The 54,779-nt window shown below is 71.9% G+C and carries 57 protein-coding genes and 1 riboswitch (1 of these 58 running past the window's edge); of the genes, 33 read left to right on the top strand and 24 right to left on the bottom strand.

Translation table 11 applies throughout. From position 1 onward, the window contains the following. From ACWCRA_RS30820 to ACWCRA_RS30810, 3 genes are all read right to left on the bottom strand, one after another. Positions 1-387: the 5' portion of a cobalamin biosynthesis protein gene (locus ACWCRA_RS30820; protein ID WP_351553261.1), read on the bottom strand. The gene continues 627 nt to the left of window position 1, outside the view; only the first 387 of its 1,014 coding nucleotides appear in the window; its start codon is at positions 385-387; its stop codon lies off the left edge, out of view. A gap of 122 nt (positions 388-509) precedes the next feature. Next, a riboswitch (cobalamin riboswitch) is annotated at positions 510-648 on the bottom strand. A 186-nt stretch (positions 649-834) separates the two neighbouring features. Continuing rightward, positions 835-1,056 carry a hypothetical protein gene (locus tag ACWCRA_RS30815; protein ID WP_351553264.1) on the bottom strand — a complete coding sequence of 74 codons (222 nt, stop codon included), beginning with the start codon at positions 1,054-1,056 and terminating at the stop codon, positions 835-837. Between the two features lie 12 nt (positions 1,057-1,068). Continuing rightward, a complete protein-coding gene (locus tag ACWCRA_RS30810; protein ID WP_351553267.1) occupies positions 1,069-2,337 on the bottom strand; it encodes an inorganic phosphate transporter in 1,269 nt (422 codons plus the stop codon). A gap of 269 nt (positions 2,338-2,606) precedes the next feature. On the opposite strand from ACWCRA_RS30810, the gene ACWCRA_RS30805 reads away from it, so the two are divergent. From ACWCRA_RS30805 to ACWCRA_RS30795, 3 genes are all read left to right on the top strand, one after another. Further along, positions 2,607-3,269, top strand: coding sequence for a class II aldolase/adducin family protein (locus ACWCRA_RS30805; RefSeq protein ID WP_351553269.1), 663 nt, complete (start codon positions 2,607-2,609; stop codon positions 3,267-3,269). 133 nt (positions 3,270-3,402) lie between these two features. Further along, entirely contained in the window at positions 3,403-4,536 is a 1,134-nt protein-coding gene (locus ACWCRA_RS30800) for an alpha/beta hydrolase (RefSeq protein WP_351553272.1), read from the top strand. Positions 4,537-4,693: 157 nt separating this feature from the next. Next, positions 4,694-6,151, top strand: a complete 1,458-nt coding sequence (locus tag ACWCRA_RS30795) for a hypothetical protein (protein ID WP_451069132.1) — start codon at positions 4,694-4,696, stop codon at positions 6,149-6,151. Between the two features lie 284 nt (positions 6,152-6,435). On the opposite strand, the gene ypfJ is transcribed toward ACWCRA_RS30795, so the two are convergent. After that, complete coding sequence (gene ypfJ / locus ACWCRA_RS30790; RefSeq protein ID WP_351553275.1) at positions 6,436-7,323, bottom strand: KPN_02809 family neutral zinc metallopeptidase; 888 nt, start codon at positions 7,321-7,323, stop codon at positions 6,436-6,438. Positions 7,324-7,662: 339 nt separating this feature from the next. On the opposite strand from ypfJ, the gene ACWCRA_RS30785 reads away from it, so the two are divergent. From ACWCRA_RS30785 to ACWCRA_RS30775, 3 genes are all read left to right on the top strand, one after another. Further along, positions 7,663-9,261 (top strand): ABC-F family ATP-binding cassette domain-containing protein, encoded by a 1,599-nt coding sequence (locus tag ACWCRA_RS30785; RefSeq protein WP_351553278.1) that lies wholly within the window; start codon positions 7,663-7,665, stop codon positions 9,259-9,261. Positions 9,262-9,718: 457 nt separating this feature from the next. Then, positions 9,719-9,940 carry a helix-turn-helix domain-containing protein gene (locus tag ACWCRA_RS30780; RefSeq protein WP_006123601.1) on the top strand — a complete coding sequence of 74 codons (222 nt, stop codon included), beginning with the start codon at positions 9,719-9,721 and terminating at the stop codon, positions 9,938-9,940. A gap of 201 nt (positions 9,941-10,141) precedes the next feature. Continuing rightward, positions 10,142-10,945 (top strand): enoyl-CoA hydratase/isomerase family protein, encoded by an 804-nt coding sequence (locus ACWCRA_RS30775; protein WP_351553281.1) that lies wholly within the window; start codon positions 10,142-10,144, stop codon positions 10,943-10,945. A 237-nt stretch (positions 10,946-11,182) separates the two neighbouring features. Here ACWCRA_RS30775 and ACWCRA_RS30770 read toward each other — a convergent pair whose 3' ends face one another. Next, positions 11,183-11,911: a hypothetical protein gene (locus tag ACWCRA_RS30770; RefSeq protein ID WP_351553284.1), complete on the bottom strand. Its 729-nt coding sequence runs from the start codon at positions 11,909-11,911 to the stop codon at positions 11,183-11,185. Positions 11,912-12,069: 158 nt separating this feature from the next. Here ACWCRA_RS30770 and ACWCRA_RS30765 point away from each other — a divergent pair, with 158 nt between their 5' ends. The 5 genes from ACWCRA_RS30765 to amaP are packed head-to-tail and all read left to right on the top strand — an operon-like array spanning position 12,070 to position 14,388. After that, positions 12,070-12,552: an Asp23/Gls24 family envelope stress response protein gene (locus ACWCRA_RS30765; protein ID WP_351553286.1), complete on the top strand. Its 483-nt coding sequence runs from the start codon at positions 12,070-12,072 to the stop codon at positions 12,550-12,552. Between the two features lie 45 nt (positions 12,553-12,597). Further along, positions 12,598-12,789, top strand: coding sequence for a hypothetical protein (locus ACWCRA_RS30760; protein ID WP_351553289.1), 192 nt, complete (start codon positions 12,598-12,600; stop codon positions 12,787-12,789). A 6-nt stretch (positions 12,790-12,795) separates the two neighbouring features. Further along, positions 12,796-13,182, top strand: coding sequence for an Asp23/Gls24 family envelope stress response protein (locus ACWCRA_RS30755; RefSeq protein WP_351553292.1), 387 nt, complete (start codon positions 12,796-12,798; stop codon positions 13,180-13,182). Further along, entirely contained in the window at positions 13,179-13,802 is a 624-nt protein-coding gene (locus ACWCRA_RS30750) for a DUF6286 domain-containing protein (RefSeq protein WP_451069131.1), read from the top strand. Before ACWCRA_RS30755 ends, ACWCRA_RS30750 begins: the two co-directional genes overlap by 4 nt. Positions 13,803-13,809: 7 nt before the next feature. Further along, positions 13,810-14,388 carry an alkaline shock response membrane anchor protein AmaP gene (gene amaP / locus ACWCRA_RS30745; RefSeq protein WP_451069130.1) on the top strand — a complete coding sequence of 193 codons (579 nt, stop codon included), beginning with the start codon at positions 13,810-13,812 and terminating at the stop codon, positions 14,386-14,388. A gap of 54 nt (positions 14,389-14,442) precedes the next feature. On the opposite strand, the gene ACWCRA_RS30740 is transcribed toward amaP, so the two are convergent. The 4 genes from ACWCRA_RS30740 to ACWCRA_RS30725 form a co-directional block, all read right to left on the bottom strand. Further along, positions 14,443-15,198 (bottom strand): SDR family oxidoreductase, encoded by a 756-nt coding sequence (locus ACWCRA_RS30740; protein WP_351553300.1) that lies wholly within the window; start codon positions 15,196-15,198, stop codon positions 14,443-14,445. A gap of 4 nt (positions 15,199-15,202) precedes the next feature. Beyond that, complete coding sequence (locus ACWCRA_RS30735) at positions 15,203-16,990, bottom strand: glycoside hydrolase family 15 protein (RefSeq protein WP_451069129.1); 1,788 nt, start codon at positions 16,988-16,990, stop codon at positions 15,203-15,205. 51 nt (positions 16,991-17,041) lie between these two features. Further along, on the bottom strand, positions 17,042-17,833 hold the full coding sequence (locus ACWCRA_RS30730) for an SURF1 family cytochrome oxidase biogenesis protein (RefSeq protein ID WP_351553305.1): 792 nt from the start codon (positions 17,831-17,833) through the stop codon (positions 17,042-17,044). Between the two features lie 81 nt (positions 17,834-17,914). Then, positions 17,915-18,916, bottom strand: a complete 1,002-nt coding sequence (locus ACWCRA_RS30725; protein ID WP_351553308.1) for a DEDDh family exonuclease — start codon at positions 18,914-18,916, stop codon at positions 17,915-17,917. Between the two features lie 191 nt (positions 18,917-19,107). On the opposite strand from ACWCRA_RS30725, the gene ACWCRA_RS30720 reads away from it, so the two are divergent. Beyond that, positions 19,108-20,088: a sterol desaturase family protein gene (locus ACWCRA_RS30720; protein WP_451069128.1), complete on the top strand. Its 981-nt coding sequence runs from the start codon at positions 19,108-19,110 to the stop codon at positions 20,086-20,088. Then, complete coding sequence (locus ACWCRA_RS30715; protein ID WP_351553313.1) at positions 20,085-20,756, top strand: lysoplasmalogenase; 672 nt, start codon at positions 20,085-20,087, stop codon at positions 20,754-20,756. The genes ACWCRA_RS30720 and ACWCRA_RS30715 overlap by 4 nt, the downstream gene beginning before the upstream one ends. Positions 20,757-20,942: 186 nt before the next feature. Here the strand turns inward: ACWCRA_RS30715 and ACWCRA_RS30710 are convergent, their stop codons facing one another. Further along, positions 20,943-22,475, bottom strand: coding sequence for a S8 family peptidase (locus tag ACWCRA_RS30710; RefSeq protein ID WP_351553316.1), 1,533 nt, complete (start codon positions 22,473-22,475; stop codon positions 20,943-20,945). Between the two features lie 285 nt (positions 22,476-22,760). Between ACWCRA_RS30710 and ACWCRA_RS30705 the strand changes: the two genes are divergently transcribed. The 3 genes from ACWCRA_RS30705 (at position 22,761) to moaA (ending at position 26,000) form a co-directional block, all read left to right on the top strand. Then, entirely contained in the window at positions 22,761-23,129 is a 369-nt protein-coding gene (locus ACWCRA_RS30705; protein WP_351553319.1) for a DUF485 domain-containing protein, read from the top strand. Positions 23,130-23,143: 14 nt separating this feature from the next. Continuing rightward, positions 23,144-24,787: a solute symporter family protein gene (locus tag ACWCRA_RS30700; RefSeq protein ID WP_451069145.1), complete on the top strand. Its 1,644-nt coding sequence runs from the start codon at positions 23,144-23,146 to the stop codon at positions 24,785-24,787. Between the two features lie 223 nt (positions 24,788-25,010). Next, the gene (gene moaA / locus ACWCRA_RS30695; RefSeq protein ID WP_351553321.1) at positions 25,011-26,000 is read left to right on the top strand and encodes a GTP 3',8-cyclase MoaA; all 990 of its coding nucleotides are present in this window, start codon (positions 25,011-25,013) and stop codon (positions 25,998-26,000) included. A 32-nt stretch (positions 26,001-26,032) separates the two neighbouring features. On the opposite strand, the gene ACWCRA_RS30690 is transcribed toward moaA, so the two are convergent. Together ACWCRA_RS30690 and ACWCRA_RS30685 are read right to left on the bottom strand one after the other, a co-directional pair. Continuing rightward, a complete protein-coding gene (locus ACWCRA_RS30690; protein ID WP_351553324.1) occupies positions 26,033-26,263 on the bottom strand; it encodes a hypothetical protein in 231 nt (76 codons plus the stop codon). A 189-nt stretch (positions 26,264-26,452) separates the two neighbouring features. Next, positions 26,453-26,887: a DUF3099 domain-containing protein gene (locus ACWCRA_RS30685; RefSeq protein WP_351553327.1), complete on the bottom strand. Its 435-nt coding sequence runs from the start codon at positions 26,885-26,887 to the stop codon at positions 26,453-26,455. A gap of 217 nt (positions 26,888-27,104) precedes the next feature. Between ACWCRA_RS30685 and ACWCRA_RS30680 the strand changes: the two genes are divergently transcribed. Then, positions 27,105-27,380: a GlsB/YeaQ/YmgE family stress response membrane protein gene (locus ACWCRA_RS30680; RefSeq protein ID WP_351553330.1), complete on the top strand. Its 276-nt coding sequence runs from the start codon at positions 27,105-27,107 to the stop codon at positions 27,378-27,380. Positions 27,381-27,495: 115 nt separating this feature from the next. Here the strand turns inward: ACWCRA_RS30680 and tyrS are convergent, their stop codons facing one another. The 3 genes from tyrS to ACWCRA_RS30665 all read right to left on the bottom strand — a co-directional run bounded on the left by tyrS (position 27,496) and on the right by ACWCRA_RS30665 (position 31,753). Next, a complete protein-coding gene (tyrS, locus tag ACWCRA_RS30675; RefSeq protein WP_351553333.1) occupies positions 27,496-28,758 on the bottom strand; it encodes a tyrosine--tRNA ligase in 1,263 nt (420 codons plus the stop codon). An 83-nt stretch (positions 28,759-28,841) separates the two neighbouring features. Beyond that, positions 28,842-30,233, bottom strand: a complete 1,392-nt coding sequence (locus ACWCRA_RS30670) for a metallopeptidase TldD-related protein (RefSeq protein WP_351553335.1) — start codon at positions 30,231-30,233, stop codon at positions 28,842-28,844. Next, on the bottom strand, positions 30,230-31,753 hold the full coding sequence (locus tag ACWCRA_RS30665) for a TldD/PmbA family protein (protein ID WP_351553338.1): 1,524 nt from the start codon (positions 31,751-31,753) through the stop codon (positions 30,230-30,232). Before ACWCRA_RS30665 ends, ACWCRA_RS30670 begins: the two co-directional genes overlap by 4 nt. A gap of 264 nt (positions 31,754-32,017) precedes the next feature. On the opposite strand from ACWCRA_RS30665, the gene fabG reads away from it, so the two are divergent. The 3 genes from fabG to ACWCRA_RS30650 all read left to right on the top strand — a co-directional run bounded on the left by fabG (position 32,018) and on the right by ACWCRA_RS30650 (position 34,053). Further along, the gene (gene fabG, locus ACWCRA_RS30660) at positions 32,018-32,722 is read left to right on the top strand and encodes a 3-oxoacyl-[acyl-carrier-protein] reductase (RefSeq protein ID WP_351553341.1); all 705 of its coding nucleotides are present in this window, start codon (positions 32,018-32,020) and stop codon (positions 32,720-32,722) included. Positions 32,723-32,727: 5 nt separating this feature from the next. Beyond that, positions 32,728-33,498 carry an enoyl-ACP reductase FabI gene (gene fabI, locus ACWCRA_RS30655; RefSeq protein WP_351553344.1) on the top strand — a complete coding sequence of 257 codons (771 nt, stop codon included), beginning with the start codon at positions 32,728-32,730 and terminating at the stop codon, positions 33,496-33,498. A 201-nt stretch (positions 33,499-33,699) separates the two neighbouring features. Beyond that, on the top strand, positions 33,700-34,053 hold the full coding sequence (locus tag ACWCRA_RS30650; protein ID WP_351553346.1) for a hypothetical protein: 354 nt from the start codon (positions 33,700-33,702) through the stop codon (positions 34,051-34,053). A gap of 43 nt (positions 34,054-34,096) precedes the next feature. On the opposite strand, the gene ACWCRA_RS30645 is transcribed toward ACWCRA_RS30650, so the two are convergent. Further along, positions 34,097-34,813, bottom strand: a complete 717-nt coding sequence (locus tag ACWCRA_RS30645) for a FadR/GntR family transcriptional regulator (RefSeq protein WP_351553348.1) — start codon at positions 34,811-34,813, stop codon at positions 34,097-34,099. Between the two features lie 112 nt (positions 34,814-34,925). Here ACWCRA_RS30645 and ACWCRA_RS30640 point away from each other — a divergent pair, with 112 nt between their 5' ends. The 4 genes from ACWCRA_RS30640 to ACWCRA_RS30625 all read left to right on the top strand — a co-directional run bounded on the left by ACWCRA_RS30640 (position 34,926) and on the right by ACWCRA_RS30625 (position 37,682). Continuing rightward, entirely contained in the window at positions 34,926-36,308 is a 1,383-nt protein-coding gene (locus ACWCRA_RS30640) for a CynX/NimT family MFS transporter (protein ID WP_451069127.1), read from the top strand. Positions 36,309-36,312: 4 nt separating this feature from the next. After that, on the top strand, positions 36,313-36,429 hold the full coding sequence (locus tag ACWCRA_RS30635; protein WP_351553354.1) for an SGM_5486 family transporter-associated protein: 117 nt from the start codon (positions 36,313-36,315) through the stop codon (positions 36,427-36,429). A gap of 393 nt (positions 36,430-36,822) precedes the next feature. Next, entirely contained in the window at positions 36,823-37,029 is a 207-nt protein-coding gene (locus tag ACWCRA_RS30630) for a hypothetical protein (protein WP_451069126.1), read from the top strand. Positions 37,030-37,130: 101 nt separating this feature from the next. After that, the gene (locus tag ACWCRA_RS30625; RefSeq protein WP_351553360.1) at positions 37,131-37,682 is read left to right on the top strand and encodes a SixA phosphatase family protein; all 552 of its coding nucleotides are present in this window, start codon (positions 37,131-37,133) and stop codon (positions 37,680-37,682) included. Positions 37,683-37,839: 157 nt separating this feature from the next. Here ACWCRA_RS30625 and serB read toward each other — a convergent pair whose 3' ends face one another. Further along, the gene (gene serB, locus ACWCRA_RS30620) at positions 37,840-39,057 is read right to left on the bottom strand and encodes a phosphoserine phosphatase SerB (RefSeq protein ID WP_451069125.1); all 1,218 of its coding nucleotides are present in this window, start codon (positions 39,055-39,057) and stop codon (positions 37,840-37,842) included. A 243-nt stretch (positions 39,058-39,300) separates the two neighbouring features. Between serB and ACWCRA_RS30615 the strand changes: the two genes are divergently transcribed. Then, on the top strand, positions 39,301-41,862 hold the full coding sequence (locus tag ACWCRA_RS30615; RefSeq protein WP_451069124.1) for an FHA domain-containing protein: 2,562 nt from the start codon (positions 39,301-39,303) through the stop codon (positions 41,860-41,862). A 153-nt stretch (positions 41,863-42,015) separates the two neighbouring features. On the opposite strand, the gene ACWCRA_RS30610 is transcribed toward ACWCRA_RS30615, so the two are convergent. The 3 genes from ACWCRA_RS30610 to ACWCRA_RS30600 form a co-directional block, all read right to left on the bottom strand. Beyond that, complete coding sequence (locus ACWCRA_RS30610) at positions 42,016-42,741, bottom strand: transglycosylase SLT domain-containing protein (RefSeq protein ID WP_451069123.1); 726 nt, start codon at positions 42,739-42,741, stop codon at positions 42,016-42,018. 281 nt (positions 42,742-43,022) lie between these two features. After that, positions 43,023-44,114: an S-adenosylmethionine:tRNA ribosyltransferase-isomerase gene (locus tag ACWCRA_RS30605; RefSeq protein WP_451069122.1), complete on the bottom strand. Its 1,092-nt coding sequence runs from the start codon at positions 44,112-44,114 to the stop codon at positions 43,023-43,025. 13 nt (positions 44,115-44,127) lie between these two features. Further along, positions 44,128-44,823: an SDR family NAD(P)-dependent oxidoreductase gene (locus ACWCRA_RS30600; RefSeq protein WP_351553373.1), complete on the bottom strand. Its 696-nt coding sequence runs from the start codon at positions 44,821-44,823 to the stop codon at positions 44,128-44,130. A gap of 208 nt (positions 44,824-45,031) precedes the next feature. Here ACWCRA_RS30600 and ACWCRA_RS30595 point away from each other — a divergent pair, with 208 nt between their 5' ends. The 3 genes from ACWCRA_RS30595 to ACWCRA_RS30585 all read left to right on the top strand — a co-directional run bounded on the left by ACWCRA_RS30595 (position 45,032) and on the right by ACWCRA_RS30585 (position 47,211). Next, complete coding sequence (locus ACWCRA_RS30595; RefSeq protein ID WP_351553376.1) at positions 45,032-46,177, top strand: GAF domain-containing sensor histidine kinase; 1,146 nt, start codon at positions 45,032-45,034, stop codon at positions 46,175-46,177. After that, complete coding sequence (locus ACWCRA_RS30590) at positions 46,170-46,814, top strand: response regulator transcription factor (protein ID WP_351553379.1); 645 nt, start codon at positions 46,170-46,172, stop codon at positions 46,812-46,814. The genes ACWCRA_RS30595 and ACWCRA_RS30590 overlap by 8 nt, the downstream gene beginning before the upstream one ends. A gap of 151 nt (positions 46,815-46,965) precedes the next feature. Further along, entirely contained in the window at positions 46,966-47,211 is a 246-nt protein-coding gene (locus ACWCRA_RS30585) for a chaplin (protein WP_351553382.1), read from the top strand. A gap of 120 nt (positions 47,212-47,331) precedes the next feature. Here the strand turns inward: ACWCRA_RS30585 and ACWCRA_RS30580 are convergent, their stop codons facing one another. After that, positions 47,332-48,126: a hypothetical protein gene (locus tag ACWCRA_RS30580; protein WP_451069121.1), complete on the bottom strand. Its 795-nt coding sequence runs from the start codon at positions 48,124-48,126 to the stop codon at positions 47,332-47,334. Between the two features lie 147 nt (positions 48,127-48,273). Between ACWCRA_RS30580 and ACWCRA_RS30575 the strand changes: the two genes are divergently transcribed. The 4 genes from ACWCRA_RS30575 to ACWCRA_RS30560 all read left to right on the top strand — a co-directional run bounded on the left by ACWCRA_RS30575 (position 48,274) and on the right by ACWCRA_RS30560 (position 51,496). Then, on the top strand, positions 48,274-49,074 hold the full coding sequence (locus tag ACWCRA_RS30575) for an ABC transporter ATP-binding protein (RefSeq protein WP_351553388.1): 801 nt from the start codon (positions 48,274-48,276) through the stop codon (positions 49,072-49,074). An 85-nt stretch (positions 49,075-49,159) separates the two neighbouring features. Then, a complete protein-coding gene (locus ACWCRA_RS30570) occupies positions 49,160-49,588 on the top strand; it encodes an NfeD family protein (protein WP_351553391.1) in 429 nt (142 codons plus the stop codon). 139 nt (positions 49,589-49,727) lie between these two features. Then, positions 49,728-50,657, top strand: a complete 930-nt coding sequence (locus tag ACWCRA_RS30565; RefSeq protein ID WP_351553394.1) for an SPFH domain-containing protein — start codon at positions 49,728-49,730, stop codon at positions 50,655-50,657. A 62-nt stretch (positions 50,658-50,719) separates the two neighbouring features. Continuing rightward, positions 50,720-51,496, top strand: a complete 777-nt coding sequence (locus tag ACWCRA_RS30560) for a sulfite exporter TauE/SafE family protein (RefSeq protein WP_351553397.1) — start codon at positions 50,720-50,722, stop codon at positions 51,494-51,496. A 45-nt stretch (positions 51,497-51,541) separates the two neighbouring features. Here the strand turns inward: ACWCRA_RS30560 and ACWCRA_RS30555 are convergent, their stop codons facing one another. The 3 genes from ACWCRA_RS30555 to ACWCRA_RS30545 form a co-directional block, all read right to left on the bottom strand. Then, a complete protein-coding gene (locus ACWCRA_RS30555) occupies positions 51,542-52,051 on the bottom strand; it encodes an HNH endonuclease (RefSeq protein WP_351553400.1) in 510 nt (169 codons plus the stop codon). Positions 52,052-52,245: 194 nt separating this feature from the next. Beyond that, a complete protein-coding gene (locus tag ACWCRA_RS30550) occupies positions 52,246-52,782 on the bottom strand; it encodes a YbhB/YbcL family Raf kinase inhibitor-like protein (protein ID WP_351553402.1) in 537 nt (178 codons plus the stop codon). Positions 52,783-52,872: 90 nt separating this feature from the next. Beyond that, entirely contained in the window at positions 52,873-53,655 is a 783-nt protein-coding gene (locus tag ACWCRA_RS30545; RefSeq protein WP_451069120.1) for a sporulation protein, read from the bottom strand. Positions 53,656-53,729: 74 nt separating this feature from the next. Here ACWCRA_RS30545 and ACWCRA_RS30540 point away from each other — a divergent pair, with 74 nt between their 5' ends. Beyond that, entirely contained in the window at positions 53,730-54,371 is a 642-nt protein-coding gene (locus ACWCRA_RS30540; RefSeq protein ID WP_351553408.1) for a DNA-3-methyladenine glycosylase, read from the top strand. Positions 54,372-54,779 lie beyond the last annotated feature (408 nt).

The following is a 54,779-nucleotide window of genomic DNA, read 5'->3' as shown; positions in this document are numbered from 1 at the left end:
CGGCAGCCGCGCGCGGGCCCGCTCCACGTCGCCGGCCGCGAGCGCGGCACCGATGGTCCTGGCCTCCCGGCCCAGCGAGGTGCCGCCCACGACGGTCCAGGTGGCGGCGGCGGTCAGGGCGAGGGAGAGCGCGGGCGCCCCCCGGGTGCCGCGCGCGAGGAGGTGCGCGGCCGCGGCGGCGCCTCCGGCGCACACGGCGGTGTGCAGAGCGCCCCACCCCCGGTGGTCGCGCCAGAGAACCCGCTCCACCGCGCCCGCGGCCCGTCCGAACGCGGCGACGGGATGGCCCCGGCGGGGATCGCCGAGCAGCAGGTCACCGAGGAGGCCGGCCCCGGCGCCGTACGCGAAAACGCGGTCGGCACGGTTCAGTACACGGTCGGCACGCATCGATTCAGGCCGGGGTTCCGCTCCGGACCGGCCGGGGCGGGCAGATCCTTCTCGGAGTCGGGGCAGGGTCGTGGCCGCGGCCGGGCATGGCGATATGTCCTCACTCAGGGTGTCCGCGCCCTGGTTCGACGTGATCGGCGGCGAGAGTTCCTGGCTCCCGGGACTCCTCCCGGTGACAGTGGCGGGACCGCGCCGGATTCGCACCGGCTTCCTCTGCTGCCGCCGTAATGGCCCCGGCAGTCCACCACGCTGTGAGAACAGCCGTCAACCTGCCGTTGACCTGCGAAGGGGCACTGTGCTGAGCCCCACACCCGGGGAGCGCCGCGCTGCTCGTCCCGGACCCGGGACGGCAGACGGCCGGGCCGGTCGTCCCTGAGGATGACCGGCCCGGCCGTCTGCCGTCGATGAGCGCGGAGAGCCCGGACCGCGCGCGGTCCGGGCCCGCCGTCAGGTGACGATCAGATAGATCCCGTAGGTGATGGCCGCCACGCAGAGCGCGAAGCAGGTGTACGCACCGGTGCGCGCCAGCGCCACGGAGCCGCCGCCGCCGGAGGCCGTCGCCTGCTTGCTCATGCCGATGATGCCGAGGGTGAACAGGCCCACCAGAACGACGGTGGCCACGAGGCTCACACCGAAAACGGAGCCGAGAGCTGCCCAGTCGATTTTCATGCTGATCTGTCCTTACACCGCGGCCGGGCTGGCCGGGCCGGATTCGGGGGCGGCGGCCGGGGAGGCCGCGATGGTGGTCTTGAGGCCGTCCTGCGCCGGGGTGCCGGCCGGGGGCACGGTGACGGCGGCCATGGCGTTGGTCACCACACCGGCCTCGCCGGTCTCGCTGTCCACATCGGCGCCGGTGTCGTTGACGTTGGTGTGGTCGATGACCTGGCGGCGGGAGTAGAGCCAGATCGCGGCCGAGGAGGCGACCAGGAAGACCGCGACCACGGCGACACCCCAGTCGCCCTGCTTGGTCACGTACTCCGAGAGGGCGGCGACCAGACCGGCGGCGGGCAGGGTCAGACCCCAGGCCACGAACATCCGGGTGGCGGTGGACCAGCGGACCACACCGCCCTTGCGGCCGAGGCCCGCACCCATCACGGCGCCGGAGCACGAGTGCGTGGTGGAGAGCGAGAAGCCCAGGTTGGAGGAGGCGAGGATGACGCTGGCCGCGCTGGACTGGGCGGCGAAGCCCTGCTGGGGCTGGAGGTCGGTCAGGCCCTTGCCCATGGTCCGGATGATGCGCCAGCCGCCGAGGTAGGTGCCGAGGGCGATGGCCACACCGGCGGAGACGATGACCCACATGGGGGGGTTGGAGCCGGGGTTGAGGATGCCGCCGGTCACCAGGGCCAGCGTGATGATGCCCATCGTCTTCTGGGCGTCATTGGTGCCGTGCGCCAGCGAGACCAGGCCCGCCGAGGCGATCTGGCCCACCCGGTAGCCCTTCGCGGTGGACTTCGGGTCGGCGTTCTGGCCGAGCTTGTACGTCAGCCTGGAGGCGAGGTACGCGCCGATACCGGCGACCAGCGGAGCCGCGATGGCCGGGATCAGCACCTTGGTGACGACGGTGCCGCCGTTGACGCCGCTGAACCCGACCGACGCGATGGTGGCGCCGATCAGACCGCCCATGAGGGCGTGCGAGGAACTGGACGGCAGGCCGACCAGCCACGTCAGGAGATTCCAGAGGATGGCGCCGACGAGCGCCGCGAAGATCACTTCTGGTGTTATGCCTGCCTCGTTGACGATGCCGCTGGAGATCGTCTTGGCGACCTCCACCGACAGGAACGCGCCGACGAGGTTGAGCACGGCGGACATCGCCACCGCGGACTTGGGCTTCATGGCGCCGGTCGAGATGGTCGTCGCCATCGCGTTGGCCGTGTCGTGGAAACCGTTCGTGAAATCGAACACGAGAGCCGTCACGATCACAATCGCGAGCAGCAGCGTGATGTGTTCCATTTACCCAGGCAATCTATGGACGTCAGTGGCCCGGTGAACGTAAGTAACCTGAGTGAACGGAAGGTGAACTGGGACCGGCATCGGGGTGTCCCCAAGTGAGGTTTTTGGCTCCGGTTTCGGTCTGCAGGGGCTGGATGGGCTTCTGGGGCCGGGGACACGTCCCGCGAAGTGGCTTTCATCACCCTTTTGGATAATCTGACTGATCCTCCCCTCCGTCCCCCGGCGGTGGCCCTCTGTAATCGGAGAGCGCCGCCTGACAGGATCGCCGCATGACCGAACAGGTGTCGCAGAAAGCGATCGACGAGGCGTGGCGGAACGTCGTGGCCACCGCCCGCAGAACGGCCGCGGAAGGTCTGGTGGTGGGGACGTCGGGCAATGTCTCCGCCCGGGTCGGAGAGCTCGTCCTCGTCACTCCCAGCGGTGTCCCCTACGACCGTCTCACCCCCGGGGACGCCATAGCCGTCGACCTCGGCGGACAGCAGGTTCTCGGCCATCTCCGGCCCACCAGCGAGCTGCCGCTCCATCTGGAGGTCTACCGGCACACCGACGCCCGCGCCGTGGTCCACACCCACGCCGTCCACGCCACGGCCGTCTCCACCCTCGTACCGGAGCTGCCACCGGTCCACTACATGGCCGCCGCGCTCGGCGGACCCGTCCGGGTCGCCCCGTACGCCCTCTACGGCACCGAGGCCCTGGCCCGGAACATGCTCGCCGCCCTCGACGGGCGCACCGCCTGTCTGCTGCGCAACCACGGGACCGTCGCCCACGGACAGAGCCTGGACCAGGCGTACGACCGCACCGCCCAGCTGGAGTGGATGTGCCGGCTCTGGCTGACCGCGGCCGCCGTGCCCGGCCACACCCCCTCCCTGCTCACCGCCGCCGAGCTGGAGGAGGCCGCCGAACAGTTCCGGGGGTACGGCCAGCGGCGCTGACGTGCTCCCCGCCCCTGTCCCGGCCCCCCGGGCCCTGCCCGCCGGCCCCCGCCGGCCCCGCCCCCGCACGGCCCCGGACACGGGCGGGGGCCGTCCGCTGGCAGCACCCCACCACCGCGCCGACACTGGAACGGTGCGCCCGGCTACAGCGGCGGCAACGGCCGTCACCTCCCTGATCGGCGTCGGCACGGCCGCGTTCCTGGCCGGCCGCTACGCGAGCGACGCGGTGCTCAGACCCGCCCCCGGGCGGCCCCTTCCGGGGGAGCGGCGGCTCACCGTCCACTCCACCGGCGCGGGCCGGGTGACGCTCACCCGCAGCCTCTCATCGCGCCGCCCCGGCACCTACGGACTCGACGGGCCCGGCGGCGTCCACGCCATCGTCGGCCCCGTGCTCGACGAGACCCCGCCGTCCGCCGACACCGTCGTGCGCCGGCTGGAGGGCGTCGGCTCCGGCGGCCTGGAACCCGGTGCCAGGGTGCGGCTGACCCCGCAGCTCCACACCGGGGACCCGACGACCGCGCTCGGCATCCCCCACACCGATGTCACCGTCCCCGGTGAGCTGGGCCCGCTGCCCGCCTGGTCCGTGCCCGGCCCCCGGGGGACCTGGGTCATCGCCGTGCACGGCCTGGGAACCACCCGCGAGCACCCCATGAACCTGCTTCCGTTTCTCCATCGGCGACGCATCCCGGTGCTCGGGGTCGGCTACCGGGGCGACCCCGACGCGCCCCGGCCTCCCGACGGTCTCGGACACCTCGGCGACGCCGAGTGGCGGGACCTGGACGCCGCGCTCCGCTTCGCCGTCGCCGCCGGTGCCCGCGACGTCGTCCTGTACGGCTGGTCCACCGGCGCCACCATGGCGCTGCACACCGCCTGCGACTCCGCCCTGCGCGACCGGATCAAGGGGCTGGTGCTCGACTCCCCGGTCCTGGACAAGGACGCCACCCTGCGCGCCCTGGCCGCCGCCCGGCACACCCCCGCCCCGTTGCTGCCCCTCGCGGTCAGAGCCGCCCGGGGCAGGGCGGGGCTCTACAACGGGAGGCGCCCCGCGGTGACCGCGGACCCCGGCGCGCTCACCACCCCCACCCTGATCTTCCACGGCCCCGGCGACACCCTCGCCCCCTGGGGCCCCTCCCGCGAACTCGCCGCCCGCCGCCCCGAACTCGTCCACCTCCACACCGTCCGCGACGCCCCGCACGCGGCCATGTGGAACGCCGACCCCGCGCGGTACGAGGAAGCCCTGCGCCGCTTTCTCACCCCCCTGATGTGACCGGGCCCGCGCAGACGGCCCATCGTGACGCGGCCCTGTCAGGGAGGCCCGCACCCCCGGCGGGCCCCGCCCGCGCCCGGGCGCCGCGGCCCCGCCAACCCCGTCCCCGCCAGGTTCCGTTTGGGCTTTCGGGCTGTCAGCGGGAAGACTGCTCCCTGTGACGTCCCGAAAGCCTGATGAGCAATTGGCGCGCAACTCCAGACTCCGTCTTGTCCGGCCGCGTCCGCTGGCCACCGCCCGGCGGGCGGTGACGACCCGGCGCACCCGGTCGGCCCCACGGCCACCCGAGGGCACTCCGCCCCCCGCGGAACTGGCCCGCCAGGCGAGGGAGGTCCTCGCCGACGCCGTGCGGATCGCCCGCTGGGCGGCCGTCGAACGGGACCCGGGCTCCACCCCGCTGGCCGCCCCCGCCCGCGAGCGGGCCGCCGCCGCGCTCGGCCTCACCCCGGCCCAGGTGCGCGCCGGATGGGACCGGGCCCGCCTGGCCGGCCTGGTCGAACTGCACGGCGGCACCGCGCGCCCCGGCTGGCGGCTGCGCGCCTGGGACCGCGACGACATGGCCGTGCTGCGCGGCTGGGTGGCCCTCTTCGACGCCTGGTCGCTGGCGCACCCGGCGCCCGGCGACGTCGCGCCCACCGCCGTGGCGGAGGTCGTGGAGGCCGTGCCCCAGCTCCTCTCCCTGCTCCAGCTCTCGGCCGGGCCCGTGCTGGTGCCCGCCCTCCTCGATCTGCTGGAGCAGCGGGTGGAGGAGCTGCGCGAGGAACGCTGCGAGGTCCCCTACGGCCCCCAGTCCCAGCCACTGCCGATGGGCGGCCACGGCCCGTCGTCCGGCGGGCCGGCGGCCGGCGAACCGGTACCCGTGGTGACCGAGGTGCCCGCGTCCCCTCCCGGCACCGTCGCGTCCCTCCTGGACTGGGCGCTCGACGGCCTCGCCGCCGTGGGCGCGCTCACCCTCGACCGGGGCCGCTCCGCCACCCTGACCCCGCTCGGCAACTGGGCGGTCTGGGTCAAGCTGGAGCAGATCTGCGTCGCCGCCCAGAGCCCCGCCGGCAATATCGAACAGCCCGCCGACGACATGCTGCGCGGCTGTGCCCGGCTGACCCCCGGGCCCGCCCGCGCCGAGTACCGCGCCTGGCTGGCCGCCCGCACCGTCTCCAGCGCGGTGACCGAGCTGCTGGCCGTCGCCCGCGGCGAGGACGCCCTGCTGCGCGGGCTCGCCTTCGAGGCGCTGCGGGTCGTGGGCGCGCCCGCCGAGGCGGAGGTCCGGGCGGTGGCCTCGGAGCCCTCCCTGCGTCCGTACGCCCTCCTGTGGCTCGCGGAGTACGAGGGGGCGGACCCCGAGGACGCCCAGGACGTGCTGACCCGTGAGGAGGCCACCTGGCTCTGGGTGGACACCGCCGCCGCCGTCGCCGACCACGGCGAGCCCCAGCTGCTGCTGCGCCACCTCGACTCGGCGGTCCAGGGCACGGTCCCGGCCCTCCTGGAGGAGGTCAGGGCCGGCGGGCACCCGCGCACCGTCCAGGTCCTGGTGGCCCTCGCGGCGGCGCACCCGGACCCGGCCCTCGCGAAGGCCGTGCGCCGGGCCGCGTTCCAGGTCCACACCGGAGGCGCCTAGGCCGTCTCTTCCGGATCAGGCCGACTCTTCCGGATCGTGCCGGGCTCGCGGACCCTGGTGCCGCCGCACCGCGCCTCGCCGCGTTGCCGTCGGTCGCCGGCGCTCCGCGTGGGTTCGGTCCGCCGCCTCGCGATGCGCGGCACCGGACCCCGCTCACCGATCCGGCGTGATCCGGTCCGATCCGAAAGAAACTCCCTCAGCCCCGGACCCGGCGGGGGCGCGCTCCGGCCGCCCCCGCCGGACGGCCCGGCCCGCAGGGGCGGCCCGGGAGGCCGAGGGGGAGGTCAGGCGAAGGTGTCGCAGCGCGCCATGTCCCCGGTCCGGTACCCGGTGTCGAACCACCGCTGCCGCTGCGCCGCCGATCCATGGGTCCAGGTCTCCGGTGTCACCCGTCCCTGGAACCGCTCCTGGATTCTGTCGTCCCCCACCGCCGCCGCGGCGTCCAGGCCGTCCGCGATGTCCACCTCGGAGAGCCCCGTCAGCAGCGGGCGTCCGCCGCGCTCGTCGGGCGTCGTCGTCGCGTGGTGCGCCCACACCCCCGCGTAGCAGTCGGCCTGCAGCTCCACCCGTACCGCGCCGCTCCCTGCCCCCCGCCGCCCGTCCCCGGCCCGGCCCAGCGTCCCCATCAGGTTCTGCACATGGTGGCCGTACTCGTGCGCCACCACATACGCCTCCGAGAACGGGCCGCCGCCCGACCCGAAGGTGGTCCGCAGCTCGTCGAAGAAGCCGAGATCCAGATAGACCTGCCGGTCGCCGGGGCAGTAGAACGGTCCCACCGCCGAGGTCGCCGCCCCGCACGCGGTGGTCACCCGGCCGCTGAACATCACCGTCCGGGCATCCGCGTACCGCCCCTGCCGCCGGGGGAACTCCGCCCGCCAGAAGTCCTGCACGCTGTTGACCACCCCGACGATCCGGCAGTCCTGCCGGGCGTTGGCGTCCGCCCCCGAGCGGCACGCGGTGTCCACCTCGGCCTGTGACGCCACGGTCGCGGTCGGCCCGGGGTCGCTCGCGGAGAGCCCGAGCCGATCGGGGCCGACCCCGAGGAGGAGCCCCAGGATCAGCGCGATCACCCCCGCGACACCGCCGCCCACGGCGGCCCCGCCGGGCCTCCGGCCGCCCCGCACATCCCTGACCTCGGATGTGTCCAGACCGGCGTCGTCGTCGAACTGCATGGGCCACCGCCCTCGGTCCGTCCGCCGGCTTCCGCCGGCCGTTCCCGGTGTGCGGCGGCAGCCCGCCGCCCTGGGCCGAGTATCGGGCAACCGGAGATGGATCGCCCCTTTTGTCGGGCGTTTCGGGGGGACGGCCCCGCCGCCCCGAAGGCTCCGCCACCCCGACTGCCCCGCCACCCGGCGACCCCTCCGCGCCGCCCGTCTCCGCTCCGGGCCGCCAAACCACTTGCAGCCCACCGTTAGACTGGCCCTCATGGCCATTCTCCTTGCGCATTAGACGGCGTCGCAGCCCGAAACCCCCCGTCCTTCCGCCGTCCCACACCGCCCTGGAGTCTGTCCGTGATCACCGCTTCCGGTATCGAGCTGCGCGCCGGCGCCCGCATCCTCATCGAGTCCGCCTCCTTCCGTATCGCCAAGGGCGACCGGGTCGGCCTGGTGGGCCGCAACGGAGCGGGCAAGACCACCCTCACCAAGTGCCTGGCCGGCGAGGGCGTCCCCGCCGCCGGCACCATCACCCGCTCCGGCGAGGTGGGCTACCTCCCGCAGGACCCCCGCACCGGCGACCTCGACGCCCTCGCCCGGGACCGCATCCTCTCCGCCCGTGAGCTGGACTCCGTGCTCCGGAAGATGCGCGAGAACGAGGACCGGATGGCGAACGGCAAGGGCGCCACCCGCGAGAAGGCCATGAAGAAGTACGAGCGGCTGGAGACCGAGTTCCTCACCAAGGGCGGGTACGCCGCCGAGGCCGAGGCCGCCACCATCGCCGCCGCGCTCGGGCTGCCCGACCGGGTGCTCGGCCAGCCCCTGCACACCCTCTCCGGCGGTCAGCGCCGCCGGGTCGAGCTGGCCCGCATCCTCTTCTCGGACGCCGACACCCTTCTCCTGGACGAGCCGACCAACCACCTCGACGCCGACTCCATCGTCTGGCTGCGCGACTATCTGAAGACCTACCGCGGCGGCTTCATCGTCATCTCCCACGATGTCGACCTGGTCGAGACCGTTGTCAACAAGGTCTTCTACCTGGACGCCAACCGGTCCGTCATCGACGTCTACAACATGGGCTGGAAGCTCTACCAGCAGCAGCGCGAGGCCGACGAGAAGCGCCGCAGGCGCGAGCGCCAGAACGCCGAGAAGAAGGCCGCCGCCCTCAACTCCCAGGCCGACAAGATGCGCGCCAAGGCGACCAAGACCGTCGCGGCCCAGAACATGGCCAAGCGCGCCGAGCGGCTGCTCGCCGGACTGGAGGAGGTGCGGGCCGCCGACAAGGTCGCCAAGCTCCGCTTCCCCGAGCCCGCGCCCTGCGGCCGGACCCCGCTCACCGCCGAGGGCCTCTCGAAGTCCTATGGCTCACTGGAGATCTTCACCGATGTGGACCTCGCGGTCGACAAGGGCTCCCGGGTCGTCATCCTCGGCCTCAACGGCGCGGGCAAGACCACCCTGCTGCGGCTGCTCGCCGGGGTCGAGAAGCCGGACACCGGTCAGGTCACCCCGGGCCACGGCCTCAAGCTCGGCTACTACGCCCAGGAGCACGAGACGCTCGACCCCAGCCGCACGGTCCTGGAGAACATGCGCTCGTCGGCACCCGATCTCGATCTGGTCGAGGTGCGCAAGACCCTCGGTTCGTTCCTGTTCTCCGGCGACGACGTGAACAAGCCCGCCGGGGTGCTCTCCGGTGGTGAGAAGACCCGGCTGGCCCTGGCGACCCTGGTCGTCTCCTCGGCCAATGTGCTCCTCCTCGACGAGCCCACCAACAACCTCGACCCCGCCAGCCGCGAGGAGATCCTCGGCGCGCTGCGCACCTACAAGGGCGCGGTCATCCTCGTCACCCACGACGAGGGGGCCGTCACCGCGCTGGAGCCGGAGCGGATCATTCTGCTGCCCGACGGTGTCGAGGACCTGTGGGGCGCGGACTACGCGGACCTGGTGGCCCTCGCCTGATCCGGGTCCGCTGTCCGGGCCTGTCGGCCGGGACGCCGGCCGGGCCCCGGGCTCTCCGGGGTCCGGTACGCGCCGGGGCCCTGGTCCGCGCCGGGGGTGCGGCGCCGGGTGCGCCGACCCGGCGAGCGCACTGATCCACTCCCTATGGATCATTCGGCTCAGGGGTGATCCATCATCTGAGTGAGGGCGTCTCGTACCGAGAGCGGTACCCGCCTCATGATCACCTCGACCCCCCTCCTCGGGGCCCTCGGGGGCCTACCGTCGCTGACCTGGTCTTTTCCCTGGCCGCCCGGGAGCGGCCGGGTTCTGCCCGGTCGCGGAATGAATCATTCCGGTGACGGTTGCCGTATGCCGTGCCACGAAGGTCCTCCCACGGACCTTGCCGAATGGGTGGCCAGGAAGGGCGCAAGGGGTGATCATGAGAAGTCCAGAGCGCACTTCCCATGAGGAGGCACGGGTGGCCGAGACTCTGAAGAAGGGCAGCCGGGTTACCGGCGCCGCGCGCGACAAGCTCGCGGCAGACCTGAAGAAGAAATACGACTCCGGTGCGAGCATTCGGGCGCTGGCCGAAGAGACCGGTCGCTCCTATGGATTCGTCCATCGGATGCTGAGCGAGTCCGGAGTCACGCTACGGGGACGCGGCGGAGCGACGCGAGGCAAGAAAGCCGCTTCGGCCTGAGGTCCTGACTCCGAGGACCAGGGCTCCCCAACGGTTCACGATGTGTCCGCCCGGCCGGCTCCAACCGGTCGGCCGGGCAGACACCGCAGTCCGGCCGCTGTCGGCCGGCCATCCGACGATGGCCGGTTGAGGGTGGTTACTGGTCGGTCGCTTAGCTAGTCTGCGACTGCACCGACACTGCACCCGAACCGGAGGCGCCCCATGGCTTCGCCCGTATCCGCGAGCGATCCCCTGCTGGACCAGGACGGCGTACGTCTCACCGTCGACTCCGCGGTCGCCACGGTGACCCTGACCCATCCGGACAAGCGCAATGCCCAGTCCCCTGCGCTGTGGCGGGCACTCGCGCTGGCCGGCCGGTCGCTTCCGGGCACCGTGCGGATCGTGGTGCTGCGCGGGGAGGGCAAGTCCTTCTCCGCCGGGCTCGACCGGCAGGCGTTCACTCCGGAGGGCTTCGACGGCGAGCCGTCGTTCCTCGATCTGGCGCGTGGTTCCGACACGGACCTCGACACCGCCATCGCCGAGTACCAGGAGGCATTCACCTGGTGGCACCGGAGTGATCTGCTCACCATCGCCGCCGTACAGGGCCATGCGATCGGTGCCGGATTCCAGCTCGCCCTCGCCTGCGATCTCCGGGTCGTGGCGCGGGACGCGCAGTTCGCCATGCGCGAGACGGGCCTCGGACTCGTCCCCGACCTCGGGGGCACCGGGCCCCTGGTCGCGCTGGTCGGCTATGCCCGCGCGCTGGAGATCTGTGTCACCGGCCGTTTCGTCCACGCGGACGAGGCCGAGCGCACCGGCCTCGCCAATCTCGTGGTGCCCGGCGCCGAGCTGGACGACGCGGTACGGGATCTGACCGCCGCGCTCCTCGCCGCGCCGCGTGACGCCGTGATCGAGACCAAGGCGCTGCTCCAGGGGGCCACCGGCCGCTCGTACGACGACCAGCGCGCCGCCGAACGCGCGGCCCAGGCCCGCCGTCTCCGCGATCTCGCGGGCCTCGGCGACTGAGGAGCCCGCACGCAGGACGGCCCCGGGGAGGCCCCGGGGCCGGGCCCGGGGGCCGGGTGAGGTTCCAAGCCCAGGCATGGCGGCCGGGGGAGGTCCCAAGCCCAGGCACGGCGGCCCGGGGGAGGCCCGGGCCCAGGTGCCCGAGGGGCGGGGAGGCTCAGGCACCCGGCCCTGTTCGCTGTTCCGGGCCGTTCCGGGCCGTTCCGGGCCGTTTCGGGCTGATCCGGAGGGAAGCCCCTACCCCGACACCCCGGTGACCACCACCGCCACCGGGCCGCCGTCCGGGAGGGCCGCCGATACCGCGCTCCGTACCGCTCGCACCACCGTCGGCGGGTGGTGTCCGGGCGACGTCGCCAGCTCCACCCGGACATGGTCGGGGGCGAGCCGTACCGCCGCTCCCAGAGCGGCCGTCAGCCGGGCGACCCCCGGGACCCCGGTGGCCGCCGCCGCGACCCGAGCCGAAGGGCCCTCCGCCACCGCCTCCGGGAGGTTCGGACCCGGTGTCTCCCCGGGCCGTACCCCGGGTGGGGGAGTGCCCCGCACCTTTTCCCCCGCGCCCCCGGCCCGGCCGGTCTCCCCGGGCTCCACCAGCGCCGTGACCCGCAGATCCACCTCCCGGACCGCGAGGCCCAGGGTGTCGATCGCGGCCGAGAACAGCGCCTCGCGCAGCGTCGCCGCGACGGCGGGCAGCGGCCGGTCCGCCGTCGCGGCGAACTCGGCCTCCACCCGGAGCGGGCCCGGCGGCAGCGCGCTCGGCGGCGCGGGAACGGCGGGGGCGCCCGCGCGCGCCGGATCGGCGAGCGCCAGCCGCACCTTCCCCGGCTCCACCCCCGCGATCTCCACGGCCGCGCGCCGCAGCACCGCCACGGCCGCCTCCTCGGTCAGCCAGGCCCCGTCCGCGGCCTCGCCCAGCGGCAGCAGTCTGCCGAGGCCCAGCCGCCGTCGTACCGCATCAGCAGTGGTCATTGCCCCAGCCTGCCCCATCCCCGGGGCGGAAGAGCGCAACCGCACTTAATGTGGGCTACAGGGTGTCCTCGGGATCACCCATGAGCCCGGTGTGATCCGTCACGCACCCCGGGCACGGCCTGGACATCCCGGAGCAATCCCGGAAAGGACACAAGGCGATGACCGAAAGAACCGGCAGTGACCCCTCCGGCTCGGGCGACGAGCCGAGGGAACCGAAGAAGTCGCCGTTCGGCAAGCGCGGTGGCGGGGACCCCGGTTCCCGGGGCCGCACCACCATCGCCGACGGCGTGGTGGAGAAGATCGCCGGACTGGCCGCCCGCGATGTGCTCGGTGTGCACGCCATGGGCAGCGGGCTCTCCCGCACCTTCGGCGCGGTCCGCGACCGGGTGCCGGGCGGCAACAAGTCCAATGCCACCCGTGGGGTGAAGGCCGAGGTCGGGGAGGTGCAGACCGCCCTGGACCTGGAGATCGTCGTCGACTACGGAGTCTCCATCGCCGATGTCGCCCGCGCGGTCCGGGAGAACGTGATCTCCGCCGTGGAGCGGATGACGGGCCTGGAGGTCGTCGAGGTCAATATCGCGGTCAGCGATGTGAAACTGCCCGAGGACGAAGAGGACGAGCCCGAGCCGCGCCTTCAGTGATCCGCGGTTCCGGTTCCGGACCCCTGTCCCAGTAGAGGAGCTCAGATGAGCATGGCTGTGGTCGGCATGGTGGCCGGCATGGCACTCGGCTTCGCCGGGTACTTCGGCGGCTTCGGCGCGTTTCTGCTGATCGCCGCACTCGGCGCGGTCGGGTTCGTGGTCGGCCGCTTCCTGGAGGGCGATCTCGATGTCGGCGATCTCTTCCGCGGTCGCGAGCGCGGCGACCGGCGGCGGTGACGCGGAGTGCCCACGGAGCACGACGGCGGCGAGGACCCCGGCGGGCGCCCCGGTGAGCGGGTCGCGGCGGCGGACCGGGGCGCGACCGTCATCGCCGACCGGGTCGTCGCGAAGATCGCCGCACAGGCGGCCCGCGAGGCGATCGGGACCGTACCGGAGGGCGGCCGGGCCCCGCACGCGACGGTCGTGGTGCGCCACGACGCCGCCCGGGTGCGGATCAGCCTCGACCTGGACTACCCCGGCGACATCGGGGGGCAGTGCGGCGCGGTGCGCCGCCGGGTCACCGAACGGGTCGGGACCCTCGCCGGAATGACCGTGCCCGAGGTGTCGGTCCTGGTCGAACAGCTCCACTCGCCCCACACCCGGGGCGCCGCGGGCGGGAGAATCCGATGAGCGCCCCCACCGCGCCGCCCGCCGGTCCCTCCCCCGCCACCGAGCCGTTCCTGGTGCCGGCCCACAAGAAGATGCAGGGCGGACGCTTCTGGTCCGTGCGCCGGCTCCCGGCCGCGCTGCTCGCCCTGGTGGTGCTCGGCGGTGCGGGCCTGCTGCTCTACGACATCGTGGCGGTACGGGCGGACCGGCCGGCCATGCAGTGGCGGCGCGACGCCGCGGACCACCTCGCCCGCTGGCGTCTCGACGAGACCTGGGTGCTCGCGGTCGCGGCGGCGCTCGCCCTTCTCGGCCTCTGGCTGATCCTCCTCGCCCTCACCCCGGGGCTGCGCCGGCTGCTGCCGATGCGCCGTCACGACTCGTCCGTACGGGCGTGTCTCACCCGGGAGGCGGCGGGGCAGGTGCTGCGGGACCGGGCGATGGAGGTCCCCGGGGTGCGCTCCGCCCGGGTGCGGACGGGCCGGCGCAAGGTCTCGGTGCGGGCCCGCTCCCACTTCCGCGAACTCGACGACGTACGCGCCGATCTGGACCGGGCGCTCGGTACGGCGCTCACCGAACTCGGCCTCGCCAAACCGCTGTCCCTGGCGGTACGGGTGTCCCGGCCACCGGTCAAGAAGGGGTGACCCGCGCATGCTCTCGGTCGTCAATCGTGTGCTGCTCGGTCTGGCGGGGCTGGTGCTGACCGCGGTGGGGGGCGCGGTGCTCGCCGCCGGCACCGGTCTCTCCGTACCGTCCTGGTGGCCCTGGTACGGACCCCGGGATGTGCTGCTGAGGACGGCGGACCGGGTGCGGTGGCGCGACGAGAGCTGGTGGTGGCCCGCGGTGATCGGCGGGCTGGCGGTCCTGGTGCTGCTCGCGCTCTGGCTCCTCCTCGCGCAGTTGCGCCGGCGCAGGCTGAGCGAGGTGCTGGTGGACAGCGGCGACGGCGAGGGGGCACGGCTGCGGGGGCGGGCGCTGGAAGGGGCCCTGGAAGGGGAGGCGGGGGCGCTGGAAGGGGTCGAGCGGGCACGGGTGAGGCTGACGGGGAGACGGGGCGAGCCGGTGGCGAGGGTGGGGCTGGTGCTGGAGCCGCACGCCTCGCCGGCGCGGACGCTGGAGCGCCTCACCTCGGAGGCGGTGGCGCACGCCCGCGACTCGGCGTCCCTCCCGGCCCTCCCCACGGAGGCCCGTCTGACATCCCCCAAGCACCACCCCCACCGGGTGACCTGACTCCCGCGCGGGCCGGACCCCGCACCGAGGGGGCCGGGAAGCGGCCCGGCGGGGTCAGAAGCCGTGGCGGGCGCCGCCGTCCACCGGCACCATCACCCCCGTCAGATACGACGCCCCCGGCGACAGCAGAAACGCCGCCACCCTCCCGAACTCCTCCGGCGCCCCGTACCTCCGCAGCGGAATCCGCGACTCGTTCCCCGCCCTGGCCCCCTCCGCGTCCCCGGACAGCGCGTCCAGCTCCCGCACCCGGTCCGTGTCGATCCGTGCCGGCAGCAGCCCCACCACCCGGATTCCGCGCGGGCCCACCTCGTCCGCGAGGGACTTCGCGAATCCGGCGAGGCCCGGCCGCAGGCCGTTGGAGATCGTCAGCCCCGGGATCGGCTCGTGGACCGAGGCGGAGAGCACCAACCCGATCACCCCGCCCTCGCCCAGCTCCGCGGCGGCGGTGCGGGCCATCCGCACCGCCCCCAGGAACACCGACTCGAACGCCGCCCGCCACTGCTCGTCCGTGTTGTCCGCGGCCGACCCCGGGGCCGGGCCGCCCACGCTGATCAGCACTCCGTCGAACCGCCCGAAGTGGGCGCGGGCCGCCGCGATCAGCCGTTCCGCCGCGGACGGGTCGGCGTTGTCCACCGCCACACCGACGGCGTCGGGGCCGAGCGCCCCCGCGGCGTCCGTCACGGTCTTCTCGTCCCGCCCGGAGACGACCACCTTCGCCCCGTCGGCGACCAGCGCCTTCGCCGAGGCGTTGCCCAGCCCGCGCGAGCCGCCGGTGACCACATAGACACGATCCCTCAGTCCAAGATCCATGCCCCTATCCTCCACTCTCCTCCCTGCCGAGCGCGAGGGCCGTCGTCACCAGCGCGATATGGCTGAACGCCTGGGGGAAGTTCCCCAGCTGCCGGCCCGCCGCCGGGTCGTACTCCTCGGCGAGCAGCCCGACATCGTTGCGGAGTGCGAGCAGCCGCTCGAACAGCTCCCGCGCCTCCTTCGTCCGGCCCGTCATCCGCAGCGCGTCCGCCAGCCAGAACGAGCACGCGAGGAACGCCCCCTCGTCCCCGGGCAGCCCGTCGACCGCCGCGCCCTCGGTGCTGTAGCGGCGCACCAGCCCGCCCGTCATGCCCAACTCCTCGCGGACCGCGTCGACGGTCCCGACGACCCGGGGGTCGTCCGGCGGCAGAAAGCCGACCCGGGGGATGAGCAGCGTCGCCGCGTCCAGCTCGGCGGAGCCGTACGACTGGGTGAAGGTGTTCCGCACCGGGTCGTACCCCCGCTCGCACACCTCCCGGTGGACCTCGTCCCGCATCGCGCGCCACCGCCCCGCGTCGCCGCGCAGCGAGGGGTCGGACTCCAGGGTCCGCACCGCCCGGTCGGCCGCGACCCACGCCATCACCTTGGAGTGGACGAAGTGCCGGCGCGGGCCGCGCACCTCCCAGAGCCCCTCGTCCGGCTCGCGCCACTTGGACTCCAGGAAGCCCAGCAGGCTGAGCTGGAGGTACCAGGCGTGCCGCTGGGAGGGCAGCCCCGCCTCCCGGGCCAGGAAGAGGGAGTCCATCACCTCGCCGTACACATCGAGCTGAAGCTGTTTCACGGCCGCGTTGCCGGTGCGCACGGGCGCCGAGCCGGCGTAGCCGCCGAGCCACGGCAGCTCCGTCTCCGGGAGCCGGCGCTCCCCGGCCAGCCCGTACATGATCTGGAGGTCGGCCGGATCGCCGGCCACGGCCCGCAGCAGCCAGTCCCGCCAGGCGGCGGCCTCCTCCTGGTAGCCGGCGTCGAGCAGGGCGTCCAGGGTGAGGGTGGAGTCCCGCAGCCAGCAGAAGCGGTAGTCCCAGTTCCGTACCCCGCCCAGCTCCTCCGGGAGCGAGGTGGTCGGCGCGGCGACGATCCCGCCCGTCGGGCCGTAGGTGAGTGCCTTCAGGGTGATCAGCGAGCGGACCACGGCCTCCCGGTAGGGCCCTTCGGTCCGGCAGCGGCCGGCCCACTCCGCCCAGTCCCGCAGGCTGGACTCCAGCGCCTCGGCGGGGTCCACCCGGTCGGGCCGCTGCCGGTGCGAGGGGTGCCAGGAGAGGATGAAGGACACCTTCTCGCCCGCGCCGACCGTGAAGGACGAGACGGTGCTGAACTGCTGTCCCCAGGTCTTGACCTGGGGCTCGCTGCGCAGCCATACGGAGTCGGGGCCGGCGACCGCCACCCGGTGGCCGTCCGCCCGCCGCATCCAGGGCACGACCGAGCCGTAGTCGAAGCGCAGCCGCAGCACCGACTCCATCTCCACCGAGCCGCTGAGCCCCTCCACGATGCGCACCACGTCGGGCACCTCGTCGCGCTGCGGCATGAAGTCGATGACCTTGACCGTGCCGGTGCGGGTCTCCCACACGGACTCCAGGACGAGCGAGTCACCGGCGTAGCCGCGGCGGGCGCAGGGGCCGGAGCCCTTGGGGGCGATCCGCCAGTGACCGTTGTCCCGGTCGCCGAGGATGGCGGCGAAGCAGGCCGCGGAGTCGAAGCGGGGCAGACAGAGCCAGTCGATGGAGCCGTCCGTGCCGACCAGGGCCGCCGTCTGGAGATCGCCGATCAGGGCGTAGTCCTCGATGCGTAGCGTCACGCAGTGGCGCATTCCCGCCGGGGGCCGGGGCCAATCAGGCGCGGCGCGGTGTCAGGCGTTCGCCGGGACCGGCTCCGGGGTGGTTCCGGCGGCCGCCGCCGCACGCCGGTCGCGCACCTCGCGGCGGACGAGGATCACCCAGCCGATGGGGACTCCGGCGGTGAACAGCCACCACTGGACGGCGTAGGCCATATGGGCGCCGATGGAGTCGTGGTCGGGCGCGGGGATCAGCTCCGGGGACTTCTCGCCGTCCTTCCGGCCGGTCTGCTCCAGATACCCGCCGAGCACCTGCTTGCCGAGCAGTTCGGACTGCTGCTCGCTGTTGATCAGCATCACCTGGCGGTCGGGCAGCCCGGCGAGGTCCTTGATTCCGCTGCCCCGGGTGGTCTCGTCCGCCTTCAGCCGGCCGGTGACGGTGACCTCGCCCCGGGGCGCGGGCGGCACCGCCGGGTACGCCGTCTGGTGGGGCGCCGCCGGAATCCAGCCGCGGTTGACCAGGACCACCCGGCCGTCGGTGAGGACCAGCGGGGTCAGCACATGGACGCCGACCTTCTCGTCGACGTTGGTGCGGCGCCGGACGACGACCTCGCCGTCGGTGTCGTAGGTGCCGGTGGCGGTGATCGCGCGCCAGTAGTCCGAGCGCGGTACGGAGTGCCCGGGGGAGGTCAGCTCGGTCACCGGGACCGGCGCGGCCTCCAGATTGCGCGCGATGAGCGCGTTCTGCTCGACCCGGCGCTCATGGCGGTGGAACTGCCAGAAGCCCAGCTCGATCATCGTCGGGATGAGCACGAGGCCGATGAGGGTGAGGATCACCCACTGCCGGGACAACAGGAAGCGGTACACGGCGTCGACCGTACCTCCTGCCCCGGCGGTGCCTCGCGGGGGGTCCCGCTCACCGATCCGGCCTGATCCGAAAGAGACGGCCTAGACCCTCCCGGCTCCGTCGGCCGGGGTCACATCGCGCAGCAGCTGGGTGAAGGCCGCCTCGTCCATCACCGGGGTGCCGTAGGACGCGGCCTTGACGGTCTTGGAGGTCGCCGCGCCCGGATCGTTGGTCACCAGCAGGCTCGTCAGCCGGGAGACGCTGGTGGCGATGTGCAGTCCCGCCTCGATGGCGCGGTCCTCCAGCAGCTCCCGGTCGATGGAGGTGTCGCCGGAGAACGCCACCCGCATGCCCTGTTTCAGCGGCTTCCCCGGCTCGTACCGCCCCGGGTTGGGGTGGGGGCAGGCGGGCCGCTTCCGCGAGGGGCGCCAGCTTCCCTGGCCGTACCGTCCGGACGGCCCGAAGGACGGGGGGCCGCCGGGGCGGGGAGCGGCGGGGGAGTCCGACCACTCGGTCAGCGGACGGCACTCCAGCAGCGGCAGCCGCACGCCGTCCCGGGCCGCGCTGTGCAGGCTGGGGCGGAAGGCCTCGGCCAGCACCCGGGCGTCGTCCAGCGCGTGGTGGGCGCGCTCCTGGACGACACCGAAGTGGGCCGCCAGCGACTCCAGCTTGTGATTGGGCAGCGGCAGCGCCAGCTCCTTGGCGAGCGCGATGGTGCACAGCCGCTGCCGGGTGGGCGCGGCCCGCTGGGCGCGGGCGTACTCCCGGGCGATCATGGACCAGTCGAAGACGGCGTTGTGCGCGACGAGCACCCGGTCGGCCAGCCGCTCGGAGAAGTCGTCGGCGATGTCCCCGAAGAGCGGGGCGCCTTCGAGCACCTCGCTGGTGAGCCCGTGAATCCACACCGGGCCCGGGTCGCGCTCCGGGTTCACCAGTGTGTACCAGTGGTCCTGGACCTCGCCGAAGGCGTCCAGCCGGTACACGGCAGCGGAGACTATCCGGTCGTCGCGGGCGAGGCCGGTGGTCTCCACGTCGACGACCGCGTACCCCTCGGGATACGCGGCCGGCCACGCCGTCGCTGCTGCGGTGCTGTCATCGAGCATGGTCACAGAGAATACGGGCCCCCACTGACAGGGCCCGATCCGACCGCCCGGTACCGGCCCCTCCCGCCGCCGTGCTCCGCGCGGGCGCGGGGAGTTGGCGGAACTCACCAAAACGAGCTGACAATCCGTCTCACATACTTGTGGGTAACACCATCTAGCCCCGTCCGGGCCGCCGCCTCTACGGTGCACCCATGCCGAACCCGCCCGACGTCGTGCTGTGGTCCATACCCGCCTTTGTGCTGCTCACCGCGGTGGAGATGGCCGCCTGCCGGTTCCGCCCCGACGAGCGCGCCGCGGGCTGGGACGGCAAGGACGCGGCCACCAGCGTCACCATGGGACTCGGCAGCATCGTCTTCGACTTCCTCTGGAAGATCCCCGCTGTCGCGATCCACACGGTCGTGTACGAACTCACCCCGGCCCGTGTCCCCCTCCTGTGGTGGACCCTGCCGCTGATCCTGCTCGCCCAGGACTTCCTCTACTACTGGTCCCACCGGGGCCACCACATGGTCCGCGTTCTGTGGGCCTGTCATGTGGTCCACCACTCCAGCCGGTACTTCAACCTCACCACCGCGCTGCGCCAGCCCTGGACGAGCCTGACCGTCTGGCCGTTCTATCTGCCGCTCGTCGCCTGCGGGGTGCACCCGGCCGTGGTCGCCCTCTGCGCCTCGGTCAATCTCGTCTACCAGTTCTGGGTGCACACCGAACGGGTGGGCAGGCTGCCCCGGCCGCTGGAGTACCTGTTCAACACGCCCTCCCACCACCGGGTGCACCACGCCTCCCAGGGCGGCTATCTCGACCGCAACTTCGGCGGCATCCTGATCGTCTGGGACCGGCTCTTCGGCTCCTTCGCCCCCGAGACCGAGCGGTGCGTCTTCGGCCTCACCAAGAACATCGGCACCCACAACCCCCTGCGGGTCGCCACCCATGAGTACGCCGCCATCGCCCGCGACCTGCGGGCGGCGCGCGGCTGGCGGGAGCGGGCGGGGCATCTCCTCCGGGGCCCCGGCTGGCGGCCACCCGCCCCTCCGAACCCACCCGCCCCTCCGAACCTACTCACCCCTCCAGGCCCACCCGCCCCTCCGGGCCCGGCCCCCGCCCCCGCCCCGGCCACTGCCCCGAGCGCCGGCCCCGCCCCCGCCCCGGCCGCGCACCTCCCCGGGAGCAGCCGATGAGCGCGCCGGACCTCCGCCCCCGGAGCCGTGTCCGCGAAACCCTCGCCCCGGCCCTCCTCACCGCCTTCGCACTCGCGGTCCTCGCCGACCTCGGCTCCCTCCTCGCGGGCGCCGAACCGGGCCACTGGATCGCCAAGCCGCTGCTGATGCCGCTGCTCGCCGCGTACACCCTGGTACGCGGCGGCCCCCGGCTCCTCGCCGCCGCGCTGCTCCTGGGCTGGGGCGGCGATGTGTTCCTGCTCCTGGACGCGGAGTGGGCCTTTCTCGCGGGCATGGGCTCCTTCGCCCTGGGCCACCTCTGCTATCTCCGCCTCTTCGGCCGCCGCCACCCGCCCGCCGGTCTCGCCCCCGCGTACGCCGTGACGCTGGTGGCCGCCGTCGCCCTGCTGTGGACCGGCCTCCCCGCCGAACTGCGCGTCCCGGTCGCCGTGTACGCCCTGCTGCTGACGGTCATGGCGTGGCGGGCCGGCGGACTCGGCCCCGTCGCCGGCGCGGGCGGCGCGCTCTTCCTGGTCTCGGACCTGATCATCGCGACGGAGGTGGCGGGATGGCCGCAGCCGCCCGCGCCCGACTTCTGGATCATGTTCCTGTACAGCACGGCCCAGCTCCTCCTCGCCCTGGGCGTCCTGGCCCACTGCCGCCGGGAGCCACCGCTCCCCGACCGCTGAGGCTGTCGCCGGCCGGGCCCGCGCACACAGCAGGGGCCGGGCGCGCCGTCCGCGCCCGGCCCCGCACACGCTCGTCCGTGCCGTGTTCCGGCAGGATCGGGGTTGTCCGTTCCGGATCTTGCCGGGCTCGGGAGCCCCGGCACCGGACCCCGCTCGCCGATCCGGCCCGATCCGGAAGGAGACTCCCTAGCGGCGCACCGCGTCCAGCGCGTCCGCGACGCCGGCGCCGTAGAAGCTGTTCTTCTGCTTGCCGCCCTCGCAGACCGCGTCCACGGTGCCGTCACCGTTGTAGTCGTACGGGTTGGTGCACGCCCGGTCGTCCGCCTGCGCGTACAGCAGACCCTTGATCGCCTGCGGGGAGGCGCCGGGGTGCTTCGACTTCAGGAGTGCGACGACTCCCGCGGCGTGCGGCGTGGCCATCGACGTACCGGCCTTGTAGAGGTACCGGCCGTTGGTGCTGGTCGAGAGGATGCGGCCGTCCACGGCCGGCGCCTCGGGCGCCTGGTAGGCGGTGCGGTCGCCGCCGGGGGCGGAGATGTCGATGACGTCGTCACCGTAGTTGGAGAACGAGGACTTCAGGTCCTTGGCGCCCAGCGAGGAGGTCGTCACCACGCCCGGGATCTGCGTCGGGATGTCCAGGCACTCGCCCGGGTCGACGGTCCGCTCCACCGGAGTGGTGTCATTGGGGCTGGTGGTGTCCTTCAGCTGGTCCGCCGCCAGGTCCATCGCGGAGTTGCCGGCCGCGGCCAGGTTCACCGCGCCCTTCTTCTCGGCGTAGACGGTGGCCCGGGAGACGGCCTCGACCAGGGCCTTCTGGTCCGGGTCGTTCTTGCAGTTGAACAGCCACGGGTCCGTGTAGTAGCTGTTGTTGGTGACCTCGACGCCCTTCTCGGCGGCCCACATGAAGCCGCAGACAACCGCCTCGGTGTAGAAGAACCCCGCCGTCGTCGACACCTTGATGCCGGAGACCTTGACGCCCGGCGCGACACCGGTGACGCCGACCCCGTTCTTCGCCGCGGCGATGGTGCCCGCGACATGGGTGCCGTGGTCGCTCTCGGTGGGACCGGGGCGCCAGGAGCCGGGTGTGGTGTCCGGCTTGCCCGACACGCAGTTGGCCGAGGCCCGCTCGTCGAAGTTGGGCGCCAGATCCGGGTGGGTGTCGTCCACTCCGGTGTCGATGACGGCGACCGTGACCTTCTTGCTGCCGAGGGTCCGCTCGTGCGCCTTGTCCGCCTTGATGGCGGGCAGGCTCCACTGGAGCGGCTCCAGCGGGTCCTGGTCCGCCGTCGCCCTGGCCACCGACGCCAGGGCCTCCTGGGCGGTCAGCGGGCGCTCGGAGTCGATCGCCGTGTCCGTCGCGGCGGCCATCGGAGCCGTACGCGTGGCACCGGCCGACTCGACGCCGCGCACCGTGCGGATCGTCTTCGCGAAGTCCGGGTTCTGCGAGTGGACGACTATGACGCCTATGCGGTCATAGGCGATCACGATCGATCCGCCGGCCTCGGCTATCGCCTTCTTCACCGTCTTGGCGGTGTGCCGGCCACCCGCGACATTGACCACGTACGACAGCTTCGGACCGTCGGTCACCACCGCGCCGGCCGGGACCGAGGCCGGAACGGCGGTGGCCGATCCCGCCGGAAGGAAGCCGAGCGAGGCCGTGAGCGCCAGACCGACGGGGAGTGCGAGGACGCGCCGCCGTCTGGTTCCCAGATGAGCCATGGGTTCTCCACATCATCCGTGACAGCCGCCCGGGCGCCGTGTGCGCCTGGACGGGTACATGACCAGCGAAGCTATCGCCGATCTTGATCACCATCAATGCGTATGAGCGGAAAACCTGAAGGGAAAGTGTCGATCCCGAAGAAAAAAGGCCGATGTTGAACCGGTCCGGCGTGCTCCCCGTGCCGTTGTCAGGAGGTGGAGCAACATCAAACCGCCTCCCTGGACCCGCTTGAACGAAGGCCCGACTTGACCATCCCCACCGCTCCCGCGTCACGAGGAGAATCCGTGGCTTCCGATGCGCCGCCACCGCCCCACGGCGGGACCGACACCAGTCCCGCACAGCCCACGACCGAGCAGTTCGTCGCGGTGCAGCAGAGCGCGGAGTTCGGCGAACTGCGCCGCACCTACCGCTCCTTCGCCTTTCCCCTGACCGTCGCGTTCATCCTCTGGTACCTCCTGTACGTCCTGCTCTCGAACTACGCGGGCGGCTTCATGGGCACCAGAGTCTTCGGCAACATCAACGTGGCGCTCGTCTTCGGTCTCGCCCAGTTCGTGACGACCTTCCTCATCGCCTGGTTCTACTCGCGGCACGCGGCGGCGAAGCTCGACCCCCGGGCCGACGCCATCAAGGCACGGATGGAGGCCGAGCTGTGAGCACCCCCGGGCCGATGGCCCCCGACCTGGTACACGCCTCCGACCTGATCCACCTCGCCGCCTCCAGCGCCACCACCGAACACCGGCCGCTGATCATCACCCTCTTCGGCGCCTTCGTGGTGGCCACCCTCGCCATCACCGTCTGGGCGGGCCGCCAGACCAAGTCCGCCGCCGACTTCTACGCCGGCGGACGCCAGTTCACCGGCTTCCAGAACGGCCTGGCGATCTCCGGCGACTACATGTCCGCCGCGTCCTTCCTCGGCATCGCGGGCGCCATCGCCCTCTTCGGCTACGACGGCTTCCTCTACTCCATCGGCTTCCTGGTGGCCTGGCTGGTCGCCCTGCTGCTGGTCGCCGAACCGCTCCGCAACTCCGGCCGCTTCACCATGGGCGACGTCCTCGCCTACCGGATGCGCCAGCGCCCGGTCCGCACCGCCGCCGGCACCTCCACCATCGTCGTCTCCATCTTCTACCTCCTCGCGCAGATGGCCGGCGCCGGTGTCCTGGTCTCCCTGCTGCTGGGCATCACCAGCGACAGCGGCAAGGTCCTGATCGTCGCCCTTGTCGGCGTGCTGATGATCCTGTACGTCACCATCGGCGGGATGAAGGGCACCACCTGGGTCCAGATGGTCAAGGCGGTCCTCCTCATCGCGGGCACGCTCCTCATCACGTTCCTGGTGCTGCTGAAGTTCAACTTCAACATCTCCGATCTGCTGGGCACCGCCGCCGAGAAGAGCGGCCACGGCTCCGCGTTCCTGGAGCCCGGCCTCAAGTACGGCGCCACCGAGACCTCGAAGCTGGACTTCATCTCCCTCGGTATCGCGCTCGTCCTCGGCACCGCGGGGCTGCCCCACATCCTGATCCGCTTCTACACGGTGCCCACCGCGAAGGCCGCCCGGAAGTCGGTCAACTGGGCCATCGGCATCATCGGCGCCTTCTACCTCATGACGATCGCCCTCGGCTTCGGCGCCGCGGCCATCGTCGGACCGCAGGAGATCACCGCCTCCAACAAGGCCGGGAACACCGCCGCGCCGCTGCTCGCCCTCCACATCGGCGGCACCGACTCCGCGGGCGGCGCGATCCTCCTCGCCGTGATCTCCGCCGTCGCCTTCGCCACCATCCTCGCGGTGGTCGCCGGGCTCACCCTCGCCTCGTCCTCCTCCTTCGCCCATGACATCTACGCCAATGTCATCCGCCGGGGGCAGGCCACCGAGAAGGAGGAGGTCCGCGCCGCCCGCTGGGCGACCGTCGCCATCGGAGTCGTCTCCATCGGGCTCGGCGCCCTCGCCCGCGATCTCAATGTCGCCGGGCTGGTCGCCCTCGCCTTCGCCGTCGCGGCCTCCGCGAACCTGCCGACGATCCTCTACAGCCTCTTCTGGAAGAAGTTCACCACCCAGGGCGCCCTCTGGTCGATCTACGGCGGCCTGGTCTCCTCCGTGGTCCTCGTCCTCTTCTCCCCGGTCGTCTCCGGCAAGCCGACCTCGATGTTCAAGAACGCCGACTTCTACATCTTCCCGCTGGAGAATCCGGGCCTGGTCTCCATCCCGCTCGGCTTCCTCCTCGGCTGGCTCGGCTCGGTGCTGTCGAAGGAGAAGCCCGACGCAGGGAAGTACGCGGAACTGGAGGTCAAGTCCCTCACCGGAACCGGAGCCCACTGATCCGGCCGTGCTCCGTCCGTCCTCCGGTCGTGCTCCGGCGCGGCTCCGTCCGGACCTCCCGGCAGAGCCGCGCCGGTCTCCGCGCCGGTCTCCGCACCCGTTTCCGGGGCGGACGGGCCCGGTGGTGTCAGTGGTCTGACGTAGGCTCGGTGGGAGAGCAGTCACCGAACAGTGCCGCAACCCTGCGGAGCCTCGCACCACCGGATTCGGGGAGGGACCCGCGTTGCTCGTCGACTCGTACCGCCGTGTCGCCACCGACCTGCGTGTTTCCCTCACCGACCGATGCAATCTGCGGTGTACGTACTGCATGCCGGAGGAGGGCCTCCAGTGGCTCGCCAAGCCCGACCTCCTCGATGACGACGAGATAGTCCGGCTGATACGGATCGCGGTCACCCTCCTCGGCGTCACCGAGGTCCGCTTCACCGGCGGGGAGCCCCTGCTCCGCCCCGGCCTCGTCGGGATCGTGGAGCGCTGCGCCCGCCTCGGCCCGCGCCCCCGGATGTCGCTGACCACCAACGGCATCGGCCTTCAGCGCACCGCCGGCGCCCTGCGCGCCGCCGGTCTCGACCGGGTCAATGTCTCGCTGGACACCCTGCGCCCCGAGGTCTTCCGGAAGCTCACCCGCCGCGACCGCCACCATGACGTCCTCGACGGCCTCCGGGCCGCCCGCGCCGCGGGGCTCACCCCCGTCAAGGTCAACACCGTCCTCATGCCCGGCCTCAACGACGACGAGGCACCCGAGCTGCTCGCCTGGGCCGTCGCCGAGGGCTATCAGCTCCGCTTCATCGAGCAGATGCCGCTCGACGCCCAGCACGGCTGGAAGCGCGACGGCATGATCACCGCGGGTGACATCCTGGAGTCGCTGCGCACCCGCTTCACCCTCACCCCCGAGGGCGGCGAGGAGCGCGGATCGTCCCCCGCCGAGCGCTGGGTGGTGGACGGCGGACCGCACCGGGTCGGCGTCATCGCCTCCGTCACCCGCCCCTTCTGCGCCGCGTGCGACCGCACCCGGCTCACCGCCGACGGCCAGATCCGCACCTGCCTCTTCGCCCGCGAGGAGACCGATCTGCGCGCCGCACTGCGTTCGGAGGCGTCCGACGAGGAGATAGCCCGGCTCTGGAAGGTGGCCATGTGGGGCAAGAAGGCGGGCTCGGGGCTGGACGATCCGGCGTTCCTCCAGCCGGAGCGCCCCATGTCGGCGATCGGCGGCTGAGACCGGCACCGGCGGACCCGGCGCCCCGGGGCTCAGCGGGAGCCGTCGGACCCCTGGGACCGCTCCCACTCCTCCAGCGCCACCACGTCCTTCAGGAAGCCGCGCACACCGAGGAACTGGGAGAGATGCTCACGGTGCTCCTCGCACGCCAGCCAGGTCTTGCGGCGCTCCGGAGTGTGCAGCTTCGGGTTGTTCCAGGCCAGCACCCACACGGCCGGCGCACGGCAGCCCTTGGCGGAACAGATCGGGGACTCGTCACTCACCAGCGCAATGCTCCACTACATGGCGACGCCGGGCAGCCACGGGGGGAGCTGCCCGGCGTCGGTCCGTCGCTCCGACGGGGGATGCGGAGCGCGTACGAAGTATGTCATGGGTAACCGGGTGCGGTGCACCGGAACTTCACGAAAGAGTCTGAGCTTTTCCTGAGGATCGCGGGCCGCCGGCGCCGGGCATCAGCCCGGCTCGCGCTCCTGACGGCTGCGCCCCGATCCGGTGCCGTCCCCGGCGCCGTACGCGGCATCCCGTCCGGTCGATTCCGGGTCGGATTCCGGCTGCGGTGCCCGGCGGGGCTTCTCCGGCTCCGGCGCCACGGCCGGCGCCAGCTCCGGGGTGAACGGTCCGCGCACATAGGCCGACGGCAGCGAAGGGGCGTTCTCCCGGCCCGCGTTGGCGATCACCACGGCGACATAGGGGAGGAGGATGCCGAGTGCCAGCGCCACGATGGCCACATGGCGTTCCACGTTCCACAGCACGGCCGCGAGAACCACCGACAGGGTCCGCACGGACATCGAGATCACATAGCGCCGCTGCCTTCCGCGCACATCGTCGGTGAGCCCCTGACGGGCCCCCGTGATCCGGAAGATCTCCGCGTCGGCCTGCTTCCGCATCACATTCCACCACCTGTTTTCCCTGCCGGACACACCTCGGTCCCGGGCCCCTCCACGGTACGCCGCACCTGCGACGCCTACGAGAGCGGGGGCGGGCCGCCCCTGATCGCTCCACCTCCGCCGAAACGCGTATGGCCCCGTCCGACATGCGCGGTAGGCCGGATGGGCCGAGACTGACGGCGTAACTGCTCACGCGGAGCCGTACGAGGAGGCAGCCATGGGCTGGTTGTGGGCGATCATCGTGGGATTTGTGCTGGGCCTGATCGCCAAGGCGATCCTGCCCGGGAAACAGCACCTTCCCTTGTGGCTGGCCACCATCTGCGGCATCGGCGGCGCGGTGCTCGGCAACTGGGCCGCGGGCGGCATGGGCATCGAGGAGACCCCGGGCTTCGACTGGGGACGGCACGCCCTCCAGCTCATCTTCGCGGTCGTCCTGGTCTTCATCGGCGACCGGGCCTGGATCGCGCTGCGCGCCAACAAACAGCGCACCTGACCCGCACCGAGCACGGCGCGCGGCGGCCGGACGGAGACTCTCCGTCCGGCCGCCGCGCCATGCCGAGAGGACCCGGGCGCGCCATGCCGGCGGACCCGGACCCCCGGGGACCGGCTCAGCCGATCTCGACCGCCGCGAGATTCTTCTTGCCCCGGCGCAGCACCAGCCACCGCCCGTGCAGCAGCTCCTCCCGCGCCACCACCGCGTCCTCGGCCGTGACCTTGACATTGTTCACATAGGCCCCGCCCTCCTTCACGGTCCGCCGGGCCGCCGACTTGCTGGCCACCAGACCGACCTCCACCAGGAGATCCACCACCGGGGCCGGCTCGGCGACCTTGGCGTGCGGCAGCTCGGAGAGCGCCGATCGCAGCGTCGCCTCGTCCAGCTCGGCCAGCTCGCCCTGGCCGAAGAGCGCCTTCGACGCGTAGACCGCCGCCGCGCAGTGGTCGGCGCCGTGCACCAGTGTCGTCAGCTCCTCCGCCAGCGCCCGCTGAGCCGCCCGCGCCTGCGGACGCTCCTCGGTCAGCCGCTCCAGCTCCTCGATCTCCGCCCGGGACCGGAAGCTGAAGATCCGCAGGAACTTGGAGACATCGCGGTCGTCCGCGTTCAGCCAGAACTGGTAGAACGCGTACGGAGTGGTCCGCTCGGCGTCCAGCCAGACGGTGCCGGACTCCGTCTTCCCGAACTTGGTGCCGTCCGCCTTGGTGATCAGCGGAGTGGCCAGGGCGTGCACCACGGCCTCCGGCTCCACCCGGTGGATCAGATCGGTGCCCGTGGTGAGGTTGCCCCACTGGTCGCTGCCGCCGGTCTGGAGGGTGCAGCCGTGCCGCCGGTACAGCTCCAGGTAGTCCATCCCCTGGAGGATCTGGTAGCTGAACTCGGTGTAGCTGATCCCCGCGTCGGAGTTCAGCCGCCGGGCGACCGCCTCCTTCGCGATCATCTTGTTGACCCGGAAGTACTTGCCGACATCCCGCAGGAAGCCGATCGCCGAGAGACCCGACGTCCAGTCCAGGTTGTTGACCATGGTGGCCGCGTGCGGACCGTCGAAGTCGAGGAACCGCTCGATCTGCCCGCCCAGCCGGCCGACCCACTCGGCGACGGTCTCCGGCTCGTTCAGCGTGCGCTCGGCATTGGGCTTCGGGTCGCCGATCAGACCGGTGGCGCCGCCGACCAGGCCCAGCGGGCGGTTCCCCGCCAGCTGGAGCCGGCGCATGGTGAGGATCTGCACCAGGTTGCCCAGGTGCAGACTGGGCGCCGTCGGGTCGAAGCCGCAATAGAACGTGACGGGGCCGTCCGCGAACGCCTTCCGCAGTGCGTCCTCGTCGGTGGACTGGGCGATCAGCCCGCGCCACCGCAGCTCGTCGACGATGTCCGTCACGTCTCTCGTGTCTCCTCAGATGTGCTTCATGTGTTTCATGTGCTCTGTGCGCGTGCCGGGAGTGCCTCTCGGCCCCATTGAGGTTATACGCCCTGGCTGACAGAACTCATATTGAAATCCGGCACCCGCAGCGCGGGCATCGCGGCGCGGGTGAACCAGTCGCCCCACTCGCGCGGCAGCGTCTTCTCCGTACGGCCCGCCTCCGCGGCCCGCGAGAGCAGATCGACGGGCGACTCGTTGAAGCGGAAGTTGTTCACCGCCCCGGTCACCTCCCCGTTCTCCACGAGATAGACGCCGTCCCTGGTCAGCCCCGTCAGCAGCAGCGTCGCCGGGTCCACCTCGCGGATGTACCAGAGACAGGTCAGCAGCAGTCCCCGCTCGGTCGCCGCGACCATCTCCTCCAGCGAGCGCTCGCCCCCGCCGTCCAGGATCAGATTCCCGGCGCCCGGCGCGACCGGCAGCCCGGTCAGCCCCGCGCTGTGCCGGGTGGTCACCAGATGCTCCAGCCTTCCGTCCCGTACCCAGTCCGTCCGGGCCAGCGGCAGACCGTTGTCGAAGACGGAGGCGTCGTCCCCCGAGGCATGCGCGATCATGAACGGCGCGGACTGGAGGCCCGGCTCCTCCGGGTCGCTGCGCAGATTCATCGGCAGCGGGGAGAGCGTCTCCCCGACCCGGGTCCCGCCGCCCGGCCGGGAGAAGACCGTACGGCCCTCCACCGCGTCCCGGGCCGTGGACGACCAGAGCTGGTAGATCAGCAGATCCGCGACGGCCGTGGGCGGCAGCAGCGTCTCGTACCGCCCGGCGGGCAGCTCGACCCGCCGCCGGGCCCAGCCCAGCCGCCGCTCCAGCTCCTCGTCCAGCGCCCCCGGGTCCACATCCGTGAAGTCCCGCGTCGACCGCCCCGCCCACGCCGAGCGGGAGCCGTCGGGCGACTTCGCGTTCAGCTCCAGCGTCCCGTTCGGCTGATCGTGCCGGAGCCGCAGCCCGGTGGAGGTGCCGAGGTAGGTGGAGGTCATCTCGTGGTTGGCGAATCCGTACAGCTCCCGCCCGCCGGCCCGGGCCCGCGCGAAGGCCTCGCCGAGCGCCGGCGCGAAATCCGTGAAGACGGCCGACGAGGTCTCGGCCGGCGCGTCCCGGAAGCCGGGGGACTCGGCGGGCCCGGCGACCAGCGGCCCCGCGTCCTCCGCCGGCCCCGACTCCCGGGCGGCGGCCTCGGCCGCCCGCACCAGCGACTCCAGGTCCTCACCGGTGACCGCCGACCGCGAGACCACCCCGGACGCGGTGCCCCGGGCGCCGTCGACGGTCGCGATCACGGTCAGGTTGCGGCCCCTGGTGACCCCGTTGGTGGTCAGCGCGTTGCCGGCCCAGCGCAGATTGGCCGAGGAGAGCTCGTCCGCGATGACGACACAGCCATCGGCGGTGGAGAGCTCGAGAGCCCGCTCGACGATGTCGTACGGCTTGCTGGTGCGGCTCATCGTCCGGCCTCCTGCGTCGTGTTCAAAATGTTCACCCCGCGGAACAGGGCGGACGGGCAGCCGTGCGAGACCGCCGCGACCTGGCCCGGCTGGGCCTTGCCGCAGTTGAACGCGCCGCCCAGCACATAGGTCTGCGGGCCGCCCACCTGCTCCATCGAGCCCCAGAACTCCGTGGTCGTCGCCTGGTAGGCGACATCCCGCAGCTGCCCCGCCAGCCGGCCGTTCTCGATCCGGAAGAACCGCTGCCCGGTGAACTGGAAGTTGTACCGCTGCATGTCGATCGACCACGACCGGTCGCCGACGACATAGATCCCGCGCTCCACCCCGCCGATCAGATCCTCCGTCGACAGCCCGCCCGGCGCCGGCTGGAGCGACACATTCGCCATCCGCTGCACGGGCACATGGCCGGGGGAGTCCGCGTACGCGCACCCGTTGGAGCGCCCGAGCCCCGTCAGCCTCGCGATCCGCCGGTCCAGCTGATAGCCGACCAGCGTGCCGCCGCGCACCAGGTCCCAGGATTGGGCCCGCACGCCCTCGTCGTCGTATCCGATGGTCGCGAGCCCGTGCTCGGCGGTGCGGTCACCGGTCACATTCATCGCCGACGAGCCGTACGCCAGCTTCCCCAGCTGGTCGAAGGTGGCGAACGAGGTCCCCGCGTACGCCGCCTCGTACCCCAGGGCCCGGTCCAGCTCGGTGGCGTGGCCGATCGACTCGTGGATGGTGAGCCAGAGGTTCGACGGGTCCACCACCAGGTCGTACCGGCCGGCGCTCACGCTCGGGGCCCGCATCTTCTCCGCGAGCAGCCCGGGGATCTCCTCCAGCTCCGAGTCCCAGTCCCAGCCCGTGCCGGTCAGATACTCCCAGCCGCGGCCCACGGGCGGCGCGATCGTCCGCATCGAGTCGAACTCGCCGGTCGTCTCGTCCACGGCGACGGCGGTGAGCTGGGGGTGCAGCCGCACCCGCTGCTGGGTGGTGACGGTGCCCGAGGTGTCCGCGTAGAACTTGTTCTCCTGCACGGTGAGCAGCGAGGCGTCCACATGCGCCACCCCGTCCGCCGCCAGCAGCCGGCCGCTCCACTCCGCGAGCAGGCCGGTCTTCTCCTCGTCGGGCACATCGAACGGATTGACGGCGTACGAGGAGACCCAGGTCTTCTCCGCGTGCACCGGCTCGTCCGCCAGCTCCACCCGCTCGTCGGAGCCGGCGGCGGCGATCACCCGCGCCGACAGCTTCGCCATCGCGACGGCCTGACTCGCGACCTTCGCCGCCGCGTCCATGGTCATGTCCACACCGGAGGCGAACCCCCAGGCGCCGCCGTGCACCACCCGCACCGCGTACCCGAGGTCCGTCGTGTCCGACGACGCGGCCGGTTTGGCGTCCCGCAGCCGCCGGGCCGCGCTGCGCACCCGCTCGAAGCGGAAGTCCGCGTGCACCGCGCCCAGGGCCCTCGCCCGGGCGAGCGCGGCGTCGGCGAGCGACCGCAGGGGCAGTGCGAGGAATGTCTGATCGATGTCATGGGGCACAGGGGCCCTCCCCTTCTCGGCCGGTGCGGCGACGCGACCGACGACGCGACGACACGACTGCAGACCCGCAGTGAATCATGTGCGGGCGGACCGCTCCGGCGGGGAGCGGCGGACGGCGTTCGATGTGCGGGGCACGGTTTCGGCCTCTTTCTGTAGAGACCCGACAGTGACTCGATGACGGTGCTGTCACTGCCCGATTCCCCGGCGGCGGAGCGGTACCGATAGTTTCGGAGGTACCACGACTGCTATGGAAAGGGTGATCCGTTGAGCCGCTCGGTTCTCGTCACCGGAGGAAACCGGGGCATCGGCCTCGCCATCGCCCGCGCTTTCGCCGAAGCCGGCGACAGAGTCGCCATCACCTACCGCTCGGGCGAGCCCCCGGCGGGCTTTCTCGCCGTGCGCTGCGACATCACCGACAGCGAGCAGGTGGAGCAGGCGTACAAGGAGATCGAGGAGAAGCACGGCCCGGTGGAGGTGCTGGTCGCCAATGCCGGCGTCACCCGGGACCAGTTGCTGATGCGGATGTCGGAGGAGGACTTCGTCTCCGTCCTCGACACCAATCTCACCGGCACCTTCCGCGTCGTGAAGCGCGCCAACCGGGCGATGCTCCGCGCGAAGAAGGGCCGGGTTGTCCTGATCTCCTCGGTCGTGGGGCTGCTCGGCTCGGCGGGGCAGGCGAATTACGCCGCCTCCAAGGCCGGTCTCGTCGGTTTCGCCCGCTCGCTCGCCCGCGAGCTGGGCTCGCGGAACATCACGTTCAATGTCGTCGCGCCCGGCTTCGTGGACACCGATATGACCAAGGTGCTCACCGACGAGCAGCGCGAGGGCATCGTGTCCCAGGTGCCGCTCGGCCGTTACGCGCAGCCGGAGGAGATCGCCGCCGCCGTGCGCTTTCTCGCCTCCGACGACGCCTCGTACATCACTGGAGCCGTCATCCCGGTTGACGGCGGATTGGGCATGGGTCACTGATCGCCATGAGTGGAATCCTCGCCGGCAAGCGCATTCTCGTCACGGGAGTCCTCACGGACTCGTCCATCGCCTTCCACGCGGCCAAGGTGGCCCAGGAGGAGGGCGCGGAGGTCATCCTCACCGGCTTCGGCCGGCTCAGCCTCGTCGAGCGCATCGCGAAGCGGCTGCCCAAGACCGCCCCGGTCATCGAGCTGGACGTCACCAACCAGGAGCACCTGGACGGACTCGCGGACCGCGTCCGTGAGCACTCCAGCGACGACACCGGGCTCGACGGCATCGTGCACTCGATCGCCTTCGGCCCGCAGGGCGCGTTCAACTTCCTGGAGGCGGGGTGGGACGACGTCTCCACCGCCGTCCAGGTCTCCGCGTACTCCTACAAGTCGCTGACCACCGCCTGTCTGCCGCTGATGGGCCCCGGCGCCTCGGTCGTCGGACTCACCTTCGACGCCCAGTTCGCCTGGCCGAAGTACGACTGGATGGGCGTGGCCAAGGCGGCCCTGGAGTCCACCAACCGCTACCTCGCCCGCGACCTGGGTCCGCGGGGCATCCGCTGCAACCTGATCTCGGCGGGTCCCCTGAAGTCGATGGCCGCCAAGTCCATCCCCGGCTTCGAGGAGCTGGCGGATGTGTGGAACCACCGCGCTCCGCTGGAGTGGGACCTGGCCGACCACGACTCCGCGGGCCGGGGTGTCGTCGGTCTGCTGTCGGACTTCTTCCCCCGGACGACCGGGGAGATCGTCCATGTGGACGGCGGCGTCCACATGATGGGTGCCTGAGAGGCCCACGGACACCGGTACGGCTCCGGCGCCCCGTCCCCCGCGGCACGCGGGGGACGGGGCGCCGTCCGTTCGGCCCCACCCGTTCGGCCCCGTCCGGCGGGCGGCGGGCCGCGCGGGCACCGAGGCTGGAGGGGCAACCCCCCTTGTGGTGCAGCCGCTGCGCGATCGCGCCGCGGTACGGCCGAGGAGGTCCTGCTCATGCGCATGATCCGGAGCTCAGCCCCCGTACTGGCCGCGGTGACCCTGCTGCTGTGGGCGACCCCTCAGGCCCTCTCCCAGGAGCCCGGGGCGCGGCCCGGGCCGCCGCCGGCACGGTACGAGGCCGACTGCCGCACCGAGATCGACGGCTCCTGGGCCATCGCCCACTGCCACAATCCGTACCCGGTCACCGACCGGGTACGGCTGCACATCGAGTGCGAGCGCTGGTGGGACATCGATGTGGACACCGCTCCGGCCGAGCTGGGCGCCGCCGGGTATGTGACGGTCACCGACCGCTGCTGGAAGGAGATCCGCGCGGTCTGGGTCAGCCATCAGCCGCTGCCGTCCTCCTGATCCGGGCCCGAGCGCGGCCCGGTCCCGGCCCTGGTCCCGGGTCCTAGTCCTGGTCCCGGCCCTGATCCTCCGCCTCCGCCTCCGCGCTCTCCGCATTCCGCAGACACATGAACGGATAGCTCGCGGCCTCGGCGGAAGCCGACGCGCCGTCGCCCGCGCGGATCGCCTCGACCAGCCGGCCGTGGTCCATATGGTGCTCCGGGCGCAGCTCCCGGCCCACATCGCCCCTGAGCCAGTCGCGCAGCAGGGCGCCCAGATCCGCGTACAGCTCGCCGAGCACATCGTTGTGGGAGGCGGCCACCACCGCGAAGTGGAACGAGGCATCGGCGGCGATGAAGCGCTCCGTGTCACCCGTCGCCCAGGCCTCCTCGCGGCGGGCCAGCAGCGCGTCGAGCTGGTGCAGATCGCGTTCGGTGCGCCGGCCTGCGGCCAGCCGGGCGGCCGACGACTCCAGGGTCGAGCGCACCTCGGCGACATCCCGGGGCGAGGCGCCGGCGAACCGGCGGTGCATCACCCCGGCCAGCTCGCTGGTGGCCAGCACATAGGTGCCCGAGCCCTGCCGGATGTCGAGCAGACCGTTGTGCGCGAGCGCGCGGACCGCCTCACGGACGGTGTTCCGGGCCACACCGAGCTGCTCGACCAGCTCCGGTTCGGTGGGAATCCGCGTACCGACCGGCCACTCGCCGGTGGTGATCTGATTCCGCAGCTGAGCGATCACCTGGTCGGTGAGCCCCGATCGCCGGGGGGAGGTCAGGGTCATGGTGTTCCTCGTCCTGGCTCGAACGCTCCTGGGTGCGCCAAGGGCGATGTGAGGCAAATCCGGGCAATCGCCGCTGGACAATCAATCATCCCATGATTCTATGATGGGCACTATGCCCTATGAGATCCGGCCCGAAACGCGGACCCAGCACCCCATGGACCCGGCCCGCGCGCCGGAGCCCCGAGCGGTCCAGGAGACCCGGGAGGCCCAGGAGACCCGGGAGGCCCGGGAGCCGGACGGGCCGCGGGGGACCCGGCGTCCGCCGGCCACGACGGCCGCGGTCTGGACCCTCCGGCTGGTGACCGTCGGCATCGTGCTCGCCGCGCTCAACCTCCGGCCCGCCATCACCAGCCTCGGGCCCCTGCTGGAAGAGGTCCGCGCCGGACTCGGCATGAGCGGCAGCGTCGCCGGTCTGCTCACCTCCGTACCGCCTCTGTGCTTCGCCGTCTTCGGCCTCGCCGCCCCCCGGCTCGCCCGCCGTTTCGGCCCCGGGACCGTGGTCTGCGCGGGCATGGCCGCCATCGCGGCCGGAGTGCTGATCCGGGCCTTCGCCGGGGGCACCGCGGGCTTCGTCGCCGCCAGCGCGCTGGCGCTCATGGGCATCGCGGTCAGCAATGTGCTGATGCCGGTGCTGGTGAAGCGGTACTTCCCCGACCGCGTCGGCTCGATGACCGGGCTCTACTCCATGGCCCTGGCGGTCGGCACCTCGGTCGCCGCCGCCGTGACCGTGCCCCTGACCGGGGCGCTCGGCGGCGGCTGGCGGGTCGGCCTCGGGATGTGGGCGGCTCTCGCCGTCCTCGCCGTACTGCCCTGGCTCGCCCTGGCCCGCGACAGCCGGGGAGCACCGGCCCCCGTCGCCACCGCACCCCCCGCCGCCGGGGACGGCGGTACGGAGCGCCCCGCCCCGAGGATCGTCCGCAGCCCCACCGCCTGGGCCCTCGCCTGCTTCTTCGGCCTCCAGGCCACCGGCGCGTACATCACCATGGGCTGGATGCCGCAGATCTTCCGGGACGCGGGCGTCCCGGCCGGCACCGCGGGAGTGCTGCTGGCGGTGACCATGGCGATGGGCGTCCCGCTCGCCTTCGTCATCCCCCGGCTCGCCGGCCGGCTGCGCCACCAGGGGCCCATCGTCGTCGTCCTCGGGCTCAGCGGACTGGCCGGATACGCGGGTCTCCTCACCGCCCCCGCCGCCGGGGCCTGGGCCTGGGCGCTGCTCCTGGGCGTCTCCAACTGCGCCTTCCCGCTCGCCCTCACCCTGATCGGCCTGCGCTCCAGGACCGGCGGGGGAGTCGTCAGGCTCTCCGCCTTCGCCCAGTCCACCGGCTATCTGATCTCCATACCCGGCCCCCTGCTGGTGGGCGTGGTCTACCAGCACAGCGGTGGCTGGGATCTTCCGGTCATGCTGATGGCCGGGCTCCTCGTACCGCAGATCGTCTGCGGTGTCCTGGCGGGCAGGGACCGGACGATCGAGGACGAGACCGGGATGCGAGACTGAACCCATGCCAGTCCTCGATCCGAATCCGCAGAACGGCCAGAAGAAGCTCCTCCTTGTCTTCGGCACCATGATCGGCTTCTTTGTGGTCATGGGAATCATCGCTTCCATCGCGTCTCCCTGACAGATCCGGGCCGCCCCCGGAGCCCCGGGCCGTGAGCGCGGGCCGAGGGCCCCGCCCGGCACCGCGAGCCCCGCCCGGCACCGTGAGCCCGGCCCGGCACCGTGAGCCCGGCCCGGCACCGCGAGCCCGGCCCGAGCCCGCGCTGGAGCACCTCGTACGGCACCGCGAGCCCGGCCCGAGCCCGCACCGGGGCACCCCTCCCGGCACCGTGAGCCCGAGCCGCCGGGGCCCGCGTCCCGGCCGCCCCGCACGGGGGTGGTGCCGGCCCCCCGTCCCCTAGGGGGTCAGGTTCAGGGGGAAGTGGGTGGACCACCGGATGGGCGCCCGCTGCCGTGATCCCTAGCGTGGGACCAACCAGCGCGGACCCGCGGATCACAGCTCACGGAGGCGACCATGTCGGTCCACACCCCCACCCCTTCCCGTGGCACGGGCGGAGCGGGCCACCGTCTTCCCTGGTGGGCCCTGGCGCTGCCGGTGCTCGCCTTCGCGGTGCTGATGCTCGGCATAGCCGGCCCCGCCCGGGCCGAGACCACCGCCACCGGCGGCGAGCCGGTCGTCCGGGTGGCCATCGAGTACCTCCGGGCGCTTCTGACCCGCTGAGTCACCATCCGGTCACGCCCGTCGCACCACCGCCCCCACCTGGGTGGGAAGCCCGTCAACACCCCGCGCCCGTTGGCGCGTTTCATGCGAAGCTGGGGTGCATGAGCGTCGCCACGCCGTCCGGCGGGAAAGCCCCCGGACCCTCCGAACCCCGCAGGATCGTGCTCCTCCGACACGCGAAGGCCGAGTGGTCCGAGAACTCCGACCACGACCGCCCGCTCGCCGAGCGAGGGCGGATGGACGCCCCCGTGGCGGGCCGCAGGCTCGCCGAGACCTCCATCGCCTTCGATCTCGCCCTGTGCTCAACAGCGGCCAGGACCCGGGAGACATGGAAGCTCGCGGTGCACGAACTGCCGGAGCGCCCCAGAACGGTCTACGAGGACCGGCTGTACGAGGCATCCCCCGGCGAGATCATCGCCCTGCTCAACGAGACCCCGGACGAGGTGGGCAATCTGCTGCTCATCGGCCACAACCCTGGAATGCACGCGGTCGCCGACGCCCTCGCCGGGGAGGCCGAGGGCGATCTCCAGGCCCGGATGAACCGAGGCTCCTTCCCGACCTCGGCCTTCGCGGTCCTGGAGTTCACCGGCTCCTGGAAGAGCGTGGAGCACGGAATCGCCCGGCTGACCGGCTACTGGGCTCCGCACGACTGATCCGGCGCCCCGGGCCGCCCCGCTCCGGGGCCGCACCGTCCGCAGGTGTCCGTACCTCGCCACCCGCCCCGGCAGAGGTCCCGGACCGGCCCTCATCGACAGGGCCCCGGCACGCGCCGCGCGCCGGGGCCCCGCTCCGTTTCCGCTTCCGTGCGCCTCAGTGCTCGGCGTCCGCGCCGTCCGCCGCCTCGACCTCTTCACGGGTGATGCCCAGCAGATAGAGCACCGTGTCCAGGAACGGCACGTTCACCGCCGTGTGCGCGGCCTCCCGCACCACGGGCTTGGCGTTGAAGGCGACCCCCAGACCGGCCGCGTTCAGCATGTCCAGATCGTTGGCCCCATCACCGATCGCCACCGTCTGCGCGAGCGGGACGCCCGCCTCGGCGGCGAACCGGCGCAGCAGCCGTGCCTTGCCCGCCCGGTCGACGATCTCCCCGGTCACCCGGCCGGTGAGCCTGCCGCCGGCTATCTCCAGGGTGTTCGCCGAGGCGAAGTCCAGCCCCAGCCGCTCCTTGAGGTCATCGGTGACCTGGGTGAAGCCACCGGAGACCACACCCACCTGGAATCCCAGCCGCTTCAGGGTACGGATCAGGGTCCGGGCGCCCGGAGTCAGCCGCACCTCGGCGCGCACCTTCTCCACCACCGAGGCGTCCAGACCCTTCAGCAGCGCCACCCGGGCGTGCAGGGACTGCTCGAAGTCCAGCTCCCCGCGCATCGCGGCGGCCGTGACCTCGGCCACCTGCTGCTCACACCCCGCGTGGGCGGCGAACAGCTCGATGACCTCGTCCTGGATCAGGGTGGAGTCCACATCCATGACCACCAGCCGCTGGGCCCGGCGGTGCAGCCCCGCCGACACCACGGCCACATCGACGCCGATGGCGGAGGACTCGGTGGCCAGCGCGGTGCGCAGGGTCTCCGTCTCCGCGCCGGAGACAGCGAACTCGACCGCCGTCACCGGATACTTGGCGAGCCGGAAGACACGGTCGATATTGCCGCCGACGGCCGCGATCCGCGCCGTTATGGCCGCGGTCGCCTCGGCCGTGAGCGGGTGGCCGAGCACCGTCACATGGGACCGGCCGCTGCCGCGCGGCCGGTTGTCCCCGATGCCCGAGATGATCTCGGCCTGGAGCTTCACGGACTCGGCCCAGCTGTGCACGGTGGCCCGCAGCTCGCCCTCGTCGGCCCCGGCCGCGGTGGGCGCGGTGACCAGCGCGCAGAGGACGAGGCGGCCCCGGGAGACGACCTGCTCGATGTCGATGACATCAACCGAGAAGGCGGCGAGGGTGTCGAAGAGCCCGGCGGTGAGTCCGGGACGGTCCTTCCCGAAAATCTTGACGAGAAGGGTGCGTACGTCGGAGGTCTGCGATGCGCTCATGGTTCTCCCACCGTAACCGGCGATGGTGACGGCGAGATGAACCATCCCGATGGGCGGACAGCGGTCGCGGCCCCGGTGCTCACCCTGTGTCACGTTCCTGTCACGGAGGCGCCGCTTCCGGCGGGGCCGGCGCTCACCGCGGACCGGCCCGCGTACCAGGTGCGTAACCGAGCCTGAAATAGTTCCACCCGATGTTCGCCATCCCTAGACTCCCTGTGACAAGGGTATTTCGGGGGACAAGTAGTGGGGCATGGAGTGCGGGAACTCGTACTGGAATTGAACGGAAGGACCTGGGCCCTCGACCCGTCCAGGTCGTACACCCTGGGGCGCGATCCGCAGGGTGACATGGTGCTGGAGGACGCCCGGGTCTCCTGGAGGCACGCCAGCCTCGTCTGGGACGGCCGGAGTTGGGTCATCGAGGACCACGGCAGCACCAACGGCACCTATGTGCAGGGCCGGCGCGTCCACCAGTCGGAGATCGCCCCCGGACTGGCCGTGTACCTGGGCAACGCCACGGACGGCCCCCGGCTGACCCTCTCGGGAGCGGCGGCGGCCGGGGGGAGCGCGCCGGAGCGGCAGCGGTTCCCGGACCCGTACCAGCAGCAGGCCCCCGTCCTCCAGGAACCCTCCCACCAGCGGCGGCCCGGCGGCGGCCCGGCCGCGGACGCCCAGGGACGGCACCAGCCCCCGTACGCGGGCGACGGCGCACCCGTGGCGCGGGCAGGGGCCCACCCGCCGGACGGGATTCCGCGGCAGCGGGGAGCCGGAGCCCCGGGAGCGCCCGCCCCCGGCGACCGCGACCCCACCACCTTCCACCAGCTCTCCCGGGGCCGGGTCATGCGCATCGGCCGCGCGCTGGAGAACGAACTGGTCATCGCCGACCTCCAGGTGTCCCGCTTCCACGCCGAATTCACCGCGACCCCGGACGGCCGTTTCGAACTCCGCGACCTCGGGGCCCACAACGGCACCTTCGTCAATGGCCAGCCGATTCCGAGATCCACCTCCGTCGTCATCGGCCCCGAGGACATCGTCGGTGTCGGCCACTCCACCTTCCGGATCGTCGGCGAACGCCTGGAGGAATTCGTCGACACCGGGGAAGTCTCCTTCTCCGCACGGCATCTGACGGTCACCGTCGACGGCGGAAAGCAGATTCTCCGCGATGTCTCCTTCGGTGTCCCCGAGAAATCCCTCATCGGTGTCATCGGTCCCTCGGGATCGGGAAAGTCCACCCTCCTCAAGGCGCTCACCGGATACCGGCCCGCCAACCAGGGCGATGTCCTCTACGACAACCGCAGCCTCTACAAGCAATTCGCCGAACTGCGCCAGCGCATCGGTCTCGTCCCCCAGGACGACATCCTGCACAAGGAACTCACCGTCCGGAAAGCGCTGAAATACGCCGCCCGGCTCCGCTTCCCCGGTGACACCGCCGAGAGCGAGCGCGAGGCCCGGATCGACGAGGTGCTGCGCGAGCTGAAGCTCGACCTCCACAAGGACAAGAAGATCACCTCGCTCTCCGGCGGCCAGCGCAAGCGCGTCTCGGTCGCCCTGGAGCTGCTCACCAAGCCCTCGCTGATCTTCCTGGACGAGCCGACCTCGGGCCTCGACCCGGGCATGGACCGCGATGTGATGCAGCTGCTGCGCGGACTGGCCGACGACGGCCGCACCGTCCTGGTGGTCACCCACTCGGTGGCCGAGCTCCAGCTCTGCGACAAACTGCTGGTCATGGCCCCCGGCGGCACGGTCGCCTACTTCGGCCCCCCGGAGGAGGCGCTCAATTTCTTCGGCTACACCACCTGGGCCGATGTCTTCTCCGCCTTCGAGAACTACCGCGAGTACGACTGGGCCGGCCGCTGGCGCGGCTCACAGCACTACCAGATGTACGCGGCCGACATCGACGCCGTCGCCCCGCAGCAGGCCGCCGTGGCCCCGCCGCAGCGGGTCCGCCCGCCCAAGCCGCAGAGCTGGGGCGCCCAGCTGGCGACGCTGATGCGCCGCTACACCGCCGTCATCGCCTCCGACCGCGGCTTTCTCGCGCTGATGGTGATCCTGCCCGCCGTCCTCGGCCTGGTCAGTGTGGTCATCCCGGCCGAGTTCGGCCTCGCGGCCCCCGACGACGGGAAATCCCGGCACAACAGCGACGCCGGCACCATCATGCTGATCCTGACGGTCGGCATGTGCTTCTCCGGCGCGGCCAACTCCGTCCGAGAGCTGATCAAGGAACGGGTCATCTACGAACGGGAGCGCGCCACCGGGCTCTCCCGCTCCGCCTATCTGATGTCCAAGGTGATCGTCCTCGGGCTGATCACCGCCGTCCAGGGCGTCATCCTCTGCGGTATCGGCTTCGCCCCGCGCGAGCTGCCCGCCGAGGGCCTGATCCTCCCGCCCGCCCTGGAACTCTGCCTGGTGGTCATCGCCCTCGGCTTCACCTCCATGATGTTCGGCCTGGTCATCTCCTCGCTGGTGCGGACCACCGAGAAGACCATGCCGCTGCTGGTGATGTTCGCGATCGTCCAGATCGTCTTCACCGGGATTCTCTTCAAGGTGTACGACTCACCGGGCCTGGAGCAGTTCGCCTGGCTGATGCCCTCCCGCTGGGCCGTCGCCGGCGCCGGAACGACCCTGGACCTGGGGCGGCTGATGCCGCCGTGGGACAGCGGGAACCCCGGGGACACCGATCCCCTCTGGGCGCACTCGGCGGGGCAGTGGGGTGTCAATGTGACGGTGCTGCTCGTGATGGCGCTCCTCTGCGGTGTCGCCGTGGCCCGGCTGCTGCGCCGGCACGAGCCCGAGGTCATGCGCAAGTAGCCCCGCCGCTCGCCCCGGCCGGGCGGGCCCCGCCGCACCGCCGCGCGGAGCGGCCCCGCCGCACCCGTGCCGAAAGGGCGGCACTCCCGTACGGGGGTGCCGCCCTTCCGGCGTCTGTATGTCGCGGTCCGCCTGTCCGGACCGGGCTCCGGCTCAGTAGGCGCCGAAGACGTTGTCGATCGAGCCGTAGCGGTCGGCGGCGTAGTTGGCCGCGGCGACGATGTTGGCGACCGGGTGGTACAGGTCGAACGGGGTCCCGGCCACGTGGTAGGCGTTGAACGTCGGCTGGATGACCTGGAGCAGGCCCTTCGACGGCACACCGTTGATCGCGTTGATGTCCCAGTTGTTGATGGCACGCGGGTTGCCGCTGGACTCACGCATGATGTTGCGGTGCAGCCCGTCGTACGAGCCGGGGATGCCCTCCTTCTTCATGATGGAGAGCGCCTCGCGAATCCAGCCGTCCAGGTTGTTGGGGTACACGGTGGTACGGGCGGCGACGGTGCGGGTGGCGACCGTCTCCTCGGAGGCACGCTTGGCGGCGGCGGACTCGGCGGCGGCCTTCTTGGTCGCGGCGGCGAGTTTCGCCTTGGCGTCGGCCTGGGCCTTCGCGTCGGTCTTCGCCTTGGCGGCGGCCTTCACGGCCTCCTGGATCTGGGTCTCGGCGGCGGACTTCTCCGTGTCGAGGTGGAGCATGGCCGGCTTGCCGGAAGCGGCCTGGAGGGCCACCGGAGCGGTTCCGGCCACTGCCTTGGTTTCGGCCGAGCCGCCGGCGGGCACCAGAGAGAGAGTGACTGCTGCGGCACCGGCGGCGGCGATACCGGCGATCGAGGCCTTGCGGGCCTTGGTCATATGGGTACTGCGAATGCTGGACGCGGACATACAGACGTACCTCTTCGAATCGGGAAGTCGCTTCAGGCCGTGGAGGCGGCGCTGCGCTCCTGCGGCGTGGCGACTGGGCAATTCTTAGCGGCAGCAAAATGCCCTGGCAAAGGTGTGACGTACGACCCGCGATAGTGGATCACGCCCTTGGCCAATCGCCCTCCCAATTACTCCGCGCCCGCTCACACGGTCCCTATCTCTCCACTAAAGAGATTCGTAAGTGACGTGCGTCCTATGCGCGGGCTCACACCGAGGCCCCACTGATATCACAATGCGTTGCTTCAGTAATGCAATGTGTCAGCGTTGCCATGCGGGTTGTCATCCGGAAGTACGAGATGGACATCGCCGAACTCGTGCCAGAGGTAGAGCCCGCGCAGCGCCTCCTCATACGCACGGCCGAGAGCGGCCCGCCCGGCGATCGCCTCCAGCATCAGCAGATGCGAGGCCGCGGGCTCGTGCAGACCGGTCAGCAGGCCGTCCACGGCCCGCACCCCGCGCTCGGGCGTCACCACCAGATCCGTCCACCCCGAGGCCGCCCGCACCACCCCGTCCGCCCCCGCCGCCGACTCCAGCGCCCGTACCGCCGTCGTCCCCACCGCCACGATCCGCCCGCCGGCCGCCCGCGCGGCGTTCACCAGCCACGCGGTCGCCGCGGGCACCCCGAAGCGCTCCGGATACGGCGGCTCGTGCGCCTCGGCCGACGCCACCCCCGTGTGCAGCACCACCGGAGCGAACTGCACCCCCCGGCTCACCAGCTCCGCGACCAGCCGCGCCGTGAAGGGCCGCGCGGCACTCGGCATCTCCGCCGAGCCCGCGCCATCGGCCCTCGGGCGGGCGAACACCGTCTGATACGCCGAGAGCGGCTGCTCCCCGGCGGTGTACGCGTACCGGATGGGCCGCCCGAACCGGCTCAGCAGCCCCGCCACGGGCACGGGCACCGACGCCCACCACAGCCGGTCCGCCCCCGCCACCAGCGGCTCCTCCAGCACCAGCCGCACGCCCCCGGGCAGCCGCACCGCCGCCCCCGGGGGCCCGCCGGGCCGGGGCAGCGTGGTCCCCGCCCCGTCCGGCCGCCGCAGCTCCACCGCCCACCGACCGTCGTCACCGAGCGTGGAGAAGTGCACCACCACCGCCTCGGCCGCCAGCCGCCCGGTCACCGCCGCCGGCAGCGTCGCCGAGGTGTTGACCACCAGCACATCACCGGCCCGCAGCACCCCCGGCAGCTCCCGGAAGACCCGGTGCGAGACCCGGACGCCGCGCGACACCAGCAGCCGTACGTCGTCCCGCCCCGCGCCCCGCACCTCCGCCGGGACCCGCGCCGACAGCTCGTCGGGCACCCACAGCGCCTCCAGCGCCCGCACCGGCTCCGACATCACCGCACCCCGCTCACACCGTCTCCAGCAGCGAGGGGGCCGCGTACCGCCCGCTCACCGGCCGCTGGTCCAGCAGCCGCAGAAAGCCCGGAACCACCGATTCCGGCGTCGGGCGCTCCTCACCGTCGTTCGGGACCGCCGCCTCGTACAGATCGGTGTCCATGTCCCCCGGGTCCACCGCCCACACCCGCAGCTCCGGCTCCTCCACCCCCAGCACCGCCATCAGGTGGTCCAGCGCCGCCTTCGACGCCCCGTAGCCGCCCCAGGTCTCGTACGCCTCCGCCGCCGCGTCCGAGCTGATCGCGATCACCGTCCCGGCCTCCGAGGCCCGCAGCAGCGGCAGCGCCTCCTGCACCAGCCCCAGCGCCGCCACCACATTGGTCTCCAGCGCCTCCCGCAGCCCCGCCAGCGGCTGCGCCTCCAGCCGCACCAGCGGCGCGGCGCCCAGCACACTGGCATTGCTCACCAGCAGATCGAGGCCGCCCAGCTCCCGGGCGGCGGCCACCAGCGCCGCCCGGTGCGCCGGATCGTTCACATCGCCCGGCACCGCCACCACCCGGGTGCCGTGCGCCCCCACGAACCGGGCACTGCGCTCCAGCACCCCGGCGGTCCGGGCATTCAGCACCAGATCCCAGCCGCGCTCCGCGAGCCCGGCCGCGAGCGCGCGCCCCAGCCCCTTCGAAGATCCCGTGATCACCGCAACCGGCATGGCGTCCATCCCCTTCTCCGGCCGGCGCGCGTCGGGTCCGTGTCGTACTGCTCCGCGCCGACCCACCCACCGTAGAAAGGGGAACCTCACCTCCGCCTCGTCCGGCGGACCCCCTTCCCCAAGGCTTTTCGACCTAGGCCCCCGGTCCTAATCAGCTGCCGCCCACCGACGGATACGGACGGTCACACCCCGCCGGTACGGTGAGGGCATGAGCCATCGACCCAGCTCGGGCCTCGCCGCCGTGAGCACCGCACTCCTCGCCATGAGCAGGCATCTGGAGGTGCGCGATGTGCTCAAGACCATCGTCGCCTCCGCCCGCGACCTGCTGGACGCGGAGTACGCCGCCCTCGGCGTCCCCGACGACCACGGCGGCTTCGCCCAGTTCGTGGTCGACGGCGTCAGCGAGGCGCAGTGGAAGGCGATCGGCCCCCTGCCCCGCCAGCACGGCGTCCTCGCGGCCATGCTCCGCGACGCCAGGACCGAGCGGCTCGCCGATGTGCGCGAGGACCCGCGCTTCGGCGGCTGGCCCGCCGCCCACCCCGACCTCTCCGACTTCCTCGGCGTCCCGATCAAGGACGGCGAGGAGATCATCGGGGCCCTCTTCCTCGCCAACAAGCGCTGCCCCCGGCCCGGGGGCGGCTGCGGCTTCACCGAGGCCGACGAGGAGCTGCTCTCGATCCTCGCCCAGCACGCCGCCATCGCCCTGACCAACGCCCGGCTGTACGAGCGCAGCCGCGAGCTGACCATCGCCGAGGAGCGCTCCCGGCTCGCCCACGAGCTGCACGACGCGGTCAGCCAGAAGCTCTTCTCGCTCCGTCTCACCGCCCAGGCCGCCACCGCCCTCGTGGACCGCGACCCGGCCCGCGCCAAGGACGAGCTCCAGCAGGTCGCGGCCCTCGCCGCCGAGGCCGCCGACGAGCTGCGCGCCGCCGTCGTCGAGCTGCGCCCCGCCGCCCTCGACGAGGACGGTCTGATCAACACCCTCCGCACCCACATCCAGGTCCTCGACCGCGCCCACGCCGCCCGGGTCACCTTCGACACCTGCGGCACCAAGGCCCTGCCCGCCGCCCAGGAGGAAGCCGTGCTCCGGGTCGCCCAGGAGGCCCTGCACAACGCCCTGCGCCACTCCGGCGCCCACCGGGTGGACGTCGTGCTCGCCCCCCGGGGCCAGGGCGCGGTCCTCAGCGTCACCGACAACGGCCGGGGCTTCGAGCCCCGCACGGTCCGCCGGGCCGGCCGCCACCTCGGACTGGTCTCCATGCGGGACCGGGCGAGCGGCGTCGGCGGCAGACTCACCGTCCAGTCAGCGCCCGGCAAGGGCACCACGATCGAGATGGAGGTCCCCGGTGGGTGACAAGGTGGTTCGGGTTCTGCTGGTCGACGACCACCAGGTGGTGCGCCGAGGGCTGCGCACCTTCCTGGAGATCCAGGACGACATCGAGGTCGTCGGCGAGGCGGGCGACGGCGAGGAGGGGGTGGCCCGGGCCGAGGAGCTGAAGCCCGATGTCGTCCTCATGGACGTGAAGATGCCCGGCACCGACGGGATCGAGGCCCTGCGCAGGCTCCGCGACCTCGCCAACCCCGCGAAGGTGCTGATCGTCACCAGCTTCACCGAGCAGCGCACCGTGGTCCCCGCCCTGCGCGCCGGCGCCTCCGGCTATGTCTACAAGGACATCGACCCCGAGGCGCTCGCCGGGGCCATCCGCTCGGTCCACGCGGGCCATGTGCTGCTCCAGCCCGAGGTGGCGGGCGCCCTCCTCTCCCAGGAGGAGCAGGGCGGCGGCCACGGGCGCGGCGGCTCCCTCACCGAGCGGGAGCGCGAGGTCCTCGGACTGATCGCCGACGGTCGCTCCAACCGGGAGATCGCCCGCGCCCTCGTCCTCTCCGAGAAGACGGTCAAGACGCATGTCTCGAACATCCTGATGAAACTGGATCTGGCGGACCGCACCCAGGCGGCGCTCTGGGCGGTACGTCACGGTCTGGCGGGGTGACCGAAGGAGTCCCACCCGGGTTCCCGACCGGTCGGAGATTCATACTGTCGGGTGTATGTCACCCGGACGGCGCATCCCGATCGCGCGTACGGCGTTGTCCAGGGCGTGCCGCGGCGCACCGCCGCGGTCAATGCCCAGGAGGACTGAAGAAGTGAAGAACCTGAAGAAGGCCGCCGCCCTCACCATGATCACCGGCAGCCTCATCGCCGCGGGTGCCGGCGTCGCCTCCGCCTCCGGCGGGGCCCACGCCTGGGGCGAGGCCGTCGGCTCCCCGGGCGTCGCCTCGGGCAATCTGGTCCAGGTCCCGGTCCACGTCCCGGTCAACGCCGTGGGCAACACCGTGAATGTGATCGGCCTGCTCAACCCGGCCTTCGGCAACCTCGGCATCAACGCCTGACACCCACCACCCCCCCCCGGTGGACCGGCCCCACCCGTGCGCACGGGCCGGCCCCACCGGGGGTCCGGGACCGGGCCGCCCCCCCGCCCCGGACCTCCGGGGCCGGGGCGGCCCCCCGGATCACCTCCCGCGCTCCCGCTCCTCCACATACGCGTTGTACGCGGCCACCTGCGCCCGCCGCGCCACCCGCTCCACCGGCCGCAGCGCCTCGCCCCGCGCCGCCATCTCCGAGGCGCTCACGGCCCCGCCGTGCCCGTTCTCGTACGCCACCGAGATCAGCAGCCCCACCCGCTGGGCCAGCTCCAGCACCCGCACCGCCCGCGGCGGATACCCCGGCGCCAGCGCCTCCCGCCCCCGCTCCGCCCGCGCCCGGTAGGCGTCCACCGCCGTGTCCGCCACCGGACCCGACGCGGCCACGTCGAGGCGCGCCAGCACCCGCGTCGCGTCGCGCAGCGCCTCCGCCAGCTCCCGCTCGGCCTCGCCGAGCGAGGGCACATCCGCCGGCGGGGCCTCCCGCACCGGCAGACAGTGCCAGACCACCTCCACCCGCACATCCGCGGCGCCGGTCCCCGCGCCCGCCTCGCGCACCTCGGGCACGAGACCGAACGCGGCCCCGTACCCCACGACCGCCTCCTCGGCCTCCAGCGCCCGCGCGTTGAACTCCGCGGGCCCGCTGAGCCCCAGCGGATGCCCCGGCACCGGCAGCGCCACCCGCCACCCGGTCACCCCGAGCAGCCGCAGCCGCCCCAGCGCCAGGCTGAGACCGACCGGCCCCGCCTCGCCCGGCAGCCCCTCCACCCGGTGCACCGCGTCGTCCGCGACGATCGCCTGCACCGCGTCATCCGGTGATGCGGCCCCCGCCAACAGGGCATTGCCCCAGGCGGCCAGCCGTCCTGAACGTGGTTCCCACAACATGCCCCCACCCTAAGGACGAACTCCAAGGTTCGGACCGGTGGACGGTGCCACCCGACCGGTGGCGTAGGTTTTCCCTGGGGGCTGTGCCCACAGGCACACAGGGCCTCCACACACCTCAAGACGATTGCATGGGGAGACAACGCGCTCATGAGCGAAGTACTGGAGCTGGTGGACGTATCCGTGGTCCGCGACGGACGCGCTCTGGTGGACGACGTCTCCTGGTCGGTCAAGGAGGGGGAGCGCTGGATCATCCTCGGCCCCAACGGCGCCGGCAAGACGACCCTGCTCAACCTCGCCTCCAGCTATCTCTTCCCGACCACCGGCACGGTCAAGATCCTGGACGAGCGCCTCGGCGGCGTCGACGTCTTCGAGCTGCGCCCCCGGATCGGCATGGCCGGCATCGCCATGGCCGAGAAGCTCCCCAAGCGGCAGACCGTGCTCCAGACCGTGCTCACCGCGGCGTACGGCATGACCGCCACCTGGCACGAGAACTACGACGCGGTGGACGAGGAGCGCGCCCGCGCCTTCCTCGACCGGCTCGGCATGACCGACTATCTGGACCGCCGCTTCGGCACCCTCTCCGAGGGCGAGCGCAAGCGGACCCTGATCGCCCGCGCGATGATGACCGACCCCGAACTGCTGCTCCTGGACGAGCCCGCGGCCGGCCTCGACCTCGGCGGCCGCGAGGACCTGGTGCGCCGGCTCGGACGGCTCGCCCGTGACCCGTACGCCCCCTCCATGATCATGGTCACCCACCATGTCGAGGAGATCGCGCCGGGCTTCACCCATGTACTGATGATCCGCCAGGGCAAGGTGCTGGCCGCCGGACCGGTGGAGATGGAACTGACCTCGCGCAACCTCTCCCTCTGCTTCGGCCTGCCGCTCGTCGTCGAGCGCGTCGACGACCGCTGGACCGCGCGAGGGCTGCCGCTCGGCCGGAACGCATAAGTTCTGGCCGAGAACCGACCCTCCGCCGATTCCCGGACACCCTGGCCCCCTGTCCTGACCCGACCGGCGGACCTACCATGACCATGTGGAAATCGACGCGTGGGTGTGGTGGCTGATCGGCGCGGTCGGACTGGGCATTCCGCTGGTCCTCACCGCGATGCCCGAGTTCGGAATGTTCTCCGCCGGAGCGGTCGCGGCGGCCGTCGTCGCGGCACTCGGCGGCGGTGTGGTCGCCCAGGTGCTGGTCTTCGCCGTGGTCTCCGTCGCCCTCATCGCCGTCGTCCGGTCGATAGCGGGACGCCAGCGCACCGGCGGACCCGGATTCTCCAGCGGGGTCGACGCGCTGAAGGGCCGTCAGGCGGTCGTGGTGGAACGGGTCGACGGGAGCGGCGGGCGCATCAAGCTCGCCGGTGAGATCTGGTCCGCCCGCACGCTCGACGCGGAGATGGTCTTCGAGCCCGGCCGGCAGGTCGATGTCGTCGAGATCGACGGTGCCACCGCGGTCGTCATGTGACCGGGGGCTGACCCCGCCGACGACAATCCAGGCCAACCTGCGGAACACCCCCCGCGCAGACCACTGATCTGGGAAACTCGATCATCAGACTCATCCGGCCATCGGACTCATTCCGCAGCGAAGGGCACAGGAACAAGCGATGCAACCGATCATCATCGTCCTGATCATTCTGGTGGTGCTGGTCTTCATCGCCCTGATCAAGACGATCCAGGTCATCCCGCAGGCCAGCGCCGCCATCGTCGAGCGCTTCGGGCGCTACACCCGCACGCTCAACGCGGGCCTCAACATCGTCGTCCCCTTCATCGACTCCATCCGCAACCGCATCGACCTGCGCGAACAGGTCGTCCCCTTCCCGCCGCAGCCGGTGATCACCCAGGACAACCTGGTCGTCAACATCGACACCGTCATCTACTACCAGGTGACCGACGCCCGCGCCGCGACCTACGAGGTCGCCAGCTACATCCAGGCCATCGAGCAGCTCACCGTCACCACCCTCCGGAACATCATCGGAGGCATGGACCTGGAGCGGACCCTCACCTCCCGCGAGGAGATCAACGCCGCCCTCCGCGGCGTCCTGGACGAGGCCACCGGCAAGTGGGGCATCCGCGTCAACCGCGTCGAGCTGAAGGCGATCGAGCCGCCCACCTCCATCCAGGACTCGATGGAGAAGCAGATGCGCGCCGACCGCGACAAGCGCGCCGCGATCCTCACCGCCGAGGGCATCCGGCAGTCGCAGATCCTCACCGCCGAGGGCGAGAAGCAGTCCGCGATCCTCCGCGCGGAAGGCGAGGCCAAGGCCGCGGCCCTCCGTGCCGAGGGCGAGGCCCAGGCCATCCGTACCGTCTTCGAGTCCATCCACGCCGGAGACCCGGACCAGAAGCTCCTCTCCTACCAGTACCTCCAGATGCTCCCCAAGATCGCCGAGGGCGACGCCAACAAGCTCTGGATCGTCCCCAGCGAGATCGGCGACGCCCTCAAGGGACTCTCCGGCGCCTTCGGCAACCTCGGCGGCGGAGTCCCCGGCTTCAACACCGGAAAAGAGCGGCGCGAAGAGCCCCCGCTCGACTGACGCCATCCCTCATCGGGCATGATCGGTGCACTCGGCACCGATCATGAGGGGCGGCACACACCGTGACCATCTGGGAGATGCTCGCCGTCTTCGTCGCGGGTGTCTGCGGTGGCGCGATCAACGCCATCGTGGGCTCGGGAACCCTGATCACCTTCCCCGTGCTCCTCGCCACCGGCCTCCCCCCGGTCACCGCGACCGTCTCCAACGCCCTCGGCATGGTCTCCGGCGCGATCAGCGGCGCCATCGCCTACCGCGCCGAACTCGCCGGCCAGGCCCGCCGCGTCATCCGGCTCGGGATCGTCGCCGCCATCGGCGGTGTCGGCGGAGCCGTACTGCTGCTGACCCTGCCACCGACGGCCTTCGAGACCATCGTCCCGATACTCGTCGCCCTCGCCCTCGTGCTGATCATCCTCCAGCCCCGTATCTCCCGGGCCGTCCAGCGCCGCCGTGAGCGCAACGGCACCCCGGGACACGCCGACGGCGGCCCCCTGCTCCTCATCGGACTGCTGCTCGCCAGCGTCTACGGCGGCTACTTCACCGCCGCCCAGGGCATCATCTACATCGCCCTCATGGGCATGCTGATCAACGACACCCTCCAGCGCATCAACGCGGTGAAGACCGTTCTCGCCGCCGTGGTCACCGGTGTCGCCTCGATCTTCTTCCTCTTCGTCGCCGAACTCGACTGGACGGCCGTCCTGCTGATCGCCGTCGGCTCCGCCATCGGCGGCCAGCTCGGCGCCGCCTACGGGCGCAAGCTCCCCCCGAACGCGCTCCGCGCCATCATCGTCGCCGTCGGCACGATCGCCATCGTCCAGCTTCTGCTGCGCCGCTTCACCTGACACCGCCGGAGCCCGCCCCACCGGGACGGGCTCCCTCCACCACGACTACGCGGCCTGCCGGCCGGCCAGCCAGCCGGGCAGCTCCGCCCGCTCCCCGGCCCGCAGCCCCAGCAGCATCGCATCGGCCGGGGAGGGTATGAACGGCTCACGCAGCAGCGGCATCCCCGCCTGCTCGGGCGTACGGTCCGCCTTGCGGTGATTGTCCTCCGCGCAGGAGGCCACCGTATTGAGCCAGCTGTCCGCACCACCGTGCGAACGCGGCACCACATGGTCGACCGTCGTCGCGCGTCTGCCGCAGTACGCGCACCGGTGCTGGTCCCGCACCAGCACTCCCCGTCTCGACCACGGCGCCTGTCTTCGGAAGGGCACCCTGACATATCTGCACAGCCTGATCACCCGCGGTACGGGAAGATCCACCGCCGCCGCACGCATCCGGAGACCCGGGTGGGCCTGCTCGACAACCGCCTTGTCCTGGAGCACCAGAACCACCGCACGGTGCAGAGTCACCGTCGACAGCGGTTCAAAGCTCGCATTCAGTACCAGCGTGTCGCGCATCCCGCCCGCCTCCGTTCGCCTGCCCGCCCCCTGGCGGGCCTGGATCAACTCTGGCCGGGCGCGCCGAGATGGACAACGCAATATCCATGCCGCTCAGAGCCCCGCGCGAGGACCCGGCGACAAAAAAACTGCCCTGCTCTGATCTCTCCAGGACCAGAGCAGGGCAAACAATGGACGAACGGTCCGTACCGGAGTCAGCTCTCCGCCGGACTCGCGTACTCGCCGATCAACTGGGCGCGTCCGAGCGTGTGGAAACGGAGATTGAAGCCCACCACGGCCGGCGAGACCTCCGCGTCGGGGCCGAGCCTCGGCTGATCCACCGCGTACACCGTGAAGACATAGCGATGGTTCTCCCCGGCCGGCGGCGCGGCCCCGCCGAACTCCTTCGACCCGTAGTCGTTGCGGACCTGGACCGCCCCGTCGGGCAGCCCGGCGAACGACCCGCTGCCCGCACCGGCGGGCAGCTCGGTGACCGACGCCGGGATGTCGAAGAGCACCCAGTGCCAGAATCCGCTGCCCGTGGGCGCGTCCGGATCGAAACAGGTCACGGCGAAGCTCTCGGTCCCGGCGGGAAAGCCCTCCCACCGCAGATGCGGCGAGAGATTCCCCGCCGCGTGGAGCTGAGCGTCCTTCAGTACCGCCCCCGGCGCGATGTCATCGCTCACCACCGTGAACGACGGCACCTCCGGATGGAAAGCGTGCGGAAGGGGCGCCCTCGTCAACTCGGTCACATCCACAACCTCTCGTCGGATCGATCCTGTCCCGGTCCGCCCGGCTCACGGCCTCAGCCGGACCGCCGGACACGACCCTAGGGCCAGTGACTAGAGCCAGTTGCGCCGGCCGCCGACATCGGCGAGCCACAGATTGAGGTACGCCGCCCAGTCGGTGGAGCCGAAGTCCCGCTGTCCGACCGTGAACGCCTTGTACGAGTCGCTGCCCTCGCTGAACAGACCGGGCTTCTTGTCCATCTCCACGATGACGTCCATCTCGTGCTCATCGGCGATGAACGTCAGCTCCACCTGGTGCAGGCCCCGGTACCGCTCCGGCGGGTAGAACTCGATCTCCTGGTAGAACGGCAGCTTCTGCCGCGTTCCCCGGATGTTCCCGCGCTCCATGTCAGCGCTCTTGAAACGGAAGCCGAGCTGGACGAAGGCGTCGAGAATCGCCTGCTGGGCCGGGAGCGGATGGACGTTCACCGGGTCCAGGTCGCCCGAGTCGACCGCCCGCGCGATCTCCAGTTCGGTCGTCACCCCGATGTCCATCCCGCGCAGCCGCTGGCCGGCGATGTTCGTCACCGGGGTCTCCCACGGGATCTCCAGGCCGAACGGCACCACATGCACCGCACCGGCCTTCACCTCGAAGGCCCCACCGAGCTGCTGCTTGGCGAACTCGATGTTCTGCCTGACCTCCTGGTCACCGCTCTCCACCTCGACCTTCGCCTGAAGACCGACGGAGAGCGCCTCGATGCGCTGATCCACCGAACCGCCCTGAACGCGGACCTCGCCCTGGACGACACCGCCCGGCACCACGTTCTCCTCGGTGAGCACTGTCTCCACCGACGCACCACCGGCGCCCAGGCTCGCGAGCAGCTTCTTGAAGCCCATGTCCACTCCTTCTCTTTCCTGCTCCGTACATACGCACCACAGCGGGCACCGGTTCCCCGCTACCCTCGGACGCCATGATCAAGCCCTCCGACCGTACGCCGCTGCCCCGGGCCTTCTTCGACCGCCCCGTCCTGGACGTCGCCCCGGAACTCCTCGGCTGCACCCTGATACGGAACACCGCCGACGGCCCCATCGAGCTGCGGATCACCGAGGTCGAGGCCTACGCGGGCGAGCTGGACCCGGGCTCCCACGCCTTCCGCGGCCGGACCCCCCGGAACGAGGTGATGTTCGGCCCGCCGGGCCATGCCTACGTCTACTTCACTTACGGAATGTGGCACTGCCTCAACGCGGTGTGCGGTCCCGAGGGCCGTGCGAGCGGAGTTCTGCTGAGGGCCGGCGAGATTCTCGCGGGCGCCGAGCAGGCCCGCAAACGTCGACTCTCGGCCCGATACGACAGAGAACTGGCCAAAGGCCCGGCACGTCTGGCCACCGCCCTCGATGTCGACCGCGATCTCAACGGCACCGACCTCTGCGCCGGCACCACCGCCCCGCTCTCCCTGCTCCCGGGCCCGGCTCTCCGCCCTGACCAGGTCTCCAGCGGTCCCCGCACCGGAGTGGGCGGCGACGGAGCCCACCACCCCTGGCGCTACTGGATCGCGGGCGACCCCACCGTCAGCCCCTACCGCGCCCACACCCCGCGCCGCCGCGCAACTTGACTCGGCCCCGCACGCCGCCTAACGTAGCCCGAGCCGCTTGAGACGGGCCCTGCTGTTCAGCATCCCGAAGTGGCCATCCACTACTGACGACCAACCCCAATCGGGTGCGATTTCGGCATGCCGCAATCCATTTCGAAAGACTCGATTATGAGTTGACGCGGGAATCGGTTAACGTAGTGAACACGCCGAAAGGCAGCCGAAAGGCGAAAGGCCGGTCCAACTGGCCTCTGGATCTGAATCCAAGTCCGGAAACGGAATGGGAAAACGGTCTGGTAGAGTTGGAAACGCAAGACCGAAGGGAAAGCCCGGAGGGCCTGGTGAAAAGGGTCTGAAGGAAGCGTCCGTTCCTTGAGAACTCAACAGCGTGCCAAAAGTCAACGCCAGATACGTTGATACCCCGTCCCCTTA

This window comes from Streptomyces sp. NPDC001889 (assembly GCF_053594535.1).
This window is presented reverse-complemented; position numbering and strand designations above follow the sequence as displayed.

Coding starts and splice junctions, on each gene's coding strand:
- ACWCRA_RS30710 (WP_351553316.1), bottom strand. CDS start 22,475: ATGGCTCATCTGGGAACCAGACGGCGGCGCGTCCTCGCACTCCCCGTC.
- ACWCRA_RS30575 (WP_351553388.1), top strand. CDS start 48,274: ATGAGCGAAGTACTGGAGCTGGTGGACGTATCCGTGGTCCGCGACGGA.
- ACWCRA_RS30625 (WP_351553360.1), top strand. CDS start 37,131: ATGAGCGTCGCCACGCCGTCCGGCGGGAAAGCCCCCGGACCCTCCGAA.
- ypfJ (WP_351553275.1), bottom strand. CDS start 7,323: ATGCAGTTCGACGACGACGCCGGTCTGGACACATCCGAGGTCAGGGAT.
- ACWCRA_RS30580 (WP_451069121.1), bottom strand. CDS start 48,126: ATGTTGTGGGAACCACGTTCAGGACGGCTGGCCGCCTGGGGCAATGCC.
- ACWCRA_RS30775 (WP_351553281.1), top strand. CDS start 10,142: ATGGCTTCGCCCGTATCCGCGAGCGATCCCCTGCTGGACCAGGACGGC.
- ACWCRA_RS30605 (WP_451069122.1), bottom strand. CDS start 44,114: ATGTCGGAGCCGGTGCGGGCGCTGGAGGCGCTGTGGGTGCCCGACGAG.
- ACWCRA_RS30545 (WP_451069120.1), bottom strand. CDS start 53,655: ATGGGCTTCAAGAAGCTGCTCGCGAGCCTGGGCGCCGGTGGTGCGTCG.
- ACWCRA_RS30715 (WP_351553313.1), top strand. CDS start 20,085: ATGAGCGCGCCGGACCTCCGCCCCCGGAGCCGTGTCCGCGAAACCCTC.
- ACWCRA_RS30595 (WP_351553376.1), top strand. CDS start 45,032: ATGAGCCATCGACCCAGCTCGGGCCTCGCCGCCGTGAGCACCGCACTC.
- fabI (WP_351553344.1), top strand. CDS start 32,728: ATGAGTGGAATCCTCGCCGGCAAGCGCATTCTCGTCACGGGAGTCCTC.
- ACWCRA_RS30565 (WP_351553394.1), top strand. CDS start 49,728: ATGCAACCGATCATCATCGTCCTGATCATTCTGGTGGTGCTGGTCTTC.
- ACWCRA_RS30600 (WP_351553373.1), bottom strand. CDS start 44,823: ATGCCGGTTGCGGTGATCACGGGATCTTCGAAGGGGCTGGGGCGCGCG.
- ACWCRA_RS30680 (WP_351553330.1), top strand. CDS start 27,105: ATGGGCTGGTTGTGGGCGATCATCGTGGGATTTGTGCTGGGCCTGATC.
- ACWCRA_RS30645 (WP_351553348.1), bottom strand. CDS start 34,813: ATGACCCTGACCTCCCCCCGGCGATCGGGGCTCACCGACCAGGTGATC.
- ACWCRA_RS30765 (WP_351553286.1), top strand. CDS start 12,070: ATGACCGAAAGAACCGGCAGTGACCCCTCCGGCTCGGGCGACGAGCCG.
- ACWCRA_RS30805 (WP_351553269.1), top strand. CDS start 2,607: ATGACCGAACAGGTGTCGCAGAAAGCGATCGACGAGGCGTGGCGGAAC.
- ACWCRA_RS30685 (WP_351553327.1), bottom strand. CDS start 26,887: ATGCGGAAGCAGGCCGACGCGGAGATCTTCCGGATCACGGGGGCCCGT.
- serB (WP_451069125.1), bottom strand. CDS start 39,057: ATGAGCGCATCGCAGACCTCCGACGTACGCACCCTTCTCGTCAAGATT.
- ACWCRA_RS30650 (WP_351553346.1), top strand. CDS start 33,700: ATGCGCATGATCCGGAGCTCAGCCCCCGTACTGGCCGCGGTGACCCTG.
- ACWCRA_RS30750 (WP_451069131.1), top strand. CDS start 13,179: ATGAGCGCCCCCACCGCGCCGCCCGCCGGTCCCTCCCCCGCCACCGAG.
- ACWCRA_RS30760 (WP_351553289.1), top strand. CDS start 12,598: ATGAGCATGGCTGTGGTCGGCATGGTGGCCGGCATGGCACTCGGCTTC.
- ACWCRA_RS30720 (WP_451069128.1), top strand. CDS start 19,108: ATGCCGAACCCGCCCGACGTCGTGCTGTGGTCCATACCCGCCTTTGTG.
- ACWCRA_RS30670 (WP_351553335.1), bottom strand. CDS start 30,233: ATGAGCCGCACCAGCAAGCCGTACGACATCGTCGAGCGGGCTCTCGAG.
- ACWCRA_RS30640 (WP_451069127.1), top strand. CDS start 34,926: ATGCCCTATGAGATCCGGCCCGAAACGCGGACCCAGCACCCCATGGAC.
- ACWCRA_RS30810 (WP_351553267.1), bottom strand. CDS start 2,337: ATGGAACACATCACGCTGCTGCTCGCGATTGTGATCGTGACGGCTCTC.
- ACWCRA_RS30555 (WP_351553400.1), bottom strand. CDS start 52,051: ATGCGCGACACGCTGGTACTGAATGCGAGCTTTGAACCGCTGTCGACG.
- ACWCRA_RS30740 (WP_351553300.1), bottom strand. CDS start 15,198: ATGGATCTTGGACTGAGGGATCGTGTCTATGTGGTCACCGGCGGCTCG.
- ACWCRA_RS30540 (WP_351553408.1), top strand. CDS start 53,730: ATGATCAAGCCCTCCGACCGTACGCCGCTGCCCCGGGCCTTCTTCGAC.
- ACWCRA_RS30610 (WP_451069123.1), bottom strand. CDS start 42,741: ATGTCCGCGTCCAGCATTCGCAGTACCCATATGACCAAGGCCCGCAAG.
- ACWCRA_RS30770 (WP_351553284.1), bottom strand. CDS start 11,911: ATGACCACTGCTGATGCGGTACGACGGCGGCTGGGCCTCGGCAGACTG.
- amaP (WP_451069130.1), top strand. CDS start 13,810: ATGCTCTCGGTCGTCAATCGTGTGCTGCTCGGTCTGGCGGGGCTGGTG.
- ACWCRA_RS30635 (WP_351553354.1), top strand. CDS start 36,313: ATGCCAGTCCTCGATCCGAATCCGCAGAACGGCCAGAAGAAGCTCCTC.
- ACWCRA_RS30630 (WP_451069126.1), top strand. CDS start 36,823: ATGTCGGTCCACACCCCCACCCCTTCCCGTGGCACGGGCGGAGCGGGC.
- ACWCRA_RS30725 (WP_351553308.1), bottom strand. CDS start 18,916: ATGCTCGATGACAGCACCGCAGCAGCGACGGCGTGGCCGGCCGCGTAT.
- ACWCRA_RS30700 (WP_451069145.1), top strand. CDS start 23,144: ATGGCCCCCGACCTGGTACACGCCTCCGACCTGATCCACCTCGCCGCC.
- ACWCRA_RS30815 (WP_351553264.1), bottom strand. CDS start 1,056: ATGAAAATCGACTGGGCAGCTCTCGGCTCCGTTTTCGGTGTGAGCCTC.